This window comes from Colwellia sp. KS18-150, assembly GCF_057551365.1.
Genome location: NZ_BAAJMC010000014.1, coordinates 1 through 57,671, shown reverse-complemented (window position 1 = coordinate 57,671; position 57,671 = coordinate 1). Strand labels below are relative to the sequence as shown.

The 57,671-nt window shown below is 38.1% G+C and carries 40 protein-coding genes and 1 pseudogene (1 of these 41 running past the window's edge); 23 read left to right on the top strand and 18 right to left on the bottom strand.

From position 1 onward, the window contains the following. The 5 genes from AC27IF_RS14785 to AC27IF_RS14765 all read left to right on the top strand — a co-directional run. Nucleotides 1-369, top strand: partial view of a Gfo/Idh/MocA family protein gene (locus AC27IF_RS14785; RefSeq protein WP_487055111.1) — the final stretch only. 594 nt of this gene lie to the left of the window's left edge; the window shows 369 of its 963 coding nt (coding positions 595-963); the start codon falls outside the window, past its left edge; its stop codon occupies nt 367-369. Nucleotides 370-394: 25 nt separating this feature from the next. Next, the gene (locus tag AC27IF_RS14780) at nt 395-559 is read left to right on the top strand and encodes a hypothetical protein (protein ID WP_487055110.1); all 165 of its coding nucleotides are present in this window, start codon (nt 395-397) and stop codon (nt 557-559) included. Between the two features lie 131 nt (nt 560-690). Continuing rightward, nucleotides 691-1,872, top strand: a complete 1,182-nt coding sequence (locus AC27IF_RS14775; protein WP_487055109.1) for a helix-turn-helix domain-containing protein — start codon at nt 691-693, stop codon at nt 1,870-1,872. A 134-nt stretch (nt 1,873-2,006) separates the two neighbouring features. Continuing rightward, nucleotides 2,007-4,661 carry a glycoside hydrolase family 3 C-terminal domain-containing protein gene (locus AC27IF_RS14770; RefSeq protein ID WP_487055108.1) on the top strand — a complete coding sequence of 885 codons (2,655 nt, stop codon included), beginning with the start codon at nt 2,007-2,009 and terminating at the stop codon, nt 4,659-4,661. Between the two features lie 353 nt (nt 4,662-5,014). Beyond that, nucleotides 5,015-6,394: a sugar porter family MFS transporter gene (locus AC27IF_RS14765; protein WP_487055148.1), complete on the top strand. Its 1,380-nt coding sequence runs from the start codon at nt 5,015-5,017 to the stop codon at nt 6,392-6,394. Between the two features lie 112 nt (nt 6,395-6,506). On the opposite strand, the gene AC27IF_RS14760 is transcribed toward AC27IF_RS14765, so the two are convergent. Next, nucleotides 6,507-8,279, bottom strand: a complete 1,773-nt coding sequence (locus AC27IF_RS14760; protein WP_487055107.1) for a glycoside hydrolase family 9 protein — start codon at nt 8,277-8,279, stop codon at nt 6,507-6,509. A gap of 763 nt (nt 8,280-9,042) precedes the next feature. Between AC27IF_RS14760 and AC27IF_RS14755 the strand changes: the two genes are divergently transcribed. The 3 genes from AC27IF_RS14755 to AC27IF_RS14745 all read left to right on the top strand — a co-directional run bounded on the left by AC27IF_RS14755 (nt 9,043) and on the right by AC27IF_RS14745 (nt 16,953). Further along, nucleotides 9,043-12,054: a TonB-dependent receptor gene (locus AC27IF_RS14755; protein ID WP_487055106.1), complete on the top strand. Its 3,012-nt coding sequence runs from the start codon at nt 9,043-9,045 to the stop codon at nt 12,052-12,054. A 140-nt stretch (nt 12,055-12,194) separates the two neighbouring features. After that, a complete protein-coding gene (locus AC27IF_RS14750) occupies nt 12,195-13,778 on the top strand; it encodes a tryptophan halogenase family protein (RefSeq protein ID WP_487055105.1) in 1,584 nt (527 codons plus the stop codon). Next, complete coding sequence (locus AC27IF_RS14745; protein ID WP_487055104.1) at nt 13,771-16,953, top strand: tryptophan 7-halogenase; 3,183 nt, start codon at nt 13,771-13,773, stop codon at nt 16,951-16,953. The genes AC27IF_RS14750 and AC27IF_RS14745 overlap by 8 nt, the downstream gene beginning before the upstream one ends. A 15-nt stretch (nt 16,954-16,968) precedes the next feature. Here AC27IF_RS14745 and AC27IF_RS14740 read toward each other — a convergent pair whose 3' ends face one another. The 6 genes from AC27IF_RS14740 to AC27IF_RS14715 all read right to left on the bottom strand — a co-directional run bounded on the left by AC27IF_RS14740 (nt 16,969) and on the right by AC27IF_RS14715 (nt 24,250). After that, nucleotides 16,969-17,835, bottom strand: coding sequence for a hypothetical protein (locus AC27IF_RS14740; RefSeq protein ID WP_487055103.1), 867 nt, complete (start codon nt 17,833-17,835; stop codon nt 16,969-16,971). A gap of 61 nt (nt 17,836-17,896) precedes the next feature. Then, nucleotides 17,897-18,775, bottom strand: coding sequence for a hypothetical protein (locus AC27IF_RS14735; RefSeq protein ID WP_487055102.1), 879 nt, complete (start codon nt 18,773-18,775; stop codon nt 17,897-17,899). An 80-nt stretch (nt 18,776-18,855) separates the two neighbouring features. Further along, nucleotides 18,856-20,451, bottom strand: coding sequence for an FAD-binding dehydrogenase (locus tag AC27IF_RS14730; protein WP_487055101.1), 1,596 nt, complete (start codon nt 20,449-20,451; stop codon nt 18,856-18,858). A 124-nt stretch (nt 20,452-20,575) separates the two neighbouring features. Then, entirely contained in the window at nt 20,576-21,370 is a 795-nt protein-coding gene (locus tag AC27IF_RS14725; protein WP_487055100.1) for an SDR family oxidoreductase, read from the bottom strand. Nucleotides 21,371-21,379: 9 nt separating this feature from the next. Beyond that, the gene (locus AC27IF_RS14720; RefSeq protein ID WP_487055099.1) at nt 21,380-23,005 is read right to left on the bottom strand and encodes a glycoside hydrolase family 43 protein; all 1,626 of its coding nucleotides are present in this window, start codon (nt 23,003-23,005) and stop codon (nt 21,380-21,382) included. 54 nt (nt 23,006-23,059) lie between these two features. Beyond that, nucleotides 23,060-24,250, bottom strand: coding sequence for a glycoside hydrolase family 26 protein (locus AC27IF_RS14715; protein WP_487055098.1), 1,191 nt, complete (start codon nt 24,248-24,250; stop codon nt 23,060-23,062). Between the two features lie 457 nt (nt 24,251-24,707). On the opposite strand from AC27IF_RS14715, the gene AC27IF_RS14710 reads away from it, so the two are divergent. The 5 genes from AC27IF_RS14710 to AC27IF_RS14690 all read left to right on the top strand — a co-directional run bounded on the left by AC27IF_RS14710 (nt 24,708) and on the right by AC27IF_RS14690 (nt 32,337). After that, complete coding sequence (locus tag AC27IF_RS14710; RefSeq protein WP_487055097.1) at nt 24,708-27,683, top strand: TonB-dependent receptor; 2,976 nt, start codon at nt 24,708-24,710, stop codon at nt 27,681-27,683. Nucleotides 27,684-27,830: 147 nt separating this feature from the next. Next, entirely contained in the window at nt 27,831-28,871 is a 1,041-nt protein-coding gene (locus AC27IF_RS14705; protein ID WP_487055096.1) for a LacI family DNA-binding transcriptional regulator, read from the top strand. Beyond that, entirely contained in the window at nt 28,864-30,267 is a 1,404-nt protein-coding gene (locus tag AC27IF_RS14700; RefSeq protein ID WP_487055095.1) for a GH1 family beta-glucosidase, read from the top strand. The genes AC27IF_RS14705 and AC27IF_RS14700 overlap by 8 nt, the downstream gene beginning before the upstream one ends. Next, nucleotides 30,264-31,130 carry an SMP-30/gluconolactonase/LRE family protein gene (locus tag AC27IF_RS14695; RefSeq protein WP_487055094.1) on the top strand — a complete coding sequence of 289 codons (867 nt, stop codon included), beginning with the start codon at nt 30,264-30,266 and terminating at the stop codon, nt 31,128-31,130. The genes AC27IF_RS14700 and AC27IF_RS14695 overlap by 4 nt, the downstream gene beginning before the upstream one ends. A gap of 16 nt (nt 31,131-31,146) precedes the next feature. Continuing rightward, on the top strand, nt 31,147-32,337 hold the full coding sequence (locus AC27IF_RS14690; protein WP_487055093.1) for a fumarylacetoacetate hydrolase family protein: 1,191 nt from the start codon (nt 31,147-31,149) through the stop codon (nt 32,335-32,337). Here AC27IF_RS14690 and AC27IF_RS14685 read toward each other — a convergent pair. The 6 genes and pseudogenes from AC27IF_RS14685 to AC27IF_RS14660 form a co-directional block, all read right to left on the bottom strand. Further along, nucleotides 32,311-33,189, bottom strand: a complete 879-nt coding sequence (locus AC27IF_RS14685; protein WP_487055092.1) for a DMT family transporter — start codon at nt 33,187-33,189, stop codon at nt 32,311-32,313. The two genes, AC27IF_RS14690 and AC27IF_RS14685, sit on opposite strands and share 27 nt — an antisense overlap. A gap of 113 nt (nt 33,190-33,302) precedes the next feature. Beyond that, complete coding sequence (locus tag AC27IF_RS14680) at nt 33,303-34,007, bottom strand: helix-turn-helix domain-containing protein (RefSeq protein ID WP_487055091.1); 705 nt, start codon at nt 34,005-34,007, stop codon at nt 33,303-33,305. 79 nt (nt 34,008-34,086) lie between these two features. Continuing rightward, nucleotides 34,087-36,171, bottom strand: coding sequence for an amidohydrolase family protein (locus tag AC27IF_RS14675; RefSeq protein WP_487055090.1), 2,085 nt, complete (start codon nt 36,169-36,171; stop codon nt 34,087-34,089). A 210-nt stretch (nt 36,172-36,381) separates the two neighbouring features. Next, nucleotides 36,382-37,404, bottom strand: a pseudogene (locus tag AC27IF_RS14670) (IS481 family transposase). Between the two features lie 105 nt (nt 37,405-37,509). Then, nucleotides 37,510-38,352 carry a DAPG hydrolase family protein gene (locus AC27IF_RS14665; RefSeq protein ID WP_487055089.1) on the bottom strand — a complete coding sequence of 281 codons (843 nt, stop codon included), beginning with the start codon at nt 38,350-38,352 and terminating at the stop codon, nt 37,510-37,512. Nucleotides 38,353-38,368: 16 nt separating this feature from the next. Then, complete coding sequence (locus AC27IF_RS14660; protein WP_487055088.1) at nt 38,369-39,235, bottom strand: glutathione S-transferase family protein; 867 nt, start codon at nt 39,233-39,235, stop codon at nt 38,369-38,371. A gap of 156 nt (nt 39,236-39,391) precedes the next feature. On the opposite strand from AC27IF_RS14660, the gene AC27IF_RS14655 reads away from it, so the two are divergent. From AC27IF_RS14655 to AC27IF_RS14645, 3 genes are all read left to right on the top strand, one after another. After that, nucleotides 39,392-40,024 (top strand): TetR/AcrR family transcriptional regulator, encoded by a 633-nt coding sequence (locus AC27IF_RS14655; protein WP_487055087.1) that lies wholly within the window; start codon nt 39,392-39,394, stop codon nt 40,022-40,024. 256 nt (nt 40,025-40,280) lie between these two features. Then, nucleotides 40,281-42,656: a TonB-dependent receptor gene (locus tag AC27IF_RS14650; RefSeq protein ID WP_487055086.1), complete on the top strand. Its 2,376-nt coding sequence runs from the start codon at nt 40,281-40,283 to the stop codon at nt 42,654-42,656. Between the two features lie 197 nt (nt 42,657-42,853). Then, nucleotides 42,854-43,525, top strand: coding sequence for an alpha/beta hydrolase (locus AC27IF_RS14645; RefSeq protein ID WP_487055085.1), 672 nt, complete (start codon nt 42,854-42,856; stop codon nt 43,523-43,525). Nucleotides 43,526-43,541: 16 nt separating this feature from the next. Here the strand turns inward: AC27IF_RS14645 and AC27IF_RS14640 are convergent, their stop codons facing one another. Next, entirely contained in the window at nt 43,542-44,723 is a 1,182-nt protein-coding gene (locus AC27IF_RS14640; RefSeq protein WP_487055084.1) for an alkane 1-monooxygenase, read from the bottom strand. 308 nt (nt 44,724-45,031) lie between these two features. Between AC27IF_RS14640 and AC27IF_RS14635 the strand changes: the two genes are divergently transcribed. From AC27IF_RS14635 to AC27IF_RS14625, 3 genes are all read left to right on the top strand, one after another. Further along, entirely contained in the window at nt 45,032-45,811 is a 780-nt protein-coding gene (locus tag AC27IF_RS14635; RefSeq protein ID WP_487055083.1) for a ThuA domain-containing protein, read from the top strand. A gap of 235 nt (nt 45,812-46,046) precedes the next feature. After that, nucleotides 46,047-46,832, top strand: coding sequence for a MerR family transcriptional regulator (locus AC27IF_RS14630; RefSeq protein WP_487055082.1), 786 nt, complete (start codon nt 46,047-46,049; stop codon nt 46,830-46,832). Beyond that, nucleotides 46,833-47,096, top strand: a complete 264-nt coding sequence (locus AC27IF_RS14625; protein WP_487055081.1) for a superinfection immunity protein — start codon at nt 46,833-46,835, stop codon at nt 47,094-47,096. 104 nt (nt 47,097-47,200) lie between these two features. On the opposite strand, the gene AC27IF_RS14620 is transcribed toward AC27IF_RS14625, so the two are convergent. The 4 genes from AC27IF_RS14620 to AC27IF_RS14605 all read right to left on the bottom strand — a co-directional run bounded on the left by AC27IF_RS14620 (nt 47,201) and on the right by AC27IF_RS14605 (nt 53,066). Then, nucleotides 47,201-48,259: an XdhC family protein gene (locus tag AC27IF_RS14620; protein WP_487055080.1), complete on the bottom strand. Its 1,059-nt coding sequence runs from the start codon at nt 48,257-48,259 to the stop codon at nt 47,201-47,203. A gap of 14 nt (nt 48,260-48,273) precedes the next feature. Then, on the bottom strand, nt 48,274-50,451 hold the full coding sequence (locus AC27IF_RS14615; RefSeq protein WP_487055079.1) for a xanthine dehydrogenase family protein molybdopterin-binding subunit: 2,178 nt from the start codon (nt 50,449-50,451) through the stop codon (nt 48,274-48,276). 1 nt (nt 50,452) lies between these two features. Next, on the bottom strand, nt 50,453-50,920 hold the full coding sequence (locus AC27IF_RS14610) for a (2Fe-2S)-binding protein (protein ID WP_487055078.1): 468 nt from the start codon (nt 50,918-50,920) through the stop codon (nt 50,453-50,455). Nucleotides 50,921-51,086: 166 nt separating this feature from the next. Further along, entirely contained in the window at nt 51,087-53,066 is a 1,980-nt protein-coding gene (locus tag AC27IF_RS14605; RefSeq protein ID WP_487055077.1) for a glycoside hydrolase family 127 protein, read from the bottom strand. 568 nt (nt 53,067-53,634) lie between these two features. Here AC27IF_RS14605 and AC27IF_RS14600 point away from each other — a divergent pair. The 4 genes from AC27IF_RS14600 to AC27IF_RS14585 all read left to right on the top strand — a co-directional run bounded on the left by AC27IF_RS14600 (nt 53,635) and on the right by AC27IF_RS14585 (nt 57,649). Next, nucleotides 53,635-55,203: an MFS transporter gene (locus tag AC27IF_RS14600; protein WP_487055076.1), complete on the top strand. Its 1,569-nt coding sequence runs from the start codon at nt 53,635-53,637 to the stop codon at nt 55,201-55,203. A 10-nt stretch (nt 55,204-55,213) separates the two neighbouring features. Further along, on the top strand, nt 55,214-56,125 hold the full coding sequence (locus tag AC27IF_RS14595) for a 2-dehydro-3-deoxygalactonokinase (protein ID WP_487055075.1): 912 nt from the start codon (nt 55,214-55,216) through the stop codon (nt 56,123-56,125). Further along, a complete protein-coding gene (locus tag AC27IF_RS14590) occupies nt 56,118-56,756 on the top strand; it encodes a 2-dehydro-3-deoxy-6-phosphogalactonate aldolase (RefSeq protein WP_487055074.1) in 639 nt (212 codons plus the stop codon). The genes AC27IF_RS14595 and AC27IF_RS14590 overlap by 8 nt, the downstream gene beginning before the upstream one ends. 158 nt (nt 56,757-56,914) lie before the next feature. Continuing rightward, nucleotides 56,915-57,649 carry a FadR/GntR family transcriptional regulator gene (locus tag AC27IF_RS14585; RefSeq protein ID WP_487055073.1) on the top strand — a complete coding sequence of 245 codons (735 nt, stop codon included), beginning with the start codon at nt 56,915-56,917 and terminating at the stop codon, nt 57,647-57,649. The last annotated feature ends 22 nt before the right edge of the window (nt 57,650-57,671 follow it).

Below are 57,671 nucleotides of genomic sequence, written 5' to 3'. Positions count from 1 at the left end.
ATCTTTATTAAATCTCATTTGGCTCCTAATGGAGTTGAGGATGATGTGGTTATACTTGCCGATGCAGGTGGGAGTAAATTATCATTATCAACATCTTATCAATGTAAATTACAAAATTGGGCATATATTATTGGTGATGAAGGCTATATTGCCATTCCCAACTTTTGGCGGGCTGATCAATGTAGTTTATTCAAGCTTGATGAGAGAGTTGATCATTTTGAAGATGGCAGAAAGAGCTTAGGCTTTAATTATGAAGCAGACGCTGTTGCTATGTCTATTTTTGACAAGCAATTAGAGCACGAGTTGATGCCACATGATTTAAGTCATTTACTTCAAGAGCAAATGGAATTCATAAAACGTCTATTTTAGTTTTACTAGTCTATTACTCTTTTGAATGTTCTCCAGATCCAAACCGCTTCAGAAGTGGCAAAACATTAATGAAATATCTGAAAGTGCAGATAAAAGTAATGGTACTGTGGGGAAGTTGACCGATTTAAGTGAACAGCTTAAGTACTTAGCATCTAGTCAGAAAACAGTAGTGGAGCAATTTGTTATTTAATAAGAAAATTCATTTCAAACATATTAATAGTAACAGCTAGGTGTTTTGATTAAAAAAAATATGCTATTTTGATTAAACAAAAAATAAAAATAAAAATAAAAATAAAAGAACTTTAAAGGGCTGTAGATATTTTGAAAGAAGTTTTGTTTAACACTCATGATCTTGCATTGATTATTACTATTTACCAATGTGTCCTTTTTTCATTGTTTGTCATCACCTTAAAAAAAGGTAAGCGTTCTAGTAACATTCTTCTAAGCCTTTTTTTATTAACTCAAGCGGCTATCCCCCTCGATAATTTGATTATATTTGGTGAAGCTTTTAGGTTTCAAGCACTTGAGTTCTCTCCAAATCTGTTTTATAGCTTCGGCTTGAGCTATTGGCTTGAAGCCCCCTTATTATTGTTTTATATACGCTCATTAATTTATAAAAACTTCCATTTTAGAAAGTTAGATTTACTGTATTTAGTGCCGTTTTTGGTTTATTTCTGCTATTTCTATGTGAGTTGGTTATCGGTTGATAATGACATCAAAATTTTAACTCTCCAAGGGGAAATTGTTGCTGATGCATCTTCGGTAGATAGGGGGTTCCATATCTTTAGGGAGCTCTTTAGGTTTGCTTGTGGTGTGTTATGTTTGATTGAACTCAGACGCTATAAAAGGCTATTAATCAATGAAGTCGCAGAGTTAGAAAGTGTCAATTTAAATTGGTTGAATATTTTAACTATTGGTTTCTTATTTATTCGCTTAATTGCTATCTTGGTTGCCGTTGCTATTTTTTCATCGTACGAATTGCAGTTTGTGCTCGATCATGAAAGCTTAGGGCTAATGTCAAATTATGCCAAAATGCTATTGATTAGTGTCTTGATATTTTTTAGTGCCGGCCATTCAACCATATTTAAAGGTGTTGATAATACTTTAGTTGATAAAAAAAATAAAAGTAAAGAGCTGGTGGAACCGCAAGTGCTTAATAAAATTGAGCAATATATGCTATTGCATAAACCTTATCTAAATCATTTACTAACTCAGGAAAACTTGGCAAACCAACTTGAATTAGCGCCAAGAACATTGTCTATTATTATCAATCATCACTATAAAAAGAACTTCTTTGAATTTATTAACCATTACAGAATAGATGAAAGTAAATCATTATTAGTAAAAGAAAATCATCGTAAAACAACCATGTTAGATATTATGGATATGGCTGGTTTTAACAGTAAAGCAACCTTTAATACCTTCTTTAAAAAACTAACCGGTGTTACACCAACACAATACCGAAAAGACTATTGGGATAAAGAAAATCCAGACCTTACGTAACGTATGAAAGGGTACGACTTTTATTAATACCGAATGGTTGAACGTTCAAATCTCATAAAATAACTTTAATCAGACGTATTTATAAAATTCGGCTGATATGTTAGCGCTAACTTTATCAATTGGATGAGATTACTTTGAATATTACAAAATCAAAACTGTTAGCAGGCTTAATTATTAAGCCCATAATTTTATGTTCTTTGCTCGTTGGCTGTCATTCAGCAAACGATGGGTTACCATCAGCTCAAGAAAGCTTAACTAAGTTAGAAAATAATAAATACCCATTTAATAATGTTGAATTGCCGTTAGACGTTAGAGTAAAAGATTTAGTCTCAAGACTTACGCTTGAAGAAAAAATAGCGCAAATGTTTGATAAATCACCTGCCATTGAGCGATTGGGTATTGCACAATACCGATGGTGGAATGAAGCTTTACATGGCGTAGCGCGAGCAGGAAGTGCCACAGTTTTTCCACAAGCTATAGGTTTAGCTGCCACCTTCAATGAAGCGCTTATTTATGATGTTGCTACGGCAATTTCTGATGAAGGAAGGGCAAAACATCATGCGTTTCTAGGTGAAGGGAATACAGCCATGTATACAGGGCTAACTTATTGGTCACCTAATATTAATATATTTAGAGATCCTCGATGGGGGCGTGGTCAAGAAACTTACGGAGAAGATCCTTTTTTAACTAGCCGAATTGCTACTAATTTCGTTAATGGTTTACAAGGCTCTGATGATAAGCACCTTAAATCTGTTGCCACGATAAAGCATTTTGCTGTGCATAGTGGCCCTGAATATTCGCGCCATAGCGACGACTATCACGTATCAGCTAAGGACATGAGAGAAACGTATTTACCTGCTTTCTCTGATACGATTAAAAATACGCAAGTTTCGTCAGTCATGTGTGCTTATAATCGTGTTAATGGTCAGCCGGCATGCGGTAGTGATGAATTATTAAAACACCATTTACGAGATGAATTTAATTTTAAAGGTTATGTGGTGTCAGATTGTGGCGCGGTAGCTGATATTTATGATAAAAAATCACACCATGTGGTCGATACACCAGCGCAAGCAGCTGCTGAAGCCGTTTTAGCAGGCACTGACTTAAATTGTGGTGATCATCATGGAAATACGTACGATGCTTTGAACCAAGCGGTAACAGAGGGCTTAATTGATGAAACAGCCATTACACAAGCGGTTACCCGCTTATTTACTGCGCGCTTTAAATTGGGGATGTTCGACCCTAGTGAACTGGTGTCTTATGCAAAAAACGGATTAGACGTTGTTGGCTCTGCTAAGCATTTAGCGTTAACACAAACCGCTGCAGAGCAATCTTTAGTGTTACTGAAAAACAAAGGTGTTTTACCACTTAAAAAGAGCACTAACATTGCGTTAATTGGCCCAAATGCCGACAATAAAACCGTTTTACTAGCCAACTATCATGGTAAACCAATCAACGCCGTTACACCTAAGACAGCTATTGCAGACATGATTGGTAATAACCAAGTGAATTATGCTGTTGGCTCTAGTTTAACAGGGGAGGTCTATAGTCATCACCAAGCCGTGAGTAGCCAATCTTTTTATCATTTAAATTATACCGGGGAGTTGAAACCCGGTTTAAAAGCTGAATATTATGCTAAAGCACATTTTAATGTACAACCGACTATTCAACGCATTGATGAAAATATAGATTTTAGTTTTAAACATTCGCCATTGGGGGGCAATAATGACCAAGAGTTTTCCGTTAAATGGCGAGGAATATTAAAGCCTCAACACAGTGGGGATTATGAGTTTAAAGGCACTAATGTTACTTACACTATCGATGGAAAAAATATAACAGGCAGCATTAAGTTAGTCGCGGATAAGCACTATACTTTTGAAGCACAATCAATTATTCAACATTATTGGCATTCAAATGTTATTGAACCTGAAATTAAGTTGAGTTGGTTAAATAAAGACGAAGATTTAACGCAAGCCGCTATGTCGGCTGCTAAAAGTGCAGAGGTTATTGTGTTTGTCGGCGGTATTACCGCTAACCTTGAGGGTGAAGAAATGCCGTTAGAAATTGATGGCTTTTCTCATGGCGATCGTACCCATATTAATTTGCCTGCGAGTCAGTTAATGCTACTTAAACAATTAGCAGAAACAGGTAAGCCTATTGTTTATGTTAATTTAAGTGGTAGTGCTATTGCCTTAAATTGGGTTGATCAACATGCCTCTGCAGTAATACAAGGTTTTTATCCAGGAGAGTCTACTGGTACAGCTCTTGCTCGTCTACTTTTTGGTGAATTTAGCCCTTCTGGTAAGTTGCCGGTGACTTTTTACCGAAGTATTGATGACTTACCTGATTTTAAAGACTATGCCATGGATAATCGTACCTATAAATATTATCAAGGTGATGTGCTTTACCCTTTTGGCTTTGGTTTGAGTTATGCAGACATTAGTTATCAGAATGTGTCTTTATCAAAGCAAGAACAACTACATGTATCTGCCACGGTCACTAATGCTTCAGACTTTGACGCGAATGAAGTTGTGCAAGTGTACTTTTCTATGCCTGATGCACCCGTTAAAACTCCAATACGTCAATTGGTAAGCTTTAAGCATGTCAAGCTAGCAGCAAATAGCGCACAACAAGTATCCTTTGTGATTGAACAAGAGAAACTCACTTACGTGGATAACGAAGGAAAAATAAAACCTTATACGGGCGTTCTCCATGTGTCTATTGGCTCCGGACAAGGTATAAAACTGGGTACAGAAAAAGTATTAAAAGCTAACGTATCAGTATTATAAATCTATCAAAAAATAATGAGGGTTTATTGATCTTTGCTGATATTTTGATAGCGATTTGTTTTTATCAAAAATAGAGGTTAACAAGGGAAGTGATACGACTTGAATAATCGATAACGCAGGAGAGGTAGAGGATAAACGCAGCCATTAGGCTTTGTTTAAATGCTACCTCGCTTTGCTGTTAAAAATTGATCTAAAACGACAGTGTAACATTCTATGCACATCGCGCAAAAATAACGTGAACAATATACAAATATGAAAGGTCAACAGACTCTAGGAGAATATAAATGCAAGAACAGGTTATTTCAGCCACGGAACATAGTTCAACAGCGACTGAAAAGGTTGAGCAACAAAACATGTTATTAATTATTTTAATTAGTTGTGTAGCCACAATCGGAGGCTTTTTATTTGGTTTTGACAGTGGTGTAATAAACGGTACCGTTGATGGTTTAAAACTTGCGTTTAATTCTGATAGCGTTGGAACTGGTTTTAATGTTGCTAGTATGTTGCTAGGTTGTGCTGTTGGTGCATTTGCCGCTGCTCGGCTTGCTGATAAATTTGGTCGAAAGTCCATATTAATTGTTACCGCTATATTATTTATTATTAGTGCTTGGGGCTCTGGTATAGCGGTTTCGTCAATTGAATTTATTGTCTATCGTATTATTGGTGGCTTAGCTGTTGGTGCTGCTTCGGTATTAGCTCCTGCCTATATTAGTGAAATAGCGCCGGCGAAATATCGTGGTATGTTAGCGTCTATTCAGCAAGTGGCTATCATCGGTGGATTATTTAGCGCATTTGTTAGTAATTACTATTTAGTTGCTATCGCAGGCTCTTCGACCACAATACTGTGGTTAGATTTTGAAGCATGGCGTTGGATGTTCTGGATAGAATTGATTCCAGCGGTACTTTTTTTAATCGCCTTGATGTTTATTCCTGAAAGTCCACGATATTTAGTAATGAAGCAAAAAGACAGTTTAGCTAAAGCCGTGTTAAGTAAACTTTTTGGCCCAGAAGCAGCCGAGCAAAAGTTTATTACGATTCAAACGTCTTTAGCGAGTGATCATCATCAACCTAAGTTAACTGATTTACTTGATAAAAAGACTAGAAAAGTAAGAACCATTGTATGGATAGGTATAGGTTTAGCAACCTTTCAACAGTTGGTGGGTATCAATGTAGTTTTCTATTATGGTGCGGTACTGTGGCAAGCGGTTGGCTTTTCAGAGTCTGACGCATTACTGATTAATATTATTAGTGGCGCAGTAAGTATTGCGGCATGTGTTATCACTATGATGACGATTGATAAAGTTGGCCGCAAACCTTTCTTAACTATTGGCTCAATTGGTATGGCAGTATCACTCGCTGTATTGGTGTTCTCGTTTGCTCAAGCTGCTACCGATAGCGATGGTAACTTATTGTTAGGTACTATGGGAACTACAGCATTGATCGCAGCCAATACCTATGTATTTTTCTTTAATCTTTCTTGGGGACCGGTAATGTGGGTAATGCTCGGCGAAATGTTCCCTAATCAGATCAGAGGCTCTGGTTTAGCGGTTAGTGGTTTTGCACAATGGATTGCCAATTTTGCTATTACCATGACATTCCCTATCATGCTCGGTAGTATTGGGCTTGCTGCAGCTTATGGTTTCTATACAGTGTGTGCGTTTATTTCAATTGGCTTTGTGATTAAGTTTGTCAATGAAACTAAAGGTAAAGAGCTAGAAGCCATGCAAGGGTAGTAATTACTCAATGGCAGCAAGGTAAATTATAAGTCCGAGTGTAAGAATTAAAAAAGAGCTGTTTTCAGCTCTTTTTTGTTCATTTAAATTAATTTTTATTCAAATCAGTTGATTATTGTCCATCTTGTATCGCCGCTAGTACATATACTAAAGGGGCGTTCCAGTTAATCGCTATTTCATTTGACGCGTAACTGCACCAGTCATCAACATAAGATTTTGCAGGTTCTATTGCAGGATAAGAACAACCATCTTGTTTACCATTGTTTGGCCCGCCCACAACCATACCAGGTATTGGCGCTGTGATATTGTCACTGGCTGATATTCTATGATGAGGCGCCATGGGTGACTTACTGCCAAAACCGGTTACAAATGAATAATCAATAGGGTTACGACCAAGTATATAGTGCACTAACCCTAAACTAGCTTGTTGATACTGGCTATTGTTTGTTAGCTGATATGCTTGGCTAAGGACTAAGGCTTTGTTTAATGCAACAGAGTTACTGCCCCAAACAAAATCATTCTCTGTCATAGCGACCATATATTCACTTGTTTGATGCTCTGCCACAATAGTGTCGGCTAACGTTAATTGTGTTTGTGTTAACTGCTGATATAACTCTGCAGACAGCAAATTTTCACCGTTCATTACTAATGAGCTAATGGCTAAGTAAGCAACGTTTTGCCAAGAAGGAACGGTAAAACCGTTGTTGAACGTAAAAAAATGGTCAAGGTATTTATCGTCTTGTGTTGCAATGAATAATTCTGCAGCAGCCCATGCAAACTCATCGGCTAAAGCATTATCGCCGTATTCACCACTGTGTACATCATTAGGCTGTTGATAGAACTGCTCTGGATTGTCGATGGCCCAGCTCCAAGCCGATTCTGCCGCAGTAAGCCAAGCTTGTCTTTTTGAAGCAATAGATGCATCAAAGGGTTGGTAAACTCTACTTGCGGCCGCTAATACTGCCGCAAAGTTAAGTGTCGCGGCGGTAGATTTTCCTATTACAAATCGCTCACGGGTGTCTTCATCGGGCATTTCATGACCTGGCCAGTCGAGTGTTGTTAACTTATGATAAACACCACCATCACCGTCTTGCATGGTTTCTAGCCAATCAAGGTTCCAAAATATTTCATTTAATAAATCGGGTAATTCATCATTTGACTCTGGAATATTAAGTACTCTATTTTGATAAAAACGCGGGAAATTTTCATAAGCTGCGAGTAATGTGTAAGTAGTAATACCTGAATTTACCGTATATTTTCCATAATCACCGGCATCATACCAGCCTTTAGCTGATGCTATGGTGCTATCGGCCGCTCGAAAGTTACTTTCTGCTGAGCTATGTACTTTGACGTTAAGGTCTAAGTGTCCGGCATTACGTTGCCAATCTGCAGCATAAGGAGAGGTAATGGCAATACTGGCGCGGTTAAAGTAATAAGATTTTATCGCAGCATCATGTAATTCACTGTAAACACTATTATTAATCGTAAAAGAGTGAGAGTCTTTAATCCCCTCTACCCGAATAAAATATTGGCCGGGCGTCGTAAATGCGCTGAAGTCAGCTTGCTTAAATTGTTCATCGCCTGCTGGACCCCATTGTAAGCTTGCAGATAAATTACTGCTAAAGACTGATTCACCTGAATCTTGACTGATTAATGCAAAAGACTCGCTTGTGATCATTGGTATGATAGCCATCTTGTGAGCATTAGGTAAATAGCCTAATTGGTTAATTTTTATTGCTTCCTCTGTTTGCGAAGATATAACAGGTGGTGGAGCAGGACTTAGCTCTATAGTAATATTTTGATCAGAATTTGTGCTTGATCCTGAGCTGCCACAAGCAGTAAGAAAAATTAGCACAATAAATAGGTAAGATTTGGGATTAAACATGGAGTTATTCCTAAGGTTATTTATAGCGGCTAAGTCATGCTCAATTGTATAAGGCAGTGAGGGCATAGTGCTTTATCACTTATTTATACTAATGAGTTTTAAACTTCCGCTTATTATTTAGATTCTTTTATTCATTTACCCGATTTGTGTCAATTAATACTTATCTATCTCTTTTACAGGCTTATATGACCTGATGAACACGGGCAATTAATAACTTGACTTAAAATGTGATAAAAGTCGTTCAACTATGCTACTTAGTCGTACTTGTTTAGGTCTTTAAATAAATTTGAACGGAAATTTGCATTAAATACTACTGACAGTGAATGTTCAATTGATGACAAATAGAAAACACTCATCGTTAATTAGTTTTAATTCACAACAACCACTAAGCTTAACTTTTAATGGCTTACTACTTTTATTTTGTTATTTAACTGACTGTGACCTGAGGATATTTACCAATATATTTGAATATTTTAATTAATTCCCCTCATTTATTATTAATTTTTACTAAATTTCACTTTTATTCAGTATTTATTGATGTTTATTTTTATTCTTTACTTTTCAATATTTTATTATGTTTTGGTAGCGTTCAAATACAAGAGTTCATAAAGTTGAACGTTCAATCTCTAGCTATTTCCCAACTAAAGGCGCTCTATCACTTTGATGTTGATAACGTGAATTTAGAAAACCTGTGAACTACTTAAAAAAAATAACGAAACATAATTAAATAAAAGTTAGGTGGAAAAATGAAGGGGATATCTTTATGAAAAATAAATCACACCATCAAAAGCAAAACTTTAAATACTCGCTAATTGCATCTGCGGTACTTGGGCTGACTTCTGCTACAGCGTTCGCTCAAGACTCAAAAGCGGAAACAGCTCAAGCAGAAGAGTCGATTGAAGTAATAGAGGTGCAAGGTCAGCGTGGTAATTTAATTTCAGCACAAAACATGAAAATGAATGCTGATACGGTAATGGATGGTTTATCTTCCGCGGATTTAGGCTCTATGCCTGATCGCAGTGTACTAGAGGCCATCTCTAGAATGCCAGGTGTTGCTATTGAGCGCTTTGCGGCGGCTGATGACCCCGACCATTTTGGTGTTGAAGGGGGAGGCGTTGTTGTACGTGGCTTAACACAAGTGCGAAGTGAATTTAATGGCCGTGATAGTTTTTCAGCCGATTCGGGGCGAGGTTTGAGTTTTGAAGATGTCTCGCCAGAGCTTATGGGCTCTGTTGAACTATTTAAAAACCAAACGGCTGACATGATTGAAGGTGGCATTGCCGGTACGGTTAATTTAGTGACCCGTAAGCCATTTGATTCCGATGGACGTGTTGTCGCTTTTAGTGCCGATCTCACCTATACCGATTTGCGAGAAGAAACAGCGCCAACATTCTCTGGTTTATACAGTGATGTTTGGGATACCAATTCGGGTCGTTGGGGCTTCTTAGCTAACTATTCAAATTCAGAAATTAAAGTTGAATCTCATGGCACACAGGTAGGCCTATATATACCACAAGTTTATAGTGGCCCTAATGGCGAAGAACTCTATGTTCCGGAAACAACACGTTTAAGTAAAAAAGTAGATGACAGAGAACGTGAAGGTTTTGCTACTTCATTACAGTGGGAAAGCCCAGATAAAACGATATTGCTAACGGGTGAGTATTTACGCTCAGAAGCAACATTAGCTTGGTCTGAAAATGTTATTGAAATGGATGATGATGACTCTAGAGTGAATATGCTGCCTGTTGATGGTACAGAGTTCGAATTTGACGATAATGGTTATTTTGAAAAAGGCGTTATTACTTCTGAAGCAGGCTGGCGTGGTGATGGTAATCCGCAGCGTTATGGCGCACAGCACAATATGCAAACTCGTGCTCGTGATGAAAACTCAGTAACGAGTGATTATAGTTTTAACGCTAAATATACTCCAAATGATACTTGGGCATTTCAATTTGATGTGCAATATGTAGATTCTACTGGCACAATTGAAGATGTTTCTGTAATGGGAGCAACCCGCGCTGTTGTTGGTATGGACTTAACCGGTAGCGGTGTGGCAAATGTTTCATTACATCATCCTGGTTATGATAACCAAAGCGACTATACGCCGTCTAATCCATTTACTGACCCTAGTGCACATTTCTTCCGTAGCGCCATGGATCATGTTTCAGATAATGAAGGTGAAGAGCTTTCAACTCGATTCGATGTGGAATATACCCTCGATTCAGGGATTATGAAAGCCATTCAGTTTGGTGTTCGCTATTCAGATCGTGAACAAACTACTCGCCAATCTACTTATAATTGGGCCGTTATTTCAGAAGCTTGGGCTGGTGGTAATCAGTGGTACTCGGATCATGAAGATGTGCCTACCGAAGTGATTGATTTTGGTAATTTTGCTCGTGGCGGTGTGCTAAGCGCTGAAGGGGGCAATAGCTTCTTATTCCCAGCCTTATCAATGGTCAGTGACTATGCAAACCTTGAGTCTGCATTGGCTCCTGCTATGGGGGTTGATTGGGGCTGGTCGGCACTAGCAAGTCGTGGAGACGCAACAGGCCATTTTATTCCAAATGAGATTAATGTCACTAAAGAAGTTAGCAGTGCGGCTTATATCAAGTTTGATTTTGAAGGCGATATTGGCGGTATGGACTACAGTGCTAACATTGGTTTTAGGTATGTGAAGCTAGAAAATGATACTGACGGCTTCAATGTTTTTCCTGATGACTTACCAGAAGATCCTAATGATCCAACCGACATAGGTAACGTGTTAGTTGCCGACCAAGCAGCATTTGGTAATGGTGCATCAGTACCACTGACGGCATCAAGTGAATATACTAATGTCTTACCAAGCGTTAACTTTAAGTTAAACCTTACTGATGAATTATTGTTACGAGCCGCTTTTTCTGAAGCCATTTCGCTACCTTCTTTAGGTAATTTACGTAATTACGTGGAAATTACCGGTCAAGATATGCAAGTGGTATTTGATCCTGATGTACCACCGGGTGAAGAGCCGGTGCCGGTATCAGCAGCTTATGCTTACTATGATGGTACATCAGGCAATCCTTATTTGAAACCAATGGAATCATATAACTATGATCTGTCACTAGAGTGGTATTTTGCGGAGGCTGGCTCTTTAACAGCGTCATTATTTTACAAAGATTTAAGCAATTACTTTATCAATGGTGTGACTTTCCGTGATTATACCAATAATGGCTCTACTCAAACGGTAGCTGTTGCAGGGGCAACTAATGGTGATGAAGGTAGCATTAAAGGTTTTGAAGTAGCATATCAGCAATTTTTTGATACTTTACCCGGCGCTTGGTCAGGCTTAGGTACACAGCTTAATTATACTTATATCTCAGAAGATGGTTCACCCAATAGTGGTTTGAATGACTCGACTAATGATAATAGTGATGCAGGTGATTTTGCTTTTGATGATCTACCTTTAGAAGGTCTTTCAGAGCAAAATGCCAATGCAGCTTTGCTTTATGAAAAGTTTGGTATCTCAGCTCGTGTTGCCTATAACTGGCGCTCAGAGTATTTGTTAACCACACGTGATGTCATCACCTTTTTACCTATTTATAATGGTGCAGGTGGACAAGTTGATGCGTCAGTATTTTGGGATGTTAATGACACTTGGAAGGTAGGTATTCAAGGAACTAACTTGAATAACAATATTACTGAAACCAAGATGCAAATTAATCAAGCGGGTGATAAGAAAACCCGTGCATGGTTTACTAATGACCGTCGTTATAGTTTGGTTGTTAGAGCAATGTTCTAACGGTGATTCTGTAAAGCAAAACGAGAAAACCTTTAGTTTATTGTTTTCTCAATGTTTTGGGATATGATAAGACCACCCTTTTCTATCCCATCGCCGTTCCTATTAACAATAGGAGCGGCAACTTATTTCATTGGAGTATTATGAATAAAGCAGTAACAACACAGAAAAAGAGCATTGTTATTTTAGGTGGTGGTACCGCCGGTTGGATGACAGCCGCAGCATTTTCCAAATTGTTACCTAGTAATAAATACTCAATTAGCTTAATTGAATCAGAGCAAATCGCTCGTGTTGGAGTAGGCGAAGCAACTTTACCTCATTTACGTTTTTTCAATGAACGTCTAGGAATTAACGAAGCTGAATTTATGAAAACCACGCAGGCAACGTTCAAAGTTGGCATTGAGTTTTCAAATTGGAAGAACAAAGGGGAAAGTTACTTACATCCCTTTGGCGAATATGGACAAAAAATCAATCAAGTGGACTTTCATCATGCTTGGTTAAAACAGCATCTCCACGGTAATACCACAAGTTTTAGTGAGTACTCATTACCTGTTATGGCAAGTCTTGCCGGTAAATTTGATTTCCCCAGTACCGAGCAAAATTCGGTATTATCTACTTTTGGTTATTCCTATCACATTGATGCCGGTTGTTACGCTCAATTTCTGCAATCTTTTTCTAAACAACACGGTGTTACACATATTGAAGGAAAAGTAAAAAAGGTAATTCAACATGCTGATGAACAGATAAAGTCACTGGTACTAGAGACTGGTGAGCATATCGAAGGAGACTTCTTTATTGATTGCTCAGGCTTTAACGGTAAATTAATATCACAAACCCTAAACGTTGAGTTTGACGATTGGAGCAATTGGCTACCCTGTAATAGTGCGGTTGCTTTACCTACTCAATATACTCAAGATCCCTTACCTTATACTAAAGCCATTGCGCAAGATGCCGGTTGGCTTTGGCGTATTCCATTACAACACAGGTTGGGTAATGGCCATGTCTTTTGTGATGGATTTACTAATTTGGCCACAGCGACCGATAATTTAATGACCAGCTTATTAGGTGAGCCATTACAGCAGCCGGTTAGTTTTAATTTTAGCGCCGGTAAGCCGAAAAAAGCATGGCTAAAAAATTGTGTGGCTATTGGCTTAGCGTCAGGCTTTTTAGAGCCATTAGAATCAACAACCTTATATTTAATTCAAAGCTCGATTATGAAGTTGCTGGAAGTCTTCCCTGATCATGAAAGTAATGATGTTGATGAGCTAGAAATAAAAGCCTATGAATTTAATCGCTCCCTCGATAATGAAATGATCCGTATCCGTGATTTTTTGATCTTGCATTACCACGCGACAGAGCGTGAAGACACTGAGTTTTGGCGCTATTGCAAACATATGTCTGTGCCTGACTCATTAGAAGAAAAAATCGAGTTGTTTAAAGAGCAGGGCTTAATTGAAAACTATCAACATGGTTTGTTTCTAGAGCCAAGTTGGTTGGCGGTATTCATGGGGCAAGGCATCATTCCACAAAGTTATGATGAACGCATAGACTTGATCAGTGATGAGTCGTTGTTAAAACAACTGTCGGGCTATAAACAGCAAGTAGAAAAAGCTGCAGCTGGTATGCCAAAACATCATGATATTATTAAAAAATATTTAAATAACCCTGCTAACTATCCTAATAAAGCAAAACCAAGTATGAATTTGTATGGGCGTAAACATGGTTAATCTTGATGACAAATTTAAACATGCAGCACAAAACAATCAAGCCTTAACACGTATTGTTGTCGTTAGTAGTAATGACACTAAAGACCAAGAGAGTTATCTAGCGGGTTGGCAGGCAAGTTTAGTATTAGCACAGCAATTATCGACGCTGGATATAGAGATTGTACACCTATGTTTGGAGCAAGAATCTTCCGAGCAAGACACTGACTTTAAGTCGGCTACTCATGTTACTGCCTTAAATGAAAGTCAAGTGGACTTTCATCAGAAACTCAATATTGATGAAGCAAGCCTAATGAAGAATAGCCAAGCTAGCTTTGTTTTAGCCACTCAATATAAAGGCTGGTACAGTGCAGAAAATGATTTTTTTCATACCGCTACGCCAGTAGGACTTAGTTTTGATGGTATAGAATTTCAACATTATTTAACGCGATTACATTTACAATCGCCAAAAAAATCAATGACACATAATGCCATTGAAGCATTCTCTTTTAGTGCATTATGTGCCAAACAGGGAAAATTTACTCACCCTGTTAGCGATGCCGCCTCAATTAAGTCATCGCTCAGTTATGGGCTTAATGTATCGACTGTGGATTACGCTAATCAGCTTAGAAGAAAAGCATTATCGTTAGGGGTTACTCAGCACCTTGGCCAAATAAAGTCAGTTAACTGTGTCGAAGATAACACTGACAGTAAGCGCCAAGGCTTTATTGACAGTATCACGTTAGCACAAGGAGAGGTGCTTGCAGCTGATTTCTTTATCGATTGTACCGCTGAGCAAGGCACCTTAATTGAACAAATACTTAACGTGCCCTTTACTTCATGGCAAGAAAAATATCCTGCTAACAGCCAAATCGCATTTACTATTGAAAATGAGACTATTGAACGAGCTGCGAATTGTGTTACTACGGCGGAATTTGGTTGGTTTAGTTGTCAATCAATACAAGAGCACCAATATGTCAGTTGCTACTATGACAGTAATGAATTTACTGCGCAGCAAGTGGTGGCCTGTTTTGAACAACAAATGGGCATAACCGTCAACTCAAGTATTCGTCATAAGTCATTAAATACGGGGATTAGAGCCAAACAATGGCAAAAAAACTGTTTAGCATTAGGCAAAGCCGCACTTACATTTGAGCCGCTAGCAGAAACGGAGTTTAACTACATTCGAAGCGATTTATTACGTTGGTTAAAGCGCTTACCTAATAAGCAATGTTCCACCAGTTTAGTCAATAGTTATAACCGACAAAGTAAGAAGTTTTATCAAGATGTAGCTGATTTTAATCAAACTTTTTTAATGATGAGTGCATGGCGAAAAGGCGGTTACTGGCAACAAACTCAATCGTTATCAATCTCTGAACAGCTAGAACATAGTTTGCGTTTATTTAAACACACGGGTGTTTTTCCCCTCTATGAGGACCAAACAATAGAAAAGAGTCGATGGATTTCATTATTGCTTGGACTTGAGTGTTGGCCTAAAAAGTATGACCCTTTATTGGATAATTTCGCATTAGCTAAAGTCGAGCAAAAGCTGGTTAAATTCGCAAATTTTATTCAACAAGCAAGTGATCAACAAATATCGCACCATAAATATATACAGTCTTATTGTAAGGCCAGTAAAACAGAGACAATTTCAGCAAAAATTGCCGAGAAGGGGAATGAAATGCCAGTACAAAATAAGCGTATAAAAAAAGTCGTTATTGTTGGTGGTGGTACAGCTGGCTGGATGACCGCGGCCTCGATGGCAAAATTATTGGGTAGAGATTACTGTGATATTAGGTTAATAGAGTCTGATCAAATAGGTACAGTGTCGGTAGGTGAGGCGACCATTCCGCAAATATCTTTGTTTAATAAAATGTTAGGCATTGATGAAAATGATTTTGTTAAGAAAACTCAAGGAACTTTTAAATTAGGTATTGAGTTTATTGACTGGACTAAAAAAGGTGGCGGTTATATGCATCCCTTTGGTGATCATGGTACCAACATGGACGCCATCCAGTTTCATCATTATTGGCTTAAGATGAACCAACAAGGTAAAACTCCTGATCTTGAAGAGTATTCCTTAGCGGCAGTTGCTGCTAGGCAGGGCAGGTTTATGCGTTCACAAAATATGGGTAATTCACCGCTATCTCAAATTAATTATGCTTTTCATTTTGATGCGACCTTATATGCAAAATATTTACGTGACTTTGCCATAGAACGTGGTGTGAATCGCACTGAAGGCAAGGTGGTGGATGTATCTTTAAGAAACAGCGATGGTTTTATTGATAGTGTATTACTCGAAAGTGGTGAACGCATAGAAGGTGATTTATTTATCGATTGTTCAGGCTTTAAAGCCTTGTTAATTGAAGGCGCTTTGAAAACCGGTTTTAATGATTGGAGTGATACTTTACCTTGCGATACCGCTGTTGCTATCCCATGTATGCCGAAAGAAACTGAGGTATTACATCCGTTTACCCAGTCAAAAGCGCAAAAGGCAGGTTGGATATGGCGTATACCTTTACAGCACCGCATTGGTAATGGCTATGTGTACCCAAGTAAATATGTTAGTGACGATGAAGCGGTGAAAATATTAACCGACCAATTAGAAGGTGAGCCGATTGGTAAACCAAACTTTTTACGTTGGACCACTGGCGTACGTAAACAAGCGTGGAATAAAAACTGTGTTGCTATTGGTCTTTCTGCGGGCTTTGTTGAGCCGTTAGAGTCTACCGGCTTACATTTAATACAATCAGCCATTGCCAAGTTAATGGCATTATTTCCTCATCAAGGTTTTGAGCAAATTGACATTGATACCTTTAACGCGCAGACAAATACTGAACTTGAATATATTCGTGATTTTATTGTTTTACATTATAAAGTTACCGATAGAGACGACAGCGAGTTTTGGCGTAACTGTCAAAGTATGAAAGTATCTGATCGTTTACAAGCAAAAATGGATCTTTATCAAGCCAATGGTCGAATATACCGCCAAGATGGAGAATTATTTAATGAAACTTCTTGGCTAGCGGTGATGAATGGCCAAGGGCTAACACCAAGAGGATACCACCCGCTAGTGGATATTTTCCCTGAAGCTGAAATTGAACGAAGACTTAAACATATTAAAGCGGTTATTGATAAATCAGTAGATACCATGCCAATGCAAAGAGACTTTATCGCGAAATATTGTCAAGCTATGTGATGTGAATATAATCAGTTAGCTACAGTTAATAGTTTGCCAATTCTCTGTTTCTGGCCTGATAATACCGATACGTTGATAGGTACTCTCGATGGTATTATTTTTTCTTAATTCATCTAGCCCTTTATTAAGAGCAGTGTAAATTTCTTGAGATAATGGGTGCTTTTTGCTAATAAAAAAATGCAGTGAATTATCAAATTGTATTTTATAGCCTTTGATTGGGACAAGAGTTTCGTCTTCTTTAATTAAATGCATTTGTGAGTGAGGAGTGAATGCGTGGGGCACAACATCTATTCTATCAACAGCAAGCATTTTAAACATTGATTCGTAGCGATCGGCATGGAATACCTCAAAATTGGCGCATAAAAGAGATTGATAATCAGTAAGCCAGTTCGTATTTATTACCGCTCTAACACCTGCAAAGTTAGCTGTTTTTTCGGCATGTAAAACTTTTGAATTGTTTTTTCTATAATAAAGCCCTTTGTTGAATTTTCCTGACTCAATTAAGGGGTGAGAGATATAAACTTTTTCTTTATCGGCTTCATCTAGCCACATTCCCATCCCAGAAATTGCAATCTCGCCATTATACAGGTGTTGATAAATTCTTTTATGTATAGGAAAAGGTATCAGGCGTAAATCAAATTGATCACTACTAAATTTCAAAGCCTGACAAAGCAATAAAAATTCGGCTATCATTTGATTTGGTGGTGAATGGGTAACTGCATCATCTGTACAGTTATAACTTTCATAAATATCAGCTATTAACTTATGATGCTCTTGAAAGACGGCAATGTCTATTACCGTTTTTGATATTGCCCAACTCGTATTAGCAAACAATAGAATGAGTAAAAATATTGATGTAATTTTAATGATTGTCTTAGCCAAATTTGAGTTCGTATTTAACTAACTATAGCCTATGACGACATCAATTAAACAGTTAATGTTATTAGGCACAATTAATGGCCTGCCAGTTTTTTGTCTCAGATCTGATGATACCTAGTTGTTGATACACTTTTTGAATGGTGCCATTAGCTCGTAATATCTCAATGCCTTCGTTTAAATAGTTGGCGATTACTGCAGAGTGTTGGTGCTCTTTACTAATGAAATAATGTAGAGAGTCATCAAATTCTATTTTATAACCTGGTATAGGAAGTAAGGTTTGCACGCCTTTTTCAAGCGCCATATCAGCTAGATGCGTAAAGGCATGTGGTACAATATCTATTCTTCCTTTTTCAATCATTTTAAACATGGCTTTGTATCTATTGGCGTGTGTGACATTAAACTCTGCACAGGTTAAAGCGTTATGATCAATTAACCAATTTTTATTAGTGACAGCATCGAATGACTTAAAGTCAGCTAGCGAAATATCCTTAGTAATAGCTGTATTATCAGGGTTGTAATATAAACCTTTAGAAAACTCTTTTGGCTTAATTAGTGCAGTTGAGGCGACAATTCGACTTGTATCTGCATCAGTTAACCACATCCCCATACCTGAAATTGCAATGCTACCTTGATATAGTTGCTGAAAGATACGTTTATGAAGTGGGAAGGGCACAGGAGATAAAGTAAAGTTATTTCCTGTGACCTCAAATGCTTTACAGAGAATAATGTATTCTGCCAACATCTGATTAGTTTCATCGTAAATTAATGCGTTAATATTACAGCCAAATTCAGCTAGCGCGTTAGTAATTACTTGATAGTGTTCTTCAAAAACACCAATACTGATTTCTTGTTGAAAAGAATTAGCATTAGATACCTTCAATGGTAGTAGCGTGATAACATTAGCCATGATGAATAAGCGAAAAAGCGTGCTAACTCTAATCATAATTATACCTCAAATGATGGTTTAAATAATCTCTCGTCGCCTACTTCCTTGTTATATTGTAGCTCCAATATGGTTTTTATTTATACATGTTTGTTAATAGCATTTGCTGCAATTCTAGCATTGAAAATACAGTTTGATAGAAAAGTTCCTTCTAACGAACGTTTACCACAAATACCACCACCGCCGAAGCCGGACGCTTCTCCGATAGCATATAAACCGGGTATTGGTTGGTTCGTTTTGCTTAATACTCTGCTGTGTAAATCCGTTTCAATACCCCCCATACTTTTTCGACTTAAAAATCGTAAACGAATAGCGATAAGTGGTAGGGATTTATTATCTAAAATCGGCTTGAAACTTGCGGTTCTGACATAATCACCAATCCAGCGTTTCGCTTGTCCTATCCGCCTTAATTGATCATCAGCATGGTATCGTTTTCCTTTACGGATCAAGTCATCGTATTGGTTGATATCACTAGCCATACCTTGAATATCAACAAGAGGCTGTTCGGTAACACTGTTCATTTTAGTGGCTAATTGCTCAAGTGAATTAGCAGAGACTACATCAGGGCATTCATCAATCATCCATTGCACTTGTTTTCCTGAGCCTTGAACAACACCTAATAAAACTTTAATGAAGTTCTTATCTCTGAAGTTAACATTCATATCAGAGCCTGAAATGGCCATTTCACGAATAGCAACGCGCCAGTTTAGGACTAACCAACCGTATTGGTGATCCAAATGCCCCATACGCTGACAAAGTCGATGAGTGTCGAATGCGCCCATCATAGGATCAGGACCGACACGGCGACCGTAACAGTCTAACCAAAGCCCAGAGCGAGGAGGGATAAGTGCTAAGCCTTCATTTTCAATACTTGCATTGGGTTTTTCTATACCCGCAGCATAGTTCCACATCCACTTTAAGTTAGTGACTTTACCGCCAATATGGCTAACTTCATCGTGCAATTTACCATCACAAATAGGGTCGCTGCCGTTTAACATATTCATGGGAGGTTTACCGTATACAGGATCCCATTCTTTTCTAACCCGCTCTAAATTACCGTTAATGCCGCCACAAGCGACTATTATGTGTTCGGCGTTAAAATAAAAATCTCCATCAAAGTTCTTACCTGAACAACCTGTGATTTTATCAGCTGTTTTTTCAAGTTCAGTTACTCGGTGATCAAAGTGCAAACTTAGTTTGTCAGCATTAACATGACTGAAAAGTTTATCGAGTAAAGTACTAACAATTCCTTGCCCACAACCCCAAGCCACATGATAACGTGGTACTGAGTTACCTGGTTTAAAGTCACCACGTTCGACCCAATGAACTATCGGAAAGAAGCTGATGCCCAGTGTTTTCAGCCAAGCATAGACTTCTTCATTACTTCTTTCTACGTAAGCTTGAGCCCACTTTTTTTGCCAAACATGAGACTCATCAAATTCCGCTGCTCTTAACCAATCGGCGAGCATCAATTCTGGCGAGTCTTTTACGAATAATCTTTTTTGCTCAGTGGTTTGATTAAGCAACATACCGCCAAAAGCGTTTAAGGCAAGTCCGCCTAATTTTTCTTTGGGGTTTGCATCAATGATGGTCACGGATTTATTAGCATTTAATAACTCTAATGCAGCGCAAATACCGGCTAAACCAGCACCTATGATGATTACATCTGATTTCATACGGGACTCTATATACTAGATATGATGGAGATTGTTGAAAAAAAAGGTCTATGCGAGCGCCAAACTCTACAGGCATTCGTAAGGGAGAAACAGCCATCTCGCCCGCATAGACAAACCAGAGTAATCAATCAATATTAGGAATATTAGATTGTTCACCTAAACCTTCACCGCCAAGACCTAGATAGCCACCATCAACAGGCAAATCAGTACCGGTAATAAAACTCGCTTCATCACTAAGTAAAAAGGTAATAGCATTGGCAACTTCTTCAGGAAGGCCGCAGCGGCGCATCATATGATATTTTCCCCAAATAGGATCATATTTATCACGGTCATAGTCAGCTGCTTGCTCTACTGCGTTAGTCCAAATCCAACCTGGACTAACACTGTTAACCCGGATGTTATCTGGCGCTAAGTCTAATGCCGCACATTTAGTCAGTTGATCAACAGCGCCTTTAGCGGCGTTATAAGTCCAGCGATTAGGTTGTGCGATATGAGCGGAAATACTACTTAGATTGACAACACTGCCGCCATTACCTTTCATATATTTATAACACTCTTGAATCATAGCGGCATAGCCAATAGGCCCAACGATAAGCGACCTAAGCCATTGCTCGCGGGTAGCATTAATGCCTTCAGCAATAAATGAGAATGCATTGTTAACTAATAGATCGATAGCGCCCATTTTGTTAGCAGCATATTGACATAGCTCAAGACAAAATGATTCTTGTGACATATCTCCTTTTAGGAAATAAACCTCATGACCTTGTGCAGATAACTCTTCATGGCAACGTAGGCCAATATCATCCATATCACAAAAGGTAACGGCACAGCCTTGCTCAAGCAATGATTCAACAATGGCGCGGCCTATACCTTGGCCGCCGCCAGTGACAATTGCTTTTTTATTTGCTAAACCTTTCATCAACGACTCCTAATTTTGATCAAATTCTTGATAGTCAAAGTAGCTAAAGTCTGCTGGTAGTCTCTGTCCTGATAAATCTTGACTGGCAAGACCATAAAAAGCACCAGTAAAGCACGGGTGGAAGTGACGCTCTGCATGTTCTACATAGTCATCGGATAAAATACTGCCATCAAGCACAGGGCCAATTTTTTGCCAAACCGGTTGGTCATCAATACAATCCACAGCATAGTAAAACTGTAGCGCTGCACCGTTAAAGTCAGCTTTTAGATAGACTTTATCATTGCCAGTAATTTCGATAGGTTTGCCAATAGGGCAGGTGGTTTTATGATCATCACAGGTGAGAATATTAATGAACTTCTTACCAGAGTATGCGCCGAAGTCATCACCGGTAATATGAAGATAATGATAATGAACGGTATTGTAATAACAAACTAAACCGGCCATTTGCTGGAAATTCTCCGGTGAAAATTCAATGCAAGTTTGAGCCATGGTATGGTGAGCTTGTACTCGTCTAGCAATCATACTTTGTTCAAAGCACGAGCTTAATGACTCTTTACCGTATAAGCGTAAGTAGCCTTGACGATCTTCTAAATTGACCCAGTCTTTCGCCATAGGTACACGTAACGCTTGGAAGTTAATATCAAGCTCTTGTGTGTCAAAGTTAATACGTGACTCAAGTTGAGGAAATTTATGCTCAGGTAAGTCTGGTGCTTCAACTTCTTTGCGGGCTGCTTGGCCACCACAGGCAAGGTAAAGCCAACCGTCATCACGCCACTCTACTTTTTCAATGGCAGTTTCACGACCGGTAATACAACGACCCAACTTACTCAATGGGCGCCCGGTAAGGAATACGGCATACCATTCACCATTTTGTGTTTCAACAATATCGCCATGGCCGGTTTTTTGTAAATAGTTATCTTCATCGTATTTTGATGTAATTAACGGGTTTTCTGGATGTACTTCATACGGGCCCAAGACAGATTTTGAGCGGGCAAGTGTCATACAGTGTTCATAACTGGTGCCACCTTCAGCCGTCATCAAGTAATAATAGCCATTGCGCTTATAAATGTGAGGACCTTCGGTTCTTCCGTGTTCAGTGCCTTCAAAAATATAGTGGATTTTACCAACCAGTTTTTTCGATTCTTTGTCGAATTCTTGTAAAACTACCCCACCGAAGAAACGTCCGTCACGGTGATCCATCAGCATGTTAATAAAATATGATTTACCGTCATCATCGTGGAAAAGCGATGAGTCAAAACCACTAGCATTGATAAATGTCGGCTCAGACCACGGGCCATTTATGTCAGTAGCCGTAACTAGATAGTTAGGGGTGTCTTTCCAGTCGCCATCAAAACTTTTTACATTGGTATAAAGTAAGTAAAAAACACCTTCGTGATGAGTAATACAGGGAGCCCAAACACCACAAGAGTCGGGAACACCTTTCATATCTAATTGCGAGACTCTATCAAGCGGTCTATTGATTAGTTGCCAATTCACTAAGTCTTTAGAATGATGAATTTGATAACCCGGAAACCACTCAAACGTCGATGTGACTATATAATAATCATCTTCAACTCGTAATATGCTTGGATCAGGATTAAAACCTTTTAGTATTGGGTTTGTTATTTTATTCATAAGTTACTCTGCTACTTCTTAATTTATTACTTGGTTTACAAAACGATTTAATAATTAAAATTCACTTGTTTGAATCCAACGTTCGCTGTTATTCACTTGCTCTAGCCACTTTTCTTTAATATATGCATTGGCTTGTACTCGGCTATCGCCCCAGTTCCCACCATCACAACCTGGTTGACCGGCGGGTATTCCCGGTTGACATTGCCACATACCTTGGCTTTCCCAGTGAGTGTTTATATAGGCCACAGCTCTAATTATGTCCTTATTTGCATCGATATAATCAAAATAAGGCTGATACCATGCTTGCCAAATTTCTTCAGCAGTGCGTGGGGTTTGCTCGTTCAGCTGTATATAACTGTGGGTGAGAGCGCCAGTGCGATAGCCTTGTGGTGCAGACTCAGAAATCATCACAGGTTTATTATGCGCTCTAGCAAAGGCAATTACTTTATCTTGTGCAATAGCAGGCGTGGTAGGTGGTGTATAGTTCCACTGTGATAAGTCACGATAAAATACTGACATAGATACCCAGTCAACCACATCATCACCGGGGTACCAGTTATCTAAATGGTTTTCGGTATTAAAATCATAAATTGGGTTACCATAACCATCTGGCCAAGTCGCGCTTTGCCATACCGTGGTTATATTACTAGCTTCTTGCTTTTTAATTTCATTAGCAATTCTTCTAAAAGCTGATTTGTAATCTTCGGGCGTATAGCAGTTCCAAGGGCCGTCAAATTCATAGCCAATACGCAAATATACTTTTTTGGGTGCCATAGATTTAAAGTGGTTAATTGCAAAAGTGATTGTTTCGTCGTAAAGGCCGTTACTAATGTTTTTCTCATGATTTTCTTGATTGCAGTTATCAATCGCTAAGCCAACAGCTAAAGCAGCACTGGGTGACTCAGCAAGAGATTTAGTAAAACTCATTTCACCAGATTGCCAATCGGCTGGTGATAATACGGCTAAAAATGTTTCACTAGGGTTAGCACTCTTTATTTGTGTGTATAGAGTTATGCCTTCTATATTATCTTCAGGAATTTCATTTACATAATCGGTAATAGTGTCGGAGTCTTGACCAATGAAAAGTAGAGTTTTGTCACCTGGGGGAACAAAGTTTACTTCGGTTACCGTTGGGGTATCAGTTTGTACTGCGACAGCTTTTGTAGCGTCTTGTGTTGTTTGTTGATCGCAAGCACTTAGCAAGATACAAGCTGATACACAGGCAGTAAGTAGTGAAGTTCTCATATACCATCCTTTTATTGGTCATAAAGATAATTTATTTGTTAGCGTTAACATTGTGGTGTTGAAATGATTGATTGTCAATGCCTGTTGCCATCTTAATGAGATTTATCGATATTTTCCTATGTAGCTTTTGAATTCAAATTACACGAGATCTGACTAACTGGTTGATTAATAATGGAAAAGAAAGTTTTTATGTGGCGTGGTTAATTTCTGTAAATTGACGTTGTTTATGTGGTTTTTGTTGGTGATACAAAATAAATATTTTTAACTTATTGTAATTTAAGTGATAATTGTTTTATGGATGTACTTTTCACTAAAGCACAGCAATAAAATTTTATATTAAGGGTTGTTTTTATAAAATTTGAATGGTAGCGTTAACATCGTGTTGTTGATTAGATCAATTTCACCACCAAAAAACATGTGTGAAAATATAAAATTATAATCATCCTTAGGGGGATATATGAATAACAATAAGCGACTAAGTCCAAATCTATTGTCTTTGGCCATCGCAGCTGCATTAGGAGCTAGCTCATATTCAGCTGTTGCTGCTGAGCAAGCAAGTGCGGAAGAACAAATCGAAAAGAAGCAAACTGAAACTGAAGTTATCGAAGTACGTGGTATTCGTTCTTCTGTTATTCGTGCTATGGACTTAAAGCGTTCATCAAGCGGTGTTATGGATGCAATATCAGCTGAAGATATTGGTAAAATGCCAGATACTAACTTAGCAGAATCTTTACAACGTATACCTGGTGTATCAATTGATCGTGCTAATAACGAAGGTAATCAAATTACTGTTCGTGGTTTTGGTCCAAGCTTTAATATGGTGACGTTAAATGGTCGTGTTATGCCATACGCCGCATCACCAAAACAAGATACTGTTGGTAGCGGAACTCAATCTCGAGCATTTAATTTTGCTGAAATTTCTTCTGAATCTGTCAATGGTGTAGAAATATATAAAACAGGTAATGCACAACAAGCATCAGGTGGTATTGGTGCAACAGTAAATATAACCTCTGCTAGACCTTTTGATTATGATGGCTTTAAGGCGGTATATTCAGCAAAAGGTGTGATGGATACTTCTAATGAAGTAGGTGATGATGTAACACCTGAGCTTTCAGGTATGTTATCAACTAAGTTTTTAGATGATAAATTTGGTGTTTTAGTTGCTTATTCTCATGCACAACGTGACTCTAGAGAATCTCAAGCAACTTCTGATGGTTGGTTACGTCAAGGTCCTGCTTGTGAACAAGGTTACACAACTTCTCAGTGTCCTGATTTAGGTGCTCCGATTGACGATAGTGCTATCGATACATCTAAGAACCCTGATTCATATTTATGGCGGGCGCAAAACTATAATATGGATATTTCTGATCACAGCCGTACACGTCAAAATGGTCAAGTAGTTCTCCAGTTTGCACCAACAGAAGACTTAGTCTTTACTGCTGATTATGTTATGTCTCGTTTTGAAGATAATGTTACTCGTCATCAAGTTGCTCACTGGTTTGGTAACTGGGTTGGTGGTACAACTGACTCAAATGGTACTGTAGTTCAAACAACAAGTACTGCTGGTGGTACAGATTTTATCGGTTATGAAGATAGAATTGAAACTAACACAGACTCTATTGGTTTTAATGCTGATTGGCAAATTACTGATACTTTCAAAGCAAGCTTTGATTATCATCACTCAACAGCTCACGCACAACCTGACGGTTTATTAAGTGATAAAGCGGTATTATTAACTAACTCTGACTTTACTTGTCAAGGTACAGGTACAGCGTGTTACTTTGGTGGTTACGATATTGATTATAGTCAAGGTACTGACCTTCCTGTATTAGGTGCTCCGGTTCCTATCGTTGACTCATCTGGTTTCTACCCAGGTGCGAATATTGATTTAAATGGCCGTGACCATGCTAATGCTGATCCGTACGATCCTCAAATGGTTACTGGTAACTTAGCAATCGGTCGTGGTAATGAAGCAGAAAATACCATTGATCAATGGCAATTCGATTTCGTATGGGTTAACTCTGAAGATAATGCTCTAGCGAGTATCAGCTTTGGTTTAGGTCAACAGCAATATGAATATGATACAACTTGGCGCTTTCATCAAACAACCATTAACCAATTACAACTTGGTGACGCGGTAAGTCAAGTAAGCACAAATGGCTTATTGTCAAGCTTTAGTGGCGCAGAGTCATTATTCCCTTATTACATGGATTTTGATGTTGAAGCCGTATATCAACAAATTGATAACGATATTGGCATTGTATATAACCCTGATACGTATAACAGCATTGAAGAAGATACTATTCATGCCTATTTCCAAATGGAATTTGATGCAAGCTTTGCAGGCTTCCCAGTAGGAGTAGTAGCTGGTTTTAGATACGAAAATACTGATACTACAGGTTCAACAAATCAAGATACCGTTACTCATTTAAGATATATGAGCTTAACTGAATTACGTCCACAGTATACTGGTAATAATTATGCGGTAACTGAATTCGATGGCAGTTATGACGTATTTTTACCTAACTTAAATGTTAACGTTGAACTTTCTGATGATGTTATTGTTCGTGCCGCTTATGGCCGTAGCATTACTCGTAGTGACTTAGTTGCTCTTCGTCCGGCTGCAGTAATTGCCAACTCTCGTCCAGGTGGTCCATACCTTTCTTATCAAGGTAATGCCGAATTACTTCCATATGAATCAGATAATATTGATTTATCATTAGAATGGTATTACGAAGAAGGTAGTTATGTATCTGCTGCTTACTATAAAAAGTGGGTAGGAAATTACATTTCGAATAAAACAACAACTGGTGCTTTCTATAATGACTTAGGTGAAGCATTAACAGAGCCAAGTGTTGATCCAACTGCATATGGTTGTCCAGCTAATGGTGATGCAACTAACCCTGCTTGTTTAAGTCAACAAGCAGGTCAACCTGAAATTACATGGCAAATTACCACACCTGAAAACTCTGAAAATGCAGAAGTATCAGGTATTGAATTAGCCGTTCAACACTTATTTGGTGAAAGTGGTTTTGGTATTCAAGCTAACGCGACATTTGTTGATGGTGATGTTGAATATGATGTATATGATGTATCAGAGCAACTAGCTTTGTTAGGCCTTAGTGATTCAGCTAACTTTGTTGCTTTCTACGACCGAAATGGCTTACAAGCACGTATCGCCTATAACTGGCGTGATGAGTTCTTATTAGCTACAGATCAACTTCGTGCACCAGATGAGCCAGTATTCACAGAAGAGTACGGTCAATGGGATGCGAATATTAGCTATGAATTCATGCCTGCGTTAAGTGTGTTTGTTGAAGCAATTAACGTAACCGGTGAAGATTCACGCTCACATGGTCGTTTCTCTAATCAACTTGTTGGCGCTCAAGAATATGAAGCCCGTTACAATGTTGGTATTCGTGGTAGCTTCTAGTTAACCATAGGTAAACAATTTAAGTCGCCGTCAGTAATCTCTACTGACGGCACTTTTGTATAAAAGTTATTATTGTTATAAACACAGTTAACAATATTTATAACAATAATAATTTCAATTTTTCCTATCTATTTTAATGGAATATTTATGAGTAAAGCTGCAAGAGCACGAATTCAAGACGTTGCTGAAAAGTCTGGCGTGTCTATGATGACTGTTTCTCGAGTGTTGAATGACGACAGTAAAGTCAGCGAAAAAACACGCGCTAAAGTAATGAACGTGGTAACTCAACTTAAATACCGGCCAAATGTTTCTGCTAGACGTTTAGCCAGTAATAAATCTTTTTTTCTTGGCTTACTGTATGACAACCCTAGTGCTTCTTATGTTAGCCAGTTTTTATTAAATGCGTTAAAGCGTTGTCGTCAAAAAGGCTATCACTTGGTTATTGATGAAGCCAATGCTGATATCAATAAGACCTTAAGCTCAGTGGAAGAGCTTATTAACGTTACTCGTGTTGATGGCATTATCCTATTACCTCCGGTGTGTGATGATAGTGATGTTTTATCCTTATTAAAAAAGTCTAATGTGCCATTTGTAAGAATTGCACCAGATACCCAACTCAATTTAGCTCCGTATATTTGTATTGATGATTATCAGGCGGCTTTTGAGGTTACGGAAGGTTTAATTAAACAAGGACATCATAAAATAGCCCATATTATTGGGGATCAAAAACAAGGTGCTAGTCGGCTACGATATCAAGGTTATTTAGATGCCTTACGCTCAAACAAAATCAATGTACCTCCTGAATATATAGAGCAAGGCTCTTTTACTTATAAATCAGGATTAACGGCGGCAAAAAAATTGCTGAGTTTGTCTGATAAACCAAGCGCTATTTTTGCCGCTAATGATGATATGGCAGCGGCTACCATCTCTGCGGCTCATATGAATGGCATTGATGTCCCTAATAAATTATCTATTGTTGGTTTTGATGATACCCAGCTGGCAACCACAGTCTGGCCAAATATCTCAACAGTAAGACAACCGATAAATGAAATGGCGGATTTAGCTATTGAACTATTATCATCAGGTAAATTAGACGATTTATCTGAAGTTAAACCTTATGACTTAAGAAGTGTTCTCGACTTCGAATTAATAAACCGTGAGTCGAGTGAGGGTACAAACCATGAATAGCACACCACAATATTTATCTTTGCAGAATAACTCCCCGTTATTAAAAAGTAACTTTACCTTTGGCACGGCAACATCTTCTTTTCAAATTGAAGGTAGCCCCAATAGTGACGGAAAAGTTGATTCTATTTGGGATACTTTTTGCCAAAAAGAAAATGTTATCGTTAATGGCGACACTGGAGAGTTCGCCTGTGAGCACTATCAAAAGTGGCGTGAAGATATTGATTTGATGAAATCATTGAACATCGAAAGTTATCGATTTTCTATATCATGGCCAAGAATTATTAATTCACTCGACCGTTCAATTAACGCTCGCGGCTTACGTTTTTATCAAACCTTAATTGATTATTTAATTTCCCAAGGCATTAAGCCTTATTTAACGCTTTATCATTGGGACTTACCACAATACCTACAAGATATAGGTGGTTGGGAGAACCGACAAACAGCAGAAGAATTTGCATTTTATGCTGATGTGGTGAGCAAACAATTTGGTAATGACGTGGTTGCTTACTCTACGTTTAATGAGCCTTGGGTTACCAGTTTTCTTGGCCATTTACATGGTATTCATGCGCCAGGAATAAAATCGAGAAAGGCGGCTTATCATAGTGCTCATTACCAACTTTTAGCTCATGGCTTAGCTTTACCGATATTGCGTAAAAATGCCCCTGAAAGTAAACACGGTATTGTTATAAATGGTGGTCCATCCCATCCTGTTTCACAGCAAACTCAAGATAGAAAAGCGGCCTCGTTAGCCTATCAAGAACAGCTGGATTTATTTGTTTCTCCGCTACTAAAAGGTGAGTATCCTCAAAACTTACTTGAGCATTATCATGATTCACTACCAAGCAATTACCAAGACGATTTAGCTTTGATAAACCAGCCAATTGATTATTTAGGTGTCAACTATTACACCAGAGCAACGGTAAAGGCGAGTGAGCCAAATGAAGCAAACTGTTATGCCTTGTTTGAAGGCGTTGACACTTATGATTACGATAAAACCGCGATGAATTGGGATATTTACCCGCAAGGATTATCCGAGTTAATTAATAAGTTAAACGAAACATATCAATTACCACCAATCATGATCATGGAAAACGGTGCCGCCTTTGTTGATCATATAAAAAATGGTGAACTTTTCGATGATTACCGAGTGAAGTATATTCAGCAACACCTTAATGAACTTGAGCAGCTTATGCTTTCAGGTATTCAAATTGACGGGTATTTTGTATGGAGCTTTTTAGATAATTTTGAATGGGCAGAAGGCTATGCCAAAACATTTGGTATTGTTCATGTTGATTTTACGAGTCAAAAAAGAACGCCAAAAGCTAGTGCCTACGCCTATTCAGGCTTATTAAAGCAAAAAGCAGATTTATTATTGCAAAGTGAGGTGATGGCATGAAAAACCTATCCTTGCTATGTGATAGCCAATGCGAGTTAGGTGAAGGCCCTTTATGGATTGCAGCTGAGCAATGTATTTATTGGGTTGATATTATTGGTAAAAGTTTACATAAAATTCACCTTGACGGTAGCGACCATCAAACATGGCATTTTGATAGCGAAATTAGCAGTATTAATCAACGTGTCAATGGTGGATTTATCGTGACGTTTAGAGAAGGCTTTGCTTTTATTGAGCTAGCTTCTGGTCAAGTAACTCCGATTGAAAGTCCCGAGCAGTGTTTAGATACCAATCGCTATAATGATGCCAAAACTGATATTCATGGCAACTTGTGGGCGGGTACAATGGATGATGGCGAGCACTTTAAATCGGCTGCTTTGTATAAGCTTTCTCCCAATTTAAGCTGGCAAACAATGGATGAGGATTACTGTATCACCAATGGCCCTGCTTTCTCTTTATGTGGTTGCTACCTATATCATACAGACACAGCTAGAAAGGTTATTTATCGTCTTGCATTTATTGACAATGATTTAGTCACTAAAGAAGACTTTATTACGCTAGCAGAGGACGATGGCTATCCTGATGGGATGACTGTTGATACTGATGGAAATTTGTGGCTTTGTCATTTTGCTGGCGCGAAAGTATCAAAATATACACCACAAGGTGAGTGCATTGCTCAATATGAAATGCCCGTTTCAAACATCACAAGCTGTACTTTCGTGGGTAAACATTTAGATCAAATAGTGTTCACCACGGCAAGGAAAGGTCTTAGTGATGAGCAGTTAATAAAAGAGCCACACGCTGGTGGCTTGTTTATCGCCACACCAAATTCTACAGGCATTACAGTTCAACCTTTCTCTGGTTAAAATTAATAGGTTATTTATGACAACTCTTTCTCCCTTATTACAAAATTTTTTACCCCAAGACGGTTTTAGCGGTTTATTGTTAGCGCGAATTTGGCATACCGATAAAAGCTCAGTTCCGGGCCCATCACCGGTATTAATTAAAGAGTCAGGTGTTTATAGCTTGTCTGCTTTTTCAGCCACGATGGCAGAGTTGATGAATAATAGTGACTTGATCTCTATTTGCGCTCGTGATGATCTAGAAAAAATAGCCGATGTAGAAGAAGTACTTGCTAATACGGTCAGTCAAGAGCGTAACCTTGATGCGCCATATTTCTTACCGCCAGTTGATATTCAAGCGGTGAAAGCCTGTGGCGTGACATTTGTGTGCAGCATGCTTGAACGAGTAATTGAAGAGCAAGCTGCTGGTGATGCTAGTAAAGCCGCGGAGGTTAGAGAGAAAATTAATCGCACTTTAGATATAGATTTAAGTGAGGTTATTCCCGGATCGCCAGAAGCAGAAAAGCTAAAATTAGCTTTAATCAAAGAAGGGATGTGGTCACAATATTTAGAAGTAGGTATTGGCCCCTATGCCGAAGTTTTTAGTAAATCTCAGCCGCTGTCCTCAGTAGGGCTAGGTGATGAGGTTGGTATTAATCGTATCTCAACATGGAACAATCCTGAGCCAGAAGTCGTACTTATTGTTGATAATAAAGGGGATATTAAAGGGGCTACGCTAGGTAATGATGTCAACTTACGTGATATTGAAGGCCGTAGTGCTTTATTGCTAGGTAAAGCAAAAGATAATAATGCCTCATGCAGTATTGGCCCTTTTATTCGTTTATTCGATGAGACTTTTACCATAGACGATGTACGCACTATGCAAGTTGATTTAGCGATAAACGGTACAGATGGTTTTACTATTCAAGATCACAGCGATATGGGCAAAATAAGCCGAGATGTGACAGATTTAGTTAATCAGACGATTAATGATAGCCATCAATACCCAGATGGTATTGCGCTTTTTACTGGTACCTTGTTTGCTCCTACGCATGACAGAGGAGAAAAGGGCGCAGGCTTTACTCACAAAATTGGTGATGAAGTGATTATTAGCTCAAGTAAGTTAGGGCGATTACAAAATACCGTAAACTATAGCGATGCTATTACCCCATGGACATTTGGTTTTTCATCGTTAATGAGAAATTTACAGGCTAGATCGTTGTTGAGTTAAGGTTTTGTTTTTATTAGGAGTTTTTATGTTGGTTATTAAGGCTCCTAGTAGAATAAAGGCTAAAGCGATTATTATATTAACAGAAAAGGAGTTTAGCCCCGCGATGGCTAAAATCACCGATGAAATTAACGGTGTGCAAAAGCTTAGCGAAGCAAGTAACTTTTTATTACCAGACTTTAATCCTATATCCCATAAATAAAAAGCGCCACCCACAGGGCCAAGCCCTAATAACAGTACACCAAAGAACAAGGTGAAATCGAAATGCCAATAACTGTTTTCAAGATAAAGGTGAGCAAATAATGAAAGCAGGGCTACCACGAAAGATAACCAGCCGATATCATCAACATGGTTATCTGACTTAGATAAGAACCATGAGTAGCTCGACCACAATAACGCACAACATGCAGCCAGAAAGTATCCTTGAATATACTGTTGGTCAAACGAAAATCCTTTGTCGCCAATGATAATAAAGCTTACGCCAATAAAGCCAATTAACCCTCCCAGCAAGGCTTTAAATTGATTGGCTTTATTAGAAACAAGTATTGCTAACAACATAGGCCACAAGTAACTGATCAGACTAACTTCTATCGCGGGAGCTTTTTTAAGTGCCATAAAATAGCAAAAATGAAAACCAAATAGTGCCAGTACGCCAACAAGCCACTGCGTTAATGTTAAGTTAGGTTTACTAAGTACGGGTTGTTTTAAAGTAATGCGCTTTATTATCATTAATAAACCTGACACGATAAAGCATAAAAACAATAATTGAAAGGCAGGTATCTCTGCTGTTATGGTACCTAACAGCGCTAAACTTCCCCACATAAATATAGCAACGACACCATAAAAACTCGCCATAATAAAACACCAAAATAATTACATTGGTTGTTATTATCTAGCAATTAATTCTTAGTAGTGTGCACAAAGGACGCTTTTTTTCGTTGAAAGGGCTATTTTTAAACGTGAGTTACTTATTGAATAAAGTCCTTAGGGGAAGCACCAAAATAAGCTTTAAATTTACGGCTAAACGCGGAAGGGCTTTGGTAACCTACATATTCGGCTACTAGGTTTATCGGCGTGTCGGTATGACTAAGTAGTGCTTTGGCTTTTTCCATTCTTAATTGACTAATATAAGTTTGAGTCGTTACTCCCATGCTATTTTTAAACACTTTTTTAAACTGAGTAATACTTAAACATGCATGTTGAGCAAGAGTTTCATTGGTGTATGTTTGGCTGAGATCCTCAGTGATAATGCTAATCACTGCTGCGATCCTTTTATCAATTTTAAGAGCAAAATTTTGCTGACTCAGTAATTGATAAAACAAGGTAAACATAGAGTTTTCAAGAGAATGATTCACTTTATGTTGTAATTGTTTTTCGACAAACTGAATAAAGGCAAGTAAAGGAGTATCTATTGTTATCTTTTCATCATGCCATGTCATGATGTTTTCGGGTAATGTCTTAAGATCAACAACAATAAAACTTGCTTCTTCAGGGGCACGAAAATCATGTCGTTGACCAGACTTAATAATGACGCAATCCCCTAAACTTACCAGCCCTTGAAATTCTCCTACTTTAATATCAATTGAGCCGTGTAATGGCAGAACTAACTGATGATAGTGGTGAAAGTGACTGCGAATTTGTTTAGAGTATGAGCGTATTGAAAAGCAGTTCATTGTTATCAGTTTTATTTTTTATGAATGGATAAATAAGCGTCACCGTTGGGCAACGCTTAATTTGTGTGAATAGTTAAAACTAATACCCCTCAACAACTTTAGGAACTGCTGTGAAGGGTTTGATACCAAACTCGGGGTAAACCTCACTAGGGAAATAAATTAAACCATCTTTTGCAACCATAGACACAGTTTTAATAGCACGAAGATCTGCTATTGGGTCGCCCGGTACTAAGAAAAAGTCAGCCAGTTTTCCTACTTCTATACTGCCCAATTGCTCGCCATAACCTAAATAGTTTGCCATACCATAAGAGCCTCTACGCAGTGCTTCTGCATTAGACATACCAATTTTTGTAAATAGTTCTAGCTCTCTATGTAGTGCAAAAGCACCGCCTAGATCAGTGCCAGGTACCAGGAAAATACCTTTGGTGTGCATTAAGGCGAGTGTTTCAATAATTTTTTCAAAGGCTAATTGGTAAGCTTTATCTTCTTCTGGGTCTGCAACATTTAATAAGGCGACTTTTGCGCTGCGTTGAACGCCAACGGGCATGTGTTCAATATAATCTTTAGTGCCAATACGAGTGGTACCATTTCTCGCCGTTAAACCAAACTCATGAATAACAATGGTGGGATCTACAGCAATATTTTTGTCAGCCATAGTGTTTAAAGTGTTTTGTACTTTTTCGCTATTAAGATCTAAATCGACAAAGCGTTTCATGCCCGTAATACGATATAGGGTACGTGTATCTTCATCTCGATTGAGAACCCAACTGAGCATGCCTTGATTTATATGGGTAATTTCGTCGTACCCTGCAGCAATCATTTCATCAACCGTAGAGAATGCCGGTATATGACCAGTGACGCGCATACCATGTTTTTTAGCGGCTGCCGCCATAGCGGGAACCCACTCACCATTAACTGAGCTGTATATTTTAATTTGAAAGTAACCGCCTTTTTCACCATACATGTTCACAAGATCGACAGCTTCTTGTTCGGTAGATGCTATTTCCCCCGTTGCATTTGAAAACTCGCTTTTACCTTCAATAAAACCACTTTTTGTAATACGTGGGCCAATAATGCTTTTACTTTCAATCTTTTCAATTAATGGATCGAGTATTTCTATTTCATTACCCATATCCCTTACAGACGTTACGCCGGCCATCACATTAAGCAAGGCGTCGTTATCGCTCATATGACCATGCATTTCATATAAACCTGGAATTAATGTACCGCCATTACCCTCAATCAGGATTTCTCCCGCTTTAGCCATATCGACTGATGCCTCAATAGTCGAGATTTGATCTTTCTCAATCAAGACAGACTTGGGGGGTGTCAGCTGCATGCTAATTGGATCAAATATTCTGACATTATTAATGCGTACAGGTTTCTTATAATGATGAGTCGCCTTCTTAGCTATTTTTTCAAATCGACTGGCATTTAAACTCGCCGCTAAATCACTTAATAGCTTACTTTGGTTTTCAAAACCTTCGCGAATAACGACAGCGCGCGGTGATAAATATCCCAGCATATTTTGCTTGTCATCGAGGGCAATATAGCTAGGATCAAGCTCAATGCCGTTAATTGCATAAATCGTTGCGTTGATCTTAGCGTTATTGATATTGTTGAGCGTAATCTTATCAACTTGGGTGATAGTAAGCTCGCCAGAAGGTAGTGCAGATAATGAATGATTGGTATTTTTTAACAGGGCGCTAGCGTATATGTAAAGTGCATAAGGACTGGCATTTTGCGCAATGTATATCGAATTATTATCAAATTCAGCACTGCCATTTTCAGCAGAGCTCTGCCAATTTGCCATATTGTCTTGTAAGCTAAATTGCTCATCGACTTCATTGCCAAAAACAGTTTTTCCGGTAATACGCCAATCAATGGGTAACCCTGTAGCAGATAGCTGTAAAACTTCTTTGCTACTAGCTCCACGACCATTATTACTATATGAATAGTCAATCATGATGTTGTTAGCGTTGCGATTTACTATCAAGCCCCCGACATCGGTTCCCCCAAAAATTAATCGGAATTTTTCTTGGTTGGCTAGTGGTGCTTTTTCTGTCTCTATAGGCGAATTTTGCTGAGAGCAGCCTAAAGTGGTTAACAATGTGATGGAAAAGATAAATGATAAAATAGTTTTCATCGATATTTTAATGTCCATGGCGATGCCTTTTATTATAAATTTTAGATTACAAAGGATAGTCACTATGATTGATCTATTCAACTAAACGGGGAAAGAGAAAACGCAAATTGAAAATTCAAATAAATACAGGGAGTAGATTTTTAGGGGAATTACTTTTGATTAACAGTTAAGCTGTAGTAGCTCAGACCTGCTCTTACAGTTACCCAGTTTTTCGAATGTCTTGTCAGCTTAGATTTGAGCTAAATTCTTTTCAGCCCATATCGATTTTCCATCAAGTAACGTTTCTAATGGTGTTCGTCCACAGCACTTTTTTACTTTGATGAGTTCGTTCATTGTTATAGTAATCCATCCATTCGTCTAGATCTTTTTGCAATTCCTCCATTGTTGAGTAGATTTTTTTCTAAATGTTATCTGATAAAACTCGTCCAATATGGTTTTGTGAAATCGTTCACAGATCTCATTCGTTTGTGGTGACATCGCTTTTGTTTTCGTATGGTCAATATCATTAATCGCCAGATATAGCTGATAATCATGGTGCTTAACGCGGCCACAATACTCAGTGCCTCTGTCGGTTAATATGCGTAACATTGGAAGATCGTGAGCCTCGAAATATGGCAGAACTTTATCATTGAGCATATCAGCAGCAGTGATTGGTGTTTTGGTTACATAGAGCTATGCAAAAGCTATTTTGCTGTAGGTATCATCGAAAGTTTGTTGGTAGGTACGCCCAACACATTTTAGATTAACAACGTAGAAAGTATCTTGCGAGCCAAGGTACCTGGATGGACTGTTTCAATTTCACCACAAGCTTCATCATCATGCTTTTTCTTCTCAAGCGCAGCAACTTGTGCGTTAGTAAGAATAAGCCCTTCATTAGCAAATTTATTTTCTAATGCCTTGAGGCGCTTCTTGAAGTTTTCCAAGTTATTACGCAACCAAGTAGAGCGCATACCACTACCAGATACGAAGCTCAATGATTGTTCTTTGCTGGCCGTGCTCAGTCAGCTCAATAGCATAAGCCAAAACAGCTTTTTCGGTTTCTTCATCAACGCGATTTTTGATATTTGGTGTTCGTCGATTCTTGTTTATCAATGCATCAATATCACTTTATTCGACTAATTCTTGATAACGATAGAATGTGTTTCGTGAGACGCCCATAACCTTAAAGGCTCTTGAGACATTGTTTAATTCTTCAGCTAAGTTTAATAATCCAGCTTTGTGTTTAATGATTGGGTTTTTAGTATGCAACATGAAAGTATATTTTTTATTTAAATTAAAAATTCGACAGCTTTAATAAAAACGGGTAACTCTCAACTTTTCAAGGTGAGATGTAAGATCTAGTCGGAACTAATACAATTAACCCTTATATGGTTTTGTCTTATGATAATTTTCGTATAAATCAGGAAGAAAAGTAGCTAGATGACTCATTTCTTGAGCACAATGCACTAGAAGATCATGTGCAAGGTTGGCGGGTCTTGATAGTAATGAAACAAATTTACGCTTAATCAACCAATTTAATGGGGTATGCTTTAAGAATCCTCTTAATTGCATATCTCCTAACCAGAACCGACTTCTCATTTCATACCCTGAATCTGTTTTACGAATAAAATGAATTAAGCGACCAAAATTAATAGGTAAATGAGCAAAACCAATGTTTGCACAAATAGCAGTTTCCGTTCCTGAAATTTCAAATTCATTTTCATGCAATCCAAAAGTTTCAGGATCACAAAATTGGATAGCTAACTTATCTTTTTGAGAACCTACATATTCATCTACATAAGAAATGTTGTTTATATACCGTTCTCTATCGCTAAGCCCTTCAACACCTTCATATGACGTTTCCATTCTTGTGCTTATATGTGCTTTAGGATGCCAAAGTTTATACCTTGCATTTTCTTCACCGTGCCAACCAAACCACCAATCGAGCATTTTACCAGACACTTGCTTCATATCGGTTCTAACTGCAACATATACTTGACTATTTCCTAGAGTTGTATAGCCATTTTCAATAGCTAAATAGCCTGGCTTTAATAACTCTGAAGTTTGTTCAAATGTTAACCCTAACTCACTTGAAACACCGCCTACAGCAACTGCTTCTTTAACCTCTTCAGAAAGCCCTCCCATATTTGGATTCCAATACTTTGAGAAGTCACGCTTTAACTCTTGTGAATTCAGGCCTAGTTTTAATATTTGTTTCATTAGTTCACCTTATTCTTTACTGATGAAAGTTAATTGTTGGCAAATAATTTTTCATTTTCGTGCCAAGTAATGTTTTTAAAATTCTTACAAACCCAAGAATAAATTTTCCTAAAAAGCCTTCTAAAGTTCTCCCATCTTTATTAAAAGAAGATCTTTTTGAAAGTTTCAGATAATAGGAATATAAATTTTGGTGTTGTTGAAGCGGATATCCTAATAATGACAACCTTTGTAGATCGCAATACCAAGCGATATCGACAATTGAGATATTACTTCCAACTAGCCATACCTTATCGGTTAGCTTTTCGTTTAATAAAGTAAATACTTGTCTGTATTGTGTGCAGGCATCAATAACATCTTTTTCTGTTAACCCATTTACTAATTTTTCGCGATACCAAGAAATTTCAGTGTCTCTATTTGCATTGTCTTCACCATTTTTTTCAAGGTTATCTATAGTTTTTTTATCTTTTAATTTTAAAGGTCCAAACTTAATAGTTAGTATTCTTAAGCTTTTGTGTAAACTACTTTCCAACTTTAGTAATTCTTCAGCTTCTTCAACTAAATCAGTATTTGTATCTGGAAAAAATGAAACTCGGGATGATGTGTATTTTTTATTCAGATAACTAAGAATATCATTGCTTTCGGTATGAACTACACCATTATCAATAAGAACAGGAACGACACCCGCAGGGTTTATACCTAAAAACCATGGAGATATATTTTGTTTTTTTATTAAATTTATAGGATGAGAAGTCCAAACCAAATTTAATTCATTTAAGAAAATCCTAATTTTTTGTGAGCAAGAGGATGTTTGAAAGTGTAGTAAATGCAAACCTCGCCAAGTTTTAACTTCATGTGTAGTTATTTCTTCATGTTTAATTATCATCTTAACCATCAGTCCAGTTTAATTTACAAACAGATATTACATAGTTGCGCAGGATTGCACAACTGTGTAATGTAAATAATAAAATTTAACTATAAAAAATGTTTTCGTGTTACAATATTCTAAATTTATTATTCCTCTAAACACAAACTCACAAAAATGTCTTCTATCCAAACATCAACAACAGGGCAAAAAACAAGCCGAACTATTCGCCGCCGTCAAAAAACCAAGCAATTATTATTAGATGCAGCTATAGAGCAGATGATGAATAATGAATTAGATGATATAACACCTGAAAATATCACTGAATCAGCAGATGTCGGTAGAAGAACTTTTTATAATCATTTTGATAACAAAATAGAATGTATTTTAGCTGCTACAAAACAGCGGTTTAAAAGCTATGCCAGTAATGTGATCATCTCAGAAGAGAAATCTGTGGACCCTGTTATGTCTTTAACGCATTCTGCTGTTGAAGTATTTAATTGTATCGCAAATGACCCTATTACTCGGCGATTAATAAGGTTTCCAAGGTTATTAGCTGAAGCTGTAGAGCAAAGTCAACAAGAATTTTTATACCGTGATTTAGCTGCTGGCTTTATGTTAGGTCGCTTCAAACCAGAATCTCCTTTGACGGTTTTAAAACCTATTATACATTGGGGATTTGTTGGTCTTATTATCGATACAGTTTCTAATCCTAATGCAGAAAATACAGGAGAAGATTGGGCTAAAGTTATCTTACTTAACCTAGGCATAAGTAATGATGAAATTGAAAAAATAATTTCACATTTATAGTATTTTTTTTCCTGTCTATTAAACTTTAATCTATATTTAAAACCCCTTACTCTCTCTGTATACAAGTTCCCCCTTAACTTTTTATTTTTTTAAAAGCTCATTAGATATAAACCCCAAGACTACAAACTCAAAAAAAATACACGCAAGTGCACTATTGCACACCTGAGTATTTACATGTTATGGTTTTTTTGAAGTTAAAAAATAATCAATAAAAATTAACCTATAAAAAGTATTATTAATTTTGGGGAGAGCACAAATGTTTAAGCAGAAGCTTGTAGCACTAGCAGTATCTATTGCATGTATGGGGACTTATGTTCCAAATATAAATGCCGCAGAGAATGAAGTAGAAAAAAAGAAGGAATCAAATGAAATCGAAACCATTGTGGTTACTTCACAGAAACGTGTGCAGCGTTTACTTGATGTACCAGTATCTGTACAGGCAATTTCAGATGAAGATCTTGAAAATTTTGGTGTTTTAGATTTTTCAGATTTAGTTAATATTTCTCCTTCATTATCTATTCAAGATAATTTGTCACCATGGCAAAGAAGTGTGTACATAAGAGGTGTAGGTACAACTATTAACTCACCTACAGTTGAATCTAGTGTATCAACCGTGCTTGATGGCGTTGTTTTAGCGCGTCAAGGTCAGTTTTTTTCTGAACTCGCAGATATTGAAAGAATTGAAGTTTTACGCGGTCCACAAAGTACTTTATTCGGTAAAAATGCCTCTGCAGGTGTTGTTAGTGTTGTCACCAAAAAACCTAATTTAGATGAGGCAGAAGGTAAAATTGGCCTTGATTTAGATGAATACGGTGCTCAAAGAATTAAAGGTTTTTTTGGTGCTCCAATCAGTGATAATGTAGCTTATCGTATTAGTGCTAATTATAGTGATACTGGTGAAAGTCACTTAGAAAATGTAAATATCAATGGCGGTACATTCGACAATGTTAAGTCACACTTAATTCGAGCTAAACTCTTATGGCAAGCCTCTGACAATGTTGAAGTATTATTCATTGCAGACTCCTCTTCTAGCAAAGGCCCTGGTGGCGCACGTATAGGTAGAGCTGCTAGTGAAGGTGCCATTGAAGCTTCCCTCGTTGATGCTACTAAACTCTATACTGTTGGTCCCGATAATAGAACAACAAACATTAATGCTGATAATGAGGGTGAAACTGACGAATATGGTTTCAGCACAGAAGTTAATTGGGATTTAGGCGATATGTCTTTTGTCTCGATAACTGCTTTTAGAGACTGGGGAATGAAAGATAATTTAGACATAGATTCAAAGGGTTACACTATTCCTTTAATCTCATTTCCTGGTGTAGGGACTCCCTTTTTTGAAGGACAAGTAAATGGAGATAAGGCCAGTAGCCAAATTTCTCAGGAATTTAGATTGCAATCATCAAATAATAGTGATTTACAATATGTAATTGGCGCTTATTTATGGGGAACAAATTACGAATCAACTGGAGATGAAACCAGAAATGTTTGTTTTGGAGGATTAGTTTACCCTGTAGGTACACCTTGTGAGGGTTTAACCCCTGTTGTCATTCCTACGCCAGACGGTGGTATGTGGATGGAACCACTATTATTAACTCAGTCAGGAAAAGAAACATCAACAATTGATACTGAGTATTATGCCTTATTTGGGCAATTTGATTATTCATTGAATGAGAATACCATAATCACAGCAGGGTTACGTGCTCAAAAAGATAAATTTAGTTGGGATAAAACCCAATTAGGTACAGTAGATCCTTCACACCTTCCCAAAGGGGGGTATGAAGGAGAAGGCTCTGTGTCTAATACTGAAATAACAGGGAAACTAGGTGTACAATATAGCTTTAATCGAGATACTAATGTTTATATTAATTACTCTCGCGGGTATAAAGGCCCAGGTGCACAATTAAGCTCAGAATTTAAAGAACCTCTTGCCCCCGAAACTGTTGATGCTTTTGAAGTTGGGTATAAGCAATTCTTACTTGATAATAGTTTAAGCTTGAATTTAGCTATATTCAGACAAGAGTTTCAGGATACTCAAGTTTCTTTTTTTGATGTTGATGAAAGTGCTTTTTTGGCAACCAACGCAGGTGAAACTCGTCAACAAGGTGTTGAACTCGATACGATATTTGTAGCAACTGATAATTTAACACTTACTGCTAATATGACTTATTTAGATGCTAAATTCTTAGATTATCAAACTCTTTGTTATATGGGGGACACAAACCCCGATTGCGCAGAAGATGGCACTAAAGATGTATCTGGAGAAGTTACATCATTCGCTCCTAAGTTTAAAGGTATCTTTGGCGCAAGATATGTTCAAGACTTATCTTTTGGTAATTTAGAAGGCTTTGCGCAATTAAACTACCGTTGGCAATCTGAAACACAATACGATGCAAATCAAAACCCATTAACATTACAGGATTCTTTTGGAGTCGCTGATTTTAGTTTTGGTGTAGCGGATATGTATGGTCAGTATAAAATAACTTTCTACGTTAAAAACCTTGCCGACCAAACCTATGCCTCTAATTTAGCTGCATTTGAAGATGCTGTAGGTGATGTTGAAAGTGTCATTCAATTCATACCCAAAGCAGCTGATAGATATTATGGTATAAACTTTGATTATAACTTTTAAATAGTTATTTTAATCAAGCGGGAATTTATCCCGCTTTTAATTTGTTCAAATTTTGAGTATGTATCAATGAAACTGAAAACATTAAGGACTAGTTTACACTGGCCTTTTCTCACCCATATACTCTGAACTTGTTTGGCTTTAACCTATTAGCTATGATGTTTGCGCCTTAACCATGCCTTTTTAACTTCCCACTATCGGTGACTATTATTAAAACGCTCTTAGCAACTTTTACTGGCTTGTTACTTTCATCAAGCTGCATTGCAAATACTCTTTTTGAAACGTTCCCAAATAACATTAATGCCAATGAGCAATATGTGTTTTATTCTCATGGCTATATCGTAGAAGGAGATAACCCCAGGCCTGTTAACCCTAGATGGGGGACCTATGAATTTCCTAATATTAAAAAGGCACTTGCCGATGAAAGTTATAATGTTATTGCTTATCACCGACCTAAAGATACAAATCCAAGAGAGTTCGCGAAAAAATTAACTGAAGATGCGAAGAAATTGATGGCGCAGGGAGTGAAAGCTCAAAATATTACTTTTATTGGTTTTTCTCGCGGCGGGGCTATCACGGTTTTAACATCAAATTATTTAGCCAACGATAAAGTTAACTTTGTGATATTGGCAGGGTGCTCTAAGTTTGTGAAAGCTAACCCTCAATTAACAGTATTTGGCCAAGTACTTTCAATATATGAAACCTCTGATGGTGTTGGCTCTTGCCAATTTTTAATTGATCGTAGTAAGCAGGTAAAATCGTTTAAGGAAATCTCAATCAGTACAGGGAAAGAACATGGTGCTTTTTATCGCCCCATGCCTCAATGGTTAGTACCAGTAAAAGAATGGCTTAAAAAGAATAAACACGAGTAATCATAATTTAAGACTATTACTCGGCTTTTAAATCGCTATGGTATTTTTCAATTAGCTGCTGACGTTTTGACTCAAGCATATTGATTTTACTTAGCTCACCACCTGTTACGGCCAATAATCTTTTATCCATAACTTTAAACCAAAGCCAGGGTAGGTAGGCAAGACCATACATGCCAAAGTAGCCACTGGGTAGGGTTGGTAGTTCATCAAAATGTCGAAGAGATTGGTAGCTACGTGTGGCGTTTGCATGGTGGTCTGAATGTCGCTGCAGGTGGAACAGTGCCCAATTTGAGAAAATATGATTACTATTCCAACTATGATGCGGTTGTGGGCGCTCATAACGACCGCTGGCGAGCTTTTCCCTTAGAAGACCATAATGCTCAATATAATTAGCTGAGGTCAATTGCCACATAGACCAAAAAGCGCAAATGATTAAATAAGGGATCACTGAGAATCCTAACCAAAGCACTAAACCAATAAATAGTCCTATTGTCATTAACATTGCTTGTAAAAACTCATTCTCGATTGACCAAGGGGATTTACCTGCTTTGTGAAGACGTAGTATTTCTATTTTATGAGCTCGTATAATTGCACCTGGTAATTCCCTCAATGCGAACCGATAGATACTTTCCCCCATTTTAGACGAGGCAGGATCTTCAGGTGTCGCGACATGTTTATGATGGCCTCGGTTGTGCTCTATAAAAAAATGTCCGTAGGCTGCTGGCGCTAAAACTATTTTAGCCAGCCATATATCTATTTTCTTACGCTTGTGACCTAACTCATGCCCGATATTCAAACCATGACCACCGATACTACCGGCTAACAAAGCAACGGCTAAATAGCCTGAGTAACTGAGATTATAATTAGCGACAAACCAAGCACAATAAATAAATGCAGCTATTACAACGGGAACATTTAAACGTATCACTCTTGAATAAAAAGGATCCGCTTCAAGTGCTTTAATTACCGATTCTGGTGGGTTACTCGTATCTTCTCCCATCAAATAATCAATTAATGGGAACAAGCTGTAGACCACAATAAAAAACAACCAAAGAAAAAATTCTTGCTGGTAAGTTTGGTATAAAAACGGGCCCGCTACGGCTATAACGGGTAGCAGTAACGAAAACCACCAATAATAGCGCTTTTTATCAGTATAACTTGTGCCGTCATTGGCAATAAAAGTACCTGCTTTGTCCATTAAACTCTCCAAGTGAGCATGGTTATTCTTTTAACAAATCCCCAAATAGGTTATTGCTTTTCCTTACTTTTAAAAGTGTACATTAAGAATCTAAATTGCCCCATCAAAATTTATTCATAACCTTTTCAAAATTTTTATTAAATAGCTGGAATCAATGCCATGAAATTGATAACTTATTTATCACAGCGTTGAAGATTTTTCTTAAGTTTCAAGTGTTAACCATTAATTACTTTAATCGTCTTTATTGCTAAAGCTGTATATTTTGTCGATAAACTATTCAAAAGCTAACCATATATAACAGGATCTTTATGAGAAAAATAAGCTTATTTTGCGCAATAACATTAGCCATGATGTTATTGATTAATAGCTCAGCGGTTACCGCTAAACAATTTCGTGCGTTATTGTTTACCAAAACATCTGGTTGGCATCATGAGAGTGTATTAGAAGGAGTGACCGCAATACGAGATCTTGCTAAAACGCATTTTTTTGATGTTGACTGGCACGAAGATGCCAAGCATTTCAATAAGGAAAATTTAGCCAAATATGATGTAGTGATATTTTTATTAACCACAGGAGATATTTTAAATGAAGAGCAACAGCAAGCATTTAAAGCGTTTATCAAACAGGGTAAAGGCTTTGTTGGTATACATTCTGCATCCGATACTGAATATGATTGGCCATGGTACAAGGGATTAGTCGGCAGAACTTTTGTCATTCACCCCACCATACAAACCGCTAAAATTACCGTTGAAAATGCTAACTTCCCCGGCACAGAGCTTATGCCTAAACAGTTTTTATGGACAGATGAATACTATCAATTTAGTGATGAGCACAGCGATAAACTGCAATATATTTTATCGGTAGATGAAAACACTTATTCACCTGAGGCAGATTGGGGAACGGTAAAAGGTCAAGGAATGGGAGATTTCCATCCTATTGCTTGGTATCAAGAATATGACGGAGGTCGTTCTTTTTATACTGCTTTAGGGCATATGGGCAGTAACTATCAACAGCCGGTGTTTTTATCACACCTTTATGGTGGCATTTATTGGGCGGCAACAGGGAAGGGGATTAGTAAAGCTCAATAAAATAATTCTTCAAATGATAAAATGTATAGTGAGCCTTCTAACAAGTTGATATTTAAAGTTAAAATGTTTAGTTGAATACCTGGCTCACTTTTGTTTTATCGCCAATCAGGCAACTTTAGCCCATTTAATTCACAAAAATGTCAAACTACAGCTTGACCCTTACCTTAGGTCATAGTTGAACATCAATAATGTAGAAAGACGTTACCGACATCATCACTTCACAAGGTAGAAAAATATGGCTGATGCCAAAATATATAGTGTTAGCCAGTTAAGTAAGTTAGCAGGCGTTAGTGTAAAGACATTACATTATTATGATCATAAGGGCTTGTTAGTACCCATGCGCCAAGCGGAAAATGGCTACCGAACTTATAATCAAAAGCACTTAATTACTTTGCAACAAATATTAATCTATCGTGCGTTGGATTTTAGCATTGAGGCTATTAAGGATTTACTCAGTGCTGAAAATCAAGATTTACATCAAGCATTAGCAGAGCAAAAGGTGATGTTAGAAGAGCGTCAACAATCCATATCATTAATGATTAACAGTATTGAGGCGACTATGAGCAATTTACAAGCGAAGAAAAATGTAGATATCTTCTTCCAAGATATCCCTAAAGATAAAGTAGAGCGCTGGGATCAGATGACTCGCTCGCGATTAGGGGAAGATAAACTTCAAGAAAGTGTGCAAGTTTTTGCAAAATTATCAGAAGAGGAAACCCAAGAGCTGCATGAGGAAGGTCTTAAGATCACCAAAGCGTTTGCACAAACCATAGGGCAACCGGTAGAAAGCCAATTAGTGCAAGAGTTAACTCATCAACATTATAAAACTACTAGTCATACTTTAAGTTTATTAAAAGACGACTTTACCCGTCTTGATTACGATAACTATGTAAATATGGCTAACAGTGTTGATATGACCGAAATGAAAGAGCTGTGTGAACATTATGGCGAAGGTTATGCCGAGCATGCTAGAGCTGCGATGATATATTATGCAGAGCAAAACTTAAAAGGAGTTAAGTAAATGGAATATATAGATCAAATCATGATGAGTGAGAACTATGCGTTTATAGCTCTTGTGTTAGTGGCAGTTTTTATAATTTGGTTTCTTCCCGCCTTGTTGGCGTTACTATTTAATCGCAAACACTTTAAGTTAATTTTATTGGCCTGTATTCCAGCCGGTTTATCGCTTATAGCGTGGTCAGGGGTTATGGTATGGGCAATTAGTGGTAAAGCTGTTGCTAAGTACGGGAATAATTCTGAGGCAGAGAATAGTAAGATTTCTTAATTTAAGCTGAACAACAAGTGTCACTACTAAACTAATGACACTTGTTATTATCTTAATCATGTGACTTAAGCTCTTAAAATGTCAGCTAAGTCTTAAAAGTCTGGTTATAAAACCTGACTTATTGACTGTGCCTTTTTGTTAAATAAACTCGCGTGACATTCACTGAGTATTGATAAAGCAATACTTTCTGGAAGCGTACCACCAATATCTAAGCCTGAGGGGCCGGCAAATTTAAAGGGTAAATCACTTGCTTGAATGCCAGCTTCATTGATAACTTGCTCTCGCCTATGTTGCGGACCCAATAAGGCAAGATAGTGAATAGGAGTGTTTGATAGTGCATGTAAGGCTTTAGCGTCAATAATAATATTATGACTCATTAATACCGCGGCATTGACATCTTCTTCAATGGCAAAGTCGGTTATGACATTAGCCTCTCCTAAAATAATATTATCGACAGCAGAGAAATACTCTTTTCGGCCATTGGCAGGACGAGGGTCCCACAGAGATACTCGCCAACCTAGTTGTTTAGCCATATTCACTAAAGGACGTGCGTCAAGACCGCCACCCACTACCAGTAGATGAGGCTCTGGTATAATTGGGGTTGCGAGTATTTGCTTTTGTGGAAGCGTTTCTGAGCTGTTTTCTGAATTATTAGTAGAGCGATAAGAAATTGATGCGACTTTAGCAATATCATCAATACTTTCAGCTTGAAAGTAAGCTTGTTTTTCAGCAGGAGAGTCATCAGATTTATCAGTAACTACCGTTTGATAGTAGTATCCAGATTTACGTTGCTTTAAGGCATCAAAGACTTCCGTGAGTGATAAGTAGTCATTTTCAGCATTGACGAGTTGCAGCATAATGTAAACAGTACCGCCACAGCCTATGCCTAAATGAAAAGATAAATCATCTTCATCTGAGCCGTCATAGCAAAGTGAAACTGATTTGCCTGTTTGCATGACTTTACGTGCATTTGTGCCAATATCAGACTCTAAACACCCGCCACTTAACATGCCCAGTTGTTCGCCTAAACTACTAAAAAGCATCATAGCCCCAGATTTTCGATAGCAGGGGCCTTGGGTATTATAAATCGTGGCTAATACCCAGTCACACTTATCTTTATTGGGATACCACTTAGTTAATAAGTGTGACAGGTGATTACTCATACTCATATAATTATTTAAGTAAATAATGGTTTAAAAGGTAAATCTCGATATCGCTTACCAGAGGCAGCAAACACGGCATTACTTAACGCAGGAGCGAAAGGTGCAACGCCGGGCTCACCTAAGCCGGTTGGGCTTATATCAGAGTCTGTAATGTGTACTCGAACATTTGGCATATCCGTGATACGCATCACAGGATAATCATGAAAGTTAGAGTTTACCACCGCGCCATTTTTAAAGGAGATCTCGGTACTTAAAGCCAATGACATCCCCATAACCACAGCACCTTCCATTTGCGCTGTTGCGCCGTCAATATTAAGTACTTGGCCACAATCTATCGCACTGTCGACATTCAGTACCTTAATATCATCACCATTAACTTCCACATGTACAGCCATAGCAACAAAACTTTGGAAACTATAATGCACGGCTAAACCAATACCTTGATTTTTAGGTAAGCTAGCTCGATCATGCCAACCAGACTTTTGCGCCGCTAACGCTAAAACGTCTTTAGCTCGCTTAATTTCTGTTTGTTGCTCTTTATTACTATTATTGTCAAAAAGTTGATTAACAAAGCTTAAGTGATCTTTCCCTGCTTTATCTGCTAACTCATCAGCAAAAGAGCTAAAAGCAAACCCATAAAAAATGGCATAAACGGCTCGGTACCAACCTATACGGGTATGAGCGATAGCATCACCTGACTCAACGCGCATATTATCAACGCCGAATAAATGATTGGTAACATCATCTAAGTTATTCGCAGGGGTTCTAACAAGTGATGGGTTAAATAAGGTGCCAATTGATGGAAACGCCGCTCTGTGCAGCCAGCCTGTAACATTACCTTGCTCATCCATGGATGCTTCCAAATGCTGAGCGTTAATTGAGTGGTAATAACCTGTTCGCATATCTTCTTCACGTGACCAAATTAGCTGGATAGGTGTTCCCGTTTGTTGCGAGATAACCGCAGCTTCATGAACATAATCACATTTGAATTTACGACCAAACGCACCACCGGCCATAGCCACATGAACCACTATATCTGTCGGCTCTCGTTTTAAATATTGTCCTAAAACTTTTTGGATATCAGCAGGGCTTTGGGTGGACGCCCATACTTCACAAGAGTCTTTCTGTACCCAAACCACACTGGCATTAGGCTCCATTGGTGCATGTGAAAGATGACCACCGGTATAGGTGGCTTTGATTTTATGAGTAGCTTCTTTAAATGCAGTCTCTATATCGCCTCGCTCGGAGGCTAATGTCGCTGGCTTTTCAACATTTTCAACCAGCTGCTGCTTATACTCTTTGGTGTTATAAGTTGCGTTCTTTCCTAAATCCCACTCAACTTTTAATTTTTTTACTGCCTGTTGTGCAGTCCAACTGTTATCAGCGACAACAGCAACGCCACCTATAGAGCCAAATGGTACATTGAAGCGAGGAATTTCGATAATATCGCTTACCCCTTTAACTTTCATGGCGTCAGCTTTATCTAGGCTTTTTAATTTTCCGCCAAGCACAGGGCAATGTACTATCGCAGCATACTGTAAGCCTGGAAGTTTAGTATCAACACCGTAAATACGCTTACCAACGACGACTTCATCTTGATCGTGTCGCGCTAATTTAGTGCCAATATAGTTAAAGTCACTTTTCTTTTTCAAGGTAACGCTTTCAGGCACAGGGCTATTTTTAGCAATACTAACTAATTCGCCAAAACCTAGCTTTTGTTGATTGGTTTTATTAATAACAAAGTGTGCTTTGGCATAGCAGTTATCAGGCGATGTTTTCCATACTTTTGCGGCGGCGGTAATTAACATCGCCTTTGCTTTTGCTCCCGCTTCACGCATAGGCTCATACATCACACGAATACTGGCTGAGCCGCCAGTGCCTTGCGGGCCATATTTTTCGTCGGCATCACCTTGTTTGACACTAACACGTTGCCAATCAGCTTCCATTTCATCAGCAACAGCAGCAGGTAGGGCAGTACTTATGCCTTGGCCCATTTCACAACGGCCACAATAAATAACGGTATCACCATTTTCTGTAAGGTGAATAAACGCATTAAGCTCAGTATTGCTGTCTTGCATGATACCTTTTTGAGCAAGTACATTCGTTGGCAGAGCGACACTAATGACTAATCCGCCGGTGGCAACACCAGCACCTTTTAGGAAGTTACGACGACTAACAGTTGAAATACTCATATTAAACCTCCTTCGCTAAAGTATCAGCGGCTTCTGAAATAGCCTTTTTGATGCGTTGATAGGTTCCACAGCGACAAATGTTTCCTTGCATTGCATTATCAATGTCTTCATCGCTTGGAGAGGCATTAGTGGCTAATAGGCTTGCAGCATTCATTATTTGGCCAGCTTGACAATAACCACATTGTGGTACGTTATTATTTAGCCATGCTTTTTGTAGGGGATGGTCGCCATTTTCAGATAAACCTTCAATAGTCGTTATCTTTTGATCTGCGAGGCTACTAACGGGAGTCACACATGAGCGCATAGCTTGGCCATTAACATGTACTGTACAGGCACCACATAAACCGCTACCACAACCAAACTTTGTGCCTGTGAATTCTAATCTATCACGTAGGAACCAGAGTAGTGGCATGTCTCCATCGACATCAATTTCGTGTTTCTTACCATTGATTATTATTGATTTATTCATAAGTTGCTCTCTCATTGAATGTGTTAACAGGTTAGCCGATTACAATTATTTAAACAAAAGTAAAATTGAGAAATAAACAATTTCTTACATTTAATTCTTCTATATTTTAGTTAAGCCTTATGTTGCTAATAAGGCTTAACTAAGAGCAGTTAAGCAAGTTTTTAGCTTACTTCCAAACAATCGGCATAAATACCGTCATTTCAGCTGTGCCTCGGTTACTCCATGCAAAGTAAGGTACTAACTGTGTGGTAACGTTCTGCCAAGAAGGTTTACTCACTGTGTTATACATTTGTGTCGGCTTATCGGTTCTGATTTTTAGCTCAGCGTCTATCGTTGTAATACCGCCTAAAAGCGTTGATTGGTGATTGGCTGTTAAAGGTGTGTCACCAGAGATATAGACATCTAATATTTCTGAGTTTTCAGGTAAGTCAGGAGACTCAACACAATAAACCAATGGACCACGTTTAACTGCCACTTGGTTTCTAACTTCTTCAATTCTCGGGTGGCCTTCTATGAAGGTCGCTTCCATTGGAATATCGATAACAATAGTATCGCCTGCTTGCCAGTTGCGCTTGATGATGGCATAAGTTTCAGGTATCACTTCAACATCAGCTTGTTCACCGTTGATGCTAATGGTGGCGCTTTTAGCCCAGCCTGGTACACGTAGTGCAATCTCAAATGCTTCAGATTTACAAGCATCAACGGTGAGTTTAACTAAGCCTTTCCATGGGTAGTCGGTATCTTGTGACAATTTAATCACAGAGCCATCTGTCATCTGGGTTGCCAGGTTATTACTACCATATAAATTAACGTAAACACCATTATCTGCAAGGCTGTACGCCCAGCCAGATAAGTTTGAAATAGTACGAACAAGGTTTGGTGGGCAACAAAAACAGTCTAAATAGCCTTGACGGTCGGGGGTTTCAGTAACATCATCGTGTGCGTCATAATTACGGGTGTTATGGATCATTCTTAGCGGGTTAGCATAAAAGTAATCTTTACCTTCAACACTAATGCCTGATAAGCCACTGTTATGCATGACTAACTCAATAATATCGGCATATTTTGCTTGACCATGAATACCTAACATTCTGAAGCTGAACATGGCATTACATAAGTTTGCACAGGTTTCGTTATAAGCGGTTAGGTTTGGCATCATATAATCATCAATAAAACCTTCTTCAATAGTGTCTTGATTAACAGAAGCACCATAGTGAGCTTGACCAACAGCACCCGTTGCATACATTTTCTTATTCGTTACACTTTCCCATAAACGATCAAGGGCTGTTATTAAGGCTTTTTCACCTGTTTCTGCATACACATCCGCAGCACCCGCGTAATAATATAATGCTAACACGGCATGGCCAACTGGCTCTGTTTCTTCTCTTAGTGGCGTACGCTCTTGCACCATATCACCAATAGGATATCCGACAGTGGTAGAGTCATGCTCAATTTCATAAGTACCACGCCTATCAATAAATTTTTGCGCAAGTTTAAGATACTTTTCATCTTTGATGGTGCGATACAGTTCAACTAAGCCCATAATTTGTGTTTGGTTAAAACCAAATCGACGATAATGTTTGGTATCCGGAAAGAAAATCGTATAAAGCAGCTCGGCATGCTTTATAGCTATTTCAAGGAAATTACGCTTGCCGGTTAAACGAAAATGCGCACAAGCACTAATAAATAAATGACCTGTGTTGTACATTTCATGATATTTACGGTTTTCGTAACGATCGGCTTCAGGGTTTAATTGAATTTGTGTTTGTAAGTAACCGTCTGGCTCTTGCGCTTTAGCAAGGATATTAATATATTCATCTAGCTCAATTAATACCCCTTCGTCTTTTGATAACGCATAGGCATAAATTTTCGCTTCCATAAATTTATAGAAGTCTCCGTCATGCCAGAACATACCCTTATGTTCACCTTTTTTAAGGCCCGCGGCAATTTTGAAATTATTTAAGGCGTGGCCGATATCGCCACACAATACATCGCCCATATAAGGGACCATCACATCAATAGCTTTTTGAGTTTTCTCTGCCCAAAAACCTGATGTCCATTGGCAATCGCCAAACTCAACGGCTTTTAATTTTACAAACGGGCTTTGTGAATTTGCCAAGATTGCTTTATTTTGATTAGGAGTCATTAAACTGTACCTCGTTGTTACTCTTTACTATAACAATGCTTTAAACATTTTAGTCAAAAGCCTGTTAACTACTGTCTATATTACTGGTGTTTTACTTACTTTAAATCGGTGATAGACAAATTAAAGTGCTTCCCGGATGCACCTTTATAATTGTCCCTCGTAGCTATTAAATTGAAACTTGAAAGAACTAATTTATTGTCGAACACTATGAAGCTCTTTTAGTTGTTCTAAACTTCGATTAGCTCGGTCATTGCTAAGGTAATGCCCAATATCCACCTTTAAACTTTAATTGACCAAATTAGCACACGATAAAATTAGACGGCTTTCAAAAGCATCTGGCGTGCGGTAATAGTCTGCTAAATCAGCAAATAACTTCGCTGAATTGGGCTTGCTAAAACACTACTTGAGATACACGACTAAATAGCGCGAACAAAATTAACTATTTAGTGGCCACTTTCTGCATCCCAAATTTCTATTATGTAAAATTTTCTAATTTTACTATTGAGTTTAAGTAAGTTTAAACATAATATGTTTAATATCATCTTATGTATATAGGTTTTTTTAAATTATGGAAAAAAGTCCAGATAAAAATGTGACACAGTTTTCTCTCATTGCCGCTTTTGGTGGTTTTGTCTTTGGCCTTGACGCCGCAAACATTTCTGGTGCTATCCGTTTTGTTAGTTCGTTATTTGAACTTGATAGCATTCAACAGGGAACCGTTGTGGGTTGTGCGCTATTGGGTGTTATTGTCGCGTTGTTTTTTACTGGCACATTATGTGAAAAGTTTGGTCGTTCAAAAGTACTGCTGGGTATTGGTTTAACTTATTCATTATCATCGATTATCTCCGCACTAGCGGTGAATTATGAAATGCTTATTGTTGGCCGCTTCATTGGCGGTGTCGCCTTTGCATCCATTACGGTTTCTGCCATGTATATTGGCGAAATTTCCCCAGCGGAAAAGCGTGGGAAATTTGTATCAATTAATCAGTTTATGATTGGTTTAGGTTTATTGCTGGCGTTTGTTATAAATTATTTTTTAATAAAATCAATGGATAGCATAAGCTGGATTGATAGCACTAATGTATGGCGCGTTATGTTGGGAGCTGAACTTATTGCCAACTTTATCTGGGTCGTCCTGCTATTGAAAATTCCTGAATCACCTCGCTGGTTGATGATGAAAAACAAAGAAGCACAAGCTAAAGAAGTCTTTGAATTGATAGCGCCTAAAACGCAAATAACTACGCTAGCGGAGGAAGTAAAGCACAGTATTAAAAGTGATAATAAATTAGATACCTTAGGACAAATTAAAGCGCTATTTAGCTCTCGTATGCGATTTGTATTATTCATTGCTGTTAGCTATGCCATTGTTCAAGGTGCTACTGGTATGAACGCGGTCCTCTTTTTTGCTCCTATGGTTTTTGAACAAGTGGGCATGAGTGTTGAAGATACTTTTTTACAAACTATTGCAACCGGTGTTGTTGGTTTATTAGCAACGTTTATCGCCATTGCGTTTGTGGAAAAATTAGGACGTCGTGTTTTAACTATTGCCGGCTTAAGTCTTGTGGTGCTAGCGCATGGCTCAACTTGGCTTGGCTTTAGCCAAGCAAACTATGAGTTTGATGAGCAGGCTGTGGTTGATATTAAAGAACAATTTAGCAAGCAAGGTATTGATATTGCATTAATAGCGCCATTAATTGGTAAGAAATTTAACAGTGATGTGGCCCTTAAAAAATCGCTAGCGGAGCAATTTAGCAATAAGGATTTACCACTGGTGAGTGGGGTGATCATTAATGCCACCATCAAAGATGTTAATGCTTCATTAGTTTTATTTGGTATCTTTGCCTTTTTAGCAGCATTTAACCTGTCTATTGGGCCGATTATGTGGGTGATATTCTCCGAAGTATTCCCAAATAGTGTGCGCAGTGTTGCTTTGCCATTTGCGGCATTAGTACAAACTATTTCTTCTTGGTCAATTCAGCAATTCTTCCCATGGCAGTTAGATAATTTAGGTGTTGCCACCATATTTTTAATTTATGCCGGCTTAGGTTTAACGGGATTAGTCATTATGTGGTTTGCTTTACCTGAAACTAAAGGAAAAACCATTGAAGCGTTAGAATTTGAGCTTGTAAAAGCGTAGGAAATATAAAATGAACACAGCACAATGCCACCATCTTATTATTGATTGGGGCACGACTAATTTTCGGGCTTTTGCCATGTCTAAAGAACACCAATTATTAGACACAAAAAGTTTGCCATTTGGTTTATTACAAATTAAAGATGGCCAGTTTGCACAAGCTTTAGAGCATGCTTTATCCGATTGGTTGCCAGCCTTTACTCATTTACCTGTGTATATGGCAGGTATGGTTGGCTCACTTAAAGGTTGGGTTAATGTTGATTATGTTAAAGCACCGGCGTTAGCTACTGATTTAGTGGGAAATTTACATGCGTTTACACTTCCTTGGGGGGCGAAAGCGTATATTGTTCCAGGGGTAAGTTATCAATATGAAACGGATAAATATGATGTTATGCGCGGTGAAGAAGTACAAGTTTTTGGTTTGGCTAAATTAGTACAGCAAGCCCATTTAACCGCTATTTTTCCCGGCACTCATAGTAAACATGTACAAATTAATGATGGGAGAATCAGCGCGTTCTCAAGTTATTTAACGGGGGAGATGTTCGCTGTTTTAACTAAGCACAGCTTATTAGGAAAAGATCTTCCTACAGAGAGCATTGAAGATGAATCCGCATTTTTGCGTGGGGTAAACGATGCGCAGGATGGTGAGTTTACAAATCGTATTTTTCTAGCTTGGACCCACAGATTATTTGATCAATTAAGTACCGCACAAATTCCAGAGTATTTATCAGGATTATTAATTGGTTTTGAATTGAAAAGTATTAAAACTTGTCATTCCTTATCTATTGTTGGCGCCGAATCATTAAGTAAAAAATACAAACTCGCCGCTCAATCTTTAGGTGTTAACGCAGAAATATATGACGGAAATCAGTGTTTTCTTTCTGGTATGTCATCATTAATCAAGGAATTAGATAACAATGAATAAATTTGATATAAACGAACATTTACCCTTAATCGCTATTATACGTGGTGTAACACCTGAGCGATGTGTGGCGGTTACCGAAGTATTAATTGAAGCCGGTTTTACCATGATTGAAGTACCACTAAATAGTCCTAATGCTATTGAAAGTATTCGTTTACTCGTGGAAAAATTTGGTCAAGATTATCTAATTGGTGCGGGTACAGTAACTAATACAGAGCTTGCTCAGCAAGTCATTAATACTGGAGCTAATTTAATGGTTACGCCCAATGTTAATGAACAAGTGATCGCTATGGCTGTAGATGCGGGCTGCGCAACGTTTCCTGGCGTTGTTACTCCCTCTGAAGCATTTACCGCACTTAGGGCAGGCGCAACAGGTTTGAAATTATTTCCGGTATCGTCTATTGGAGAAGAAGGGGTTAAAGCTTTGCATTCAGTATTACCACAAGGAGCATTATGGTTTCCTGTCGGTGGTATTGACCCAACAGAAGCGTCCATGACTCCTTATATAAATATTGGGGCATCTGGTTTTGGTTTAGGATCAGCTTTATTTAAACCAACGATGACATTAACTGAAATTTCCTTAATAGCTAAAAAGTTCATTGAAACATACCAACAGTGTAAATTAAATAAATAGCTTAGTAACTTATACTTAGCGTTTTAACATTTATAAATAACGTTAACATTGTAACTGTTATGTTCTTCTAAAATGCTATAGTATTAACAACATAAAGGTTACATGTTTAACGGTCTTTGTAACTCAAACATTATTAATGGAAAGAATTCTTCAAGCTTATGAGCGAATTAGTATATTACGATTTAAAACGTGCTACAAAAATGACACCCACTTTATCTGTGCAAGTTGCTAGAGAGCTAGGTCGTCGTGTTGTTGCCGGTACCTTTGAACCCGGCTCGTTAATAGATGATGAAAATGCTTTAGCAGATCGCTTTCAAGTTAGCCGAGTGGTTATTCGAGACGCGGTAAAAATATTAGTCGGTAAGGGGCTACTTGACGTTCGTCGCGGTATTGGTACTAAAGTAAGACCAAGAAACGAATGGATATTACTTGATGACGATGTATTAGCCTGGCATATAACTGCTACGCCAAAACCTGAGTTTATCAATCAGTTAATGGATATCCGATTAGCCTTTGAGCCGAAAGCTGCACGTTGGGCTGCTGAAAGAGCAACCAAAGAAGATATAAAAGAGCTCAATGAAGCATGTAAACGCATGGAAGAAGAAACTGGCTCTATCGAAAAATTTATTGTCGCTGATGCCTTATTTCATAAAGCTATGTTAAGAGCGGCTCATAATGAGTTTTTAACAGCGATGGAAGGAGTGATTTACTCTGCGTTATTAGTTAGTGTTCGTATTACCAACCAAGATCCTCGCAAAAATACCGATTCAGTACCTTTTCATCGCGAAGTATGTAATGCAGTGGCTAATGGCGATGGTGATCTTGCAGAGAAGTTAACTGAAAAGCTTCTCAATGATGCAATCAGACGTTTAAAAGAAAATTTAGATTTATAATGTCTTGATAAAGTTTATACGG

Coding starts and splice junctions, on each gene's coding strand:
- AC27IF_RS14780 (WP_487055110.1), top strand. CDS start 395: ATGTTCTCCAGATCCAAACCGCTTCAGAAGTGGCAAAACATTAATGAA.
- AC27IF_RS14765 (WP_487055148.1), top strand. CDS start 5,015: ATGTTATTAATTATTTTAATTAGTTGTGTAGCCACAATCGGAGGCTTT.
- AC27IF_RS14760 (WP_487055107.1), bottom strand. CDS start 8,279: ATGTTTAATCCCAAATCTTACCTATTTATTGTGCTAATTTTTCTTACT.
- AC27IF_RS14755 (WP_487055106.1), top strand. CDS start 9,043: ATGAAAAATAAATCACACCATCAAAAGCAAAACTTTAAATACTCGCTA.
- AC27IF_RS14750 (WP_487055105.1), top strand. CDS start 12,195: ATGAATAAAGCAGTAACAACACAGAAAAAGAGCATTGTTATTTTAGGT.
- AC27IF_RS14745 (WP_487055104.1), top strand. CDS start 13,771: ATGGTTAATCTTGATGACAAATTTAAACATGCAGCACAAAACAATCAA.
- AC27IF_RS14735 (WP_487055102.1), bottom strand. CDS start 18,775: ATGATTAGAGTTAGCACGCTTTTTCGCTTATTCATCATGGCTAATGTT.
- AC27IF_RS14730 (WP_487055101.1), bottom strand. CDS start 20,451: ATGAAATCAGATGTAATCATCATAGGTGCTGGTTTAGCCGGTATTTGC.
- AC27IF_RS14725 (WP_487055100.1), bottom strand. CDS start 21,370: ATGAAAGGTTTAGCAAATAAAAAAGCAATTGTCACTGGCGGCGGCCAA.
- AC27IF_RS14720 (WP_487055099.1), bottom strand. CDS start 23,005: ATGAATAAAATAACAAACCCAATACTAAAAGGTTTTAATCCTGATCCA.
- AC27IF_RS14715 (WP_487055098.1), bottom strand. CDS start 24,250: ATGAGAACTTCACTACTTACTGCCTGTGTATCAGCTTGTATCTTGCTA.
- AC27IF_RS14710 (WP_487055097.1), top strand. CDS start 24,708: ATGAATAACAATAAGCGACTAAGTCCAAATCTATTGTCTTTGGCCATC.
- AC27IF_RS14705 (WP_487055096.1), top strand. CDS start 27,831: ATGAGTAAAGCTGCAAGAGCACGAATTCAAGACGTTGCTGAAAAGTCT.
- AC27IF_RS14700 (WP_487055095.1), top strand. CDS start 28,864: ATGAATAGCACACCACAATATTTATCTTTGCAGAATAACTCCCCGTTA.
- AC27IF_RS14695 (WP_487055094.1), top strand. CDS start 30,264: ATGAAAAACCTATCCTTGCTATGTGATAGCCAATGCGAGTTAGGTGAA.
- AC27IF_RS14690 (WP_487055093.1), top strand. CDS start 31,147: ATGACAACTCTTTCTCCCTTATTACAAAATTTTTTACCCCAAGACGGT.
- AC27IF_RS14685 (WP_487055092.1), bottom strand. CDS start 33,189: ATGGCGAGTTTTTATGGTGTCGTTGCTATATTTATGTGGGGAAGTTTA.
- AC27IF_RS14680 (WP_487055091.1), bottom strand. CDS start 34,007: ATGAACTGCTTTTCAATACGCTCATACTCTAAACAAATTCGCAGTCAC.
- AC27IF_RS14675 (WP_487055090.1), bottom strand. CDS start 36,171: ATGGACATTAAAATATCGATGAAAACTATTTTATCATTTATCTTTTCC.
- AC27IF_RS14665 (WP_487055089.1), bottom strand. CDS start 38,352: ATGAAACAAATATTAAAACTAGGCCTGAATTCACAAGAGTTAAAGCGT.
- AC27IF_RS14660 (WP_487055088.1), bottom strand. CDS start 39,235: ATGATAATTAAACATGAAGAAATAACTACACATGAAGTTAAAACTTGG.
- AC27IF_RS14655 (WP_487055087.1), top strand. CDS start 39,392: ATGTCTTCTATCCAAACATCAACAACAGGGCAAAAAACAAGCCGAACT.
- AC27IF_RS14650 (WP_487055086.1), top strand. CDS start 40,281: ATGTTTAAGCAGAAGCTTGTAGCACTAGCAGTATCTATTGCATGTATG.
- AC27IF_RS14640 (WP_487055084.1), bottom strand. CDS start 44,723: ATGGACAAAGCAGGTACTTTTATTGCCAATGACGGCACAAGTTATACT.
- AC27IF_RS14635 (WP_487055083.1), top strand. CDS start 45,032: ATGAGAAAAATAAGCTTATTTTGCGCAATAACATTAGCCATGATGTTA.
- AC27IF_RS14630 (WP_487055082.1), top strand. CDS start 46,047: ATGGCTGATGCCAAAATATATAGTGTTAGCCAGTTAAGTAAGTTAGCA.
- AC27IF_RS14625 (WP_487055081.1), top strand. CDS start 46,833: ATGGAATATATAGATCAAATCATGATGAGTGAGAACTATGCGTTTATA.
- AC27IF_RS14620 (WP_487055080.1), bottom strand. CDS start 48,259: ATGAGTAATCACCTGTCACACTTATTAACTAAGTGGTATCCCAATAAA.
- AC27IF_RS14615 (WP_487055079.1), bottom strand. CDS start 50,451: ATGAGTATTTCAACTGTTAGTCGTCGTAACTTCCTAAAAGGTGCTGGT.
- AC27IF_RS14610 (WP_487055078.1), bottom strand. CDS start 50,920: ATGAATAAATCAATAATAATCAATGGTAAGAAACACGAAATTGATGTC.
- AC27IF_RS14605 (WP_487055077.1), bottom strand. CDS start 53,066: ATGACTCCTAATCAAAATAAAGCAATCTTGGCAAATTCACAAAGCCCG.
- AC27IF_RS14600 (WP_487055076.1), top strand. CDS start 53,635: ATGGAAAAAAGTCCAGATAAAAATGTGACACAGTTTTCTCTCATTGCC.
- AC27IF_RS14595 (WP_487055075.1), top strand. CDS start 55,214: ATGAACACAGCACAATGCCACCATCTTATTATTGATTGGGGCACGACT.
- AC27IF_RS14590 (WP_487055074.1), top strand. CDS start 56,118: ATGAATAAATTTGATATAAACGAACATTTACCCTTAATCGCTATTATA.
- AC27IF_RS14585 (WP_487055073.1), top strand. CDS start 56,915: ATGAGCGAATTAGTATATTACGATTTAAAACGTGCTACAAAAATGACA.